This window comes from Streptomyces sp. NPDC059874 (assembly GCF_042731135.1).
Classification (GTDB): domain Bacteria; phylum Actinomycetota; class Actinomycetes; order Streptomycetales; family Streptomycetaceae; genus Streptomyces.
Map to the genome: position 1 here is coordinate 1 of NZ_JBHWJY010000029.1, position 55,748 is coordinate 55,748.

At 69.2% G+C, this 55,748-nt stretch carries 59 protein-coding genes and 1 tRNA gene (1 of these 60 running past the window's edge); 49 read left to right on the forward strand and 11 right to left on the reverse strand.

What is annotated here, in order from left to right:
* The first annotated feature begins 276 nt into the window (after positions 1-276).
* Positions 277-1,089 (forward strand): nuclease-related domain-containing protein, encoded by an 813-nt coding sequence (locus ACFV9H_RS18470; RefSeq protein ID WP_385399149.1) that lies wholly within the window; start codon positions 277-279, stop codon positions 1,087-1,089.
* A gap of 273 nt (positions 1,090-1,362) precedes the next feature.
* Here ACFV9H_RS18470 and ACFV9H_RS18475 read toward each other — a convergent pair whose 3' ends face one another.
* Positions 1,363-2,484 carry a Ku protein gene (locus tag ACFV9H_RS18475; protein ID WP_385399152.1) on the reverse strand — a complete coding sequence of 374 codons (1,122 nt, stop codon included), beginning with the start codon at positions 2,482-2,484 and terminating at the stop codon, positions 1,363-1,365.
* A 41-nt stretch (positions 2,485-2,525) separates the two neighbouring features.
* Here ACFV9H_RS18475 and ligD point away from each other — a divergent pair, with 41 nt between their 5' ends.
* Positions 2,526-3,410, forward strand: coding sequence for a non-homologous end-joining DNA ligase (ligD, locus tag ACFV9H_RS18480; RefSeq protein WP_385399154.1), 885 nt, complete (start codon positions 2,526-2,528; stop codon positions 3,408-3,410).
* A complete protein-coding gene (locus ACFV9H_RS18485) occupies positions 3,410-4,297 on the forward strand; it encodes an ATP-dependent DNA ligase (protein ID WP_385399306.1) in 888 nt (295 codons plus the stop codon). Before ligD ends, ACFV9H_RS18485 begins: the two co-directional genes overlap by 1 nt.
* A gap of 39 nt (positions 4,298-4,336) precedes the next feature.
* On the opposite strand, the gene ACFV9H_RS18490 is transcribed toward ACFV9H_RS18485, so the two are convergent.
* The 3 genes from ACFV9H_RS18490 to ACFV9H_RS18500 form a co-directional block, all read right to left on the reverse strand.
* On the reverse strand, positions 4,337-4,738 hold the full coding sequence (locus ACFV9H_RS18490; RefSeq protein ID WP_385399156.1) for a DUF6479 family protein: 402 nt from the start codon (positions 4,736-4,738) through the stop codon (positions 4,337-4,339).
* Positions 4,739-4,791: 53 nt separating this feature from the next.
* Positions 4,792-5,778, reverse strand: coding sequence for an XdhC family protein (locus ACFV9H_RS18495; RefSeq protein WP_385399158.1), 987 nt, complete (start codon positions 5,776-5,778; stop codon positions 4,792-4,794).
* A gap of 200 nt (positions 5,779-5,978) precedes the next feature.
* The gene (locus tag ACFV9H_RS18500; RefSeq protein WP_385399159.1) at positions 5,979-6,314 is read right to left on the reverse strand and encodes a hypothetical protein; all 336 of its coding nucleotides are present in this window, start codon (positions 6,312-6,314) and stop codon (positions 5,979-5,981) included.
* A 176-nt stretch (positions 6,315-6,490) separates the two neighbouring features.
* On the opposite strand from ACFV9H_RS18500, the gene ACFV9H_RS18505 reads away from it, so the two are divergent.
* From ACFV9H_RS18505 to ACFV9H_RS18520, 4 genes are all read left to right on the forward strand, one after another.
* Positions 6,491-6,844 carry a hypothetical protein gene (locus ACFV9H_RS18505; protein ID WP_385399161.1) on the forward strand — a complete coding sequence of 118 codons (354 nt, stop codon included), beginning with the start codon at positions 6,491-6,493 and terminating at the stop codon, positions 6,842-6,844.
* A gap of 11 nt (positions 6,845-6,855) precedes the next feature.
* Positions 6,856-8,862, forward strand: coding sequence for an NACHT domain-containing protein (locus tag ACFV9H_RS18510; RefSeq protein ID WP_385399163.1), 2,007 nt, complete (start codon positions 6,856-6,858; stop codon positions 8,860-8,862).
* Between the two features lie 93 nt (positions 8,863-8,955).
* A complete protein-coding gene (locus ACFV9H_RS18515; protein ID WP_385399165.1) occupies positions 8,956-9,090 on the forward strand; it encodes a hypothetical protein in 135 nt (44 codons plus the stop codon).
* 423 nt (positions 9,091-9,513) lie between these two features.
* Positions 9,514-10,500, forward strand: a complete 987-nt coding sequence (locus tag ACFV9H_RS18520; RefSeq protein ID WP_385399167.1) for a hypothetical protein — start codon at positions 9,514-9,516, stop codon at positions 10,498-10,500.
* A 474-nt stretch (positions 10,501-10,974) separates the two neighbouring features.
* Here ACFV9H_RS18520 and ACFV9H_RS18525 read toward each other — a convergent pair whose 3' ends face one another.
* Positions 10,975-11,184: an e9imm peptide gene (locus ACFV9H_RS18525; RefSeq protein WP_385399170.1), complete on the reverse strand. Its 210-nt coding sequence runs from the start codon at positions 11,182-11,184 to the stop codon at positions 10,975-10,977.
* The gene (locus ACFV9H_RS18530) at positions 11,181-11,645 is read right to left on the reverse strand and encodes an NUDIX hydrolase (RefSeq protein WP_385399172.1); all 465 of its coding nucleotides are present in this window, start codon (positions 11,643-11,645) and stop codon (positions 11,181-11,183) included. The genes ACFV9H_RS18525 and ACFV9H_RS18530 overlap by 4 nt, the downstream gene beginning before the upstream one ends.
* 18 nt (positions 11,646-11,663) lie before the next feature.
* Here ACFV9H_RS18530 and ACFV9H_RS18535 point away from each other — a divergent pair, with 18 nt between their 5' ends.
* The 12 genes from ACFV9H_RS18535 to ACFV9H_RS18590 all read left to right on the forward strand — a co-directional run bounded on the left by ACFV9H_RS18535 (position 11,664) and on the right by ACFV9H_RS18590 (position 19,785).
* Positions 11,664-12,446, forward strand: a complete 783-nt coding sequence (locus tag ACFV9H_RS18535) for a GntR family transcriptional regulator (RefSeq protein ID WP_385399175.1) — start codon at positions 11,664-11,666, stop codon at positions 12,444-12,446.
* A gap of 139 nt (positions 12,447-12,585) precedes the next feature.
* Positions 12,586-12,924 carry a hypothetical protein gene (locus ACFV9H_RS18540; protein ID WP_385399177.1) on the forward strand — a complete coding sequence of 113 codons (339 nt, stop codon included), beginning with the start codon at positions 12,586-12,588 and terminating at the stop codon, positions 12,922-12,924.
* 2 nt (positions 12,925-12,926) lie between these two features.
* A complete protein-coding gene (locus ACFV9H_RS18545) occupies positions 12,927-14,285 on the forward strand; it encodes an FtsK/SpoIIIE domain-containing protein (RefSeq protein ID WP_385399179.1) in 1,359 nt (452 codons plus the stop codon).
* A 77-nt stretch (positions 14,286-14,362) separates the two neighbouring features.
* On the forward strand, positions 14,363-15,010 hold the full coding sequence (locus ACFV9H_RS18550) for a DUF2637 domain-containing protein (RefSeq protein WP_385399181.1): 648 nt from the start codon (positions 14,363-14,365) through the stop codon (positions 15,008-15,010).
* Positions 15,011-15,019: 9 nt separating this feature from the next.
* The gene (locus ACFV9H_RS18555) at positions 15,020-15,211 is read left to right on the forward strand and encodes a mobile element transfer protein (protein WP_385399183.1); all 192 of its coding nucleotides are present in this window, start codon (positions 15,020-15,022) and stop codon (positions 15,209-15,211) included.
* Between the two features lie 18 nt (positions 15,212-15,229).
* Positions 15,230-15,388 carry a hypothetical protein gene (locus tag ACFV9H_RS18560; protein ID WP_107048169.1) on the forward strand — a complete coding sequence of 53 codons (159 nt, stop codon included), beginning with the start codon at positions 15,230-15,232 and terminating at the stop codon, positions 15,386-15,388.
* Positions 15,389-15,410: 22 nt separating this feature from the next.
* On the forward strand, positions 15,411-15,746 hold the full coding sequence (locus ACFV9H_RS18565) for a SpdD-like protein (protein ID WP_385399186.1): 336 nt from the start codon (positions 15,411-15,413) through the stop codon (positions 15,744-15,746).
* A 90-nt stretch (positions 15,747-15,836) separates the two neighbouring features.
* Positions 15,837-16,022 carry a hypothetical protein gene (locus ACFV9H_RS18570; RefSeq protein ID WP_385399188.1) on the forward strand — a complete coding sequence of 62 codons (186 nt, stop codon included), beginning with the start codon at positions 15,837-15,839 and terminating at the stop codon, positions 16,020-16,022.
* Positions 16,019-17,410, forward strand: a complete 1,392-nt coding sequence (gene repSA, locus ACFV9H_RS18575; protein ID WP_385399190.1) for a replication initiator protein RepSA — start codon at positions 16,019-16,021, stop codon at positions 17,408-17,410. Before ACFV9H_RS18570 ends, repSA begins: the two co-directional genes overlap by 4 nt.
* Before the next feature lie 11 nt (positions 17,411-17,421).
* A complete protein-coding gene (locus tag ACFV9H_RS18580; protein WP_385399309.1) occupies positions 17,422-17,595 on the forward strand; it encodes a helix-turn-helix transcriptional regulator in 174 nt (57 codons plus the stop codon).
* Complete coding sequence (locus ACFV9H_RS18585) at positions 17,592-18,965, forward strand: tyrosine-type recombinase/integrase (protein WP_385399193.1); 1,374 nt, start codon at positions 17,592-17,594, stop codon at positions 18,963-18,965. Before ACFV9H_RS18580 ends, ACFV9H_RS18585 begins: the two co-directional genes overlap by 4 nt.
* Before the next feature lie 139 nt (positions 18,966-19,104).
* Positions 19,105-19,785, forward strand: coding sequence for a hypothetical protein (locus tag ACFV9H_RS18590; RefSeq protein WP_385399195.1), 681 nt, complete (start codon positions 19,105-19,107; stop codon positions 19,783-19,785).
* 148 nt (positions 19,786-19,933) lie between these two features.
* On the opposite strand, the gene ACFV9H_RS18595 is transcribed toward ACFV9H_RS18590, so the two are convergent.
* Positions 19,934-20,005 (reverse strand) — tRNA-Arg (locus ACFV9H_RS18595).
* A 108-nt stretch (positions 20,006-20,113) separates the two neighbouring features.
* Here ACFV9H_RS18595 and ACFV9H_RS18600 point away from each other — a divergent pair.
* The 25 genes from ACFV9H_RS18600 (at position 20,114) to ACFV9H_RS18720 (ending at position 46,052) form a co-directional block, all read left to right on the forward strand.
* Positions 20,114-20,587 carry a response regulator gene (locus ACFV9H_RS18600; RefSeq protein ID WP_385399197.1) on the forward strand — a complete coding sequence of 158 codons (474 nt, stop codon included), beginning with the start codon at positions 20,114-20,116 and terminating at the stop codon, positions 20,585-20,587.
* Positions 20,588-20,667: 80 nt separating this feature from the next.
* Positions 20,668-21,621, forward strand: coding sequence for an ArgS-related anticodon-binding protein NrtL (gene nrtL, locus ACFV9H_RS18605; protein ID WP_385399199.1), 954 nt, complete (start codon positions 20,668-20,670; stop codon positions 21,619-21,621).
* 19 nt (positions 21,622-21,640) lie between these two features.
* Positions 21,641-23,032 carry a diaminopimelate decarboxylase gene (gene lysA / locus ACFV9H_RS18610; protein ID WP_385399201.1) on the forward strand — a complete coding sequence of 464 codons (1,392 nt, stop codon included), beginning with the start codon at positions 21,641-21,643 and terminating at the stop codon, positions 23,030-23,032.
* A 182-nt stretch (positions 23,033-23,214) separates the two neighbouring features.
* Positions 23,215-24,504 (forward strand): homoserine dehydrogenase, encoded by a 1,290-nt coding sequence (locus ACFV9H_RS18615; protein WP_385399312.1) that lies wholly within the window; start codon positions 23,215-23,217, stop codon positions 24,502-24,504.
* Positions 24,505-24,510: 6 nt separating this feature from the next.
* Positions 24,511-25,581 (forward strand): threonine synthase, encoded by a 1,071-nt coding sequence (gene thrC / locus ACFV9H_RS18620; RefSeq protein ID WP_385399204.1) that lies wholly within the window; start codon positions 24,511-24,513, stop codon positions 25,579-25,581.
* A gap of 296 nt (positions 25,582-25,877) precedes the next feature.
* Positions 25,878-26,804: a homoserine kinase gene (gene thrB / locus ACFV9H_RS18625; RefSeq protein WP_385399207.1), complete on the forward strand. Its 927-nt coding sequence runs from the start codon at positions 25,878-25,880 to the stop codon at positions 26,802-26,804.
* Positions 26,805-27,226: 422 nt separating this feature from the next.
* Complete coding sequence (gene rho, locus ACFV9H_RS18630; protein WP_385399209.1) at positions 27,227-29,293, forward strand: transcription termination factor Rho; 2,067 nt, start codon at positions 27,227-27,229, stop codon at positions 29,291-29,293.
* 281 nt (positions 29,294-29,574) lie between these two features.
* The gene (locus ACFV9H_RS18635) at positions 29,575-30,675 is read left to right on the forward strand and encodes an LCP family protein (protein ID WP_385399212.1); all 1,101 of its coding nucleotides are present in this window, start codon (positions 29,575-29,577) and stop codon (positions 30,673-30,675) included.
* Positions 30,676-30,846: 171 nt separating this feature from the next.
* Complete coding sequence (gene rpmE, locus ACFV9H_RS18640) at positions 30,847-31,065, forward strand: 50S ribosomal protein L31 (RefSeq protein WP_007266580.1); 219 nt, start codon at positions 30,847-30,849, stop codon at positions 31,063-31,065.
* A 127-nt stretch (positions 31,066-31,192) separates the two neighbouring features.
* Complete coding sequence (prfA, locus tag ACFV9H_RS18645; RefSeq protein WP_385399214.1) at positions 31,193-32,272, forward strand: peptide chain release factor 1; 1,080 nt, start codon at positions 31,193-31,195, stop codon at positions 32,270-32,272.
* Between the two features lie 69 nt (positions 32,273-32,341).
* Positions 32,342-33,187, forward strand: a complete 846-nt coding sequence (gene prmC / locus ACFV9H_RS18650) for a peptide chain release factor N(5)-glutamine methyltransferase (protein ID WP_385399217.1) — start codon at positions 32,342-32,344, stop codon at positions 33,185-33,187.
* Between the two features lie 49 nt (positions 33,188-33,236).
* Positions 33,237-33,884: an L-threonylcarbamoyladenylate synthase gene (locus tag ACFV9H_RS18655; protein WP_385399219.1), complete on the forward strand. Its 648-nt coding sequence runs from the start codon at positions 33,237-33,239 to the stop codon at positions 33,882-33,884.
* Positions 33,881-34,510: a protein-tyrosine-phosphatase gene (locus tag ACFV9H_RS18660; protein ID WP_385399221.1), complete on the forward strand. Its 630-nt coding sequence runs from the start codon at positions 33,881-33,883 to the stop codon at positions 34,508-34,510. Before ACFV9H_RS18655 ends, ACFV9H_RS18660 begins: the two co-directional genes overlap by 4 nt.
* A 205-nt stretch (positions 34,511-34,715) precedes the next feature.
* On the forward strand, positions 34,716-35,945 hold the full coding sequence (gene glyA / locus ACFV9H_RS18665; RefSeq protein WP_385399223.1) for a serine hydroxymethyltransferase: 1,230 nt from the start codon (positions 34,716-34,718) through the stop codon (positions 35,943-35,945).
* A 116-nt stretch (positions 35,946-36,061) separates the two neighbouring features.
* Positions 36,062-37,396, forward strand: a complete 1,335-nt coding sequence (locus tag ACFV9H_RS18670; RefSeq protein ID WP_385399225.1) for an MraY family glycosyltransferase — start codon at positions 36,062-36,064, stop codon at positions 37,394-37,396.
* Between the two features lie 277 nt (positions 37,397-37,673).
* Positions 37,674-38,111 carry a hypothetical protein gene (locus ACFV9H_RS18675; protein WP_385399227.1) on the forward strand — a complete coding sequence of 146 codons (438 nt, stop codon included), beginning with the start codon at positions 37,674-37,676 and terminating at the stop codon, positions 38,109-38,111.
* 241 nt (positions 38,112-38,352) lie between these two features.
* Positions 38,353-39,162: a F0F1 ATP synthase subunit A gene (gene atpB / locus ACFV9H_RS18680; protein WP_385399314.1), complete on the forward strand. Its 810-nt coding sequence runs from the start codon at positions 38,353-38,355 to the stop codon at positions 39,160-39,162.
* A gap of 77 nt (positions 39,163-39,239) precedes the next feature.
* Positions 39,240-39,464, forward strand: coding sequence for an ATP synthase F0 subunit C (gene atpE, locus ACFV9H_RS18685; RefSeq protein ID WP_030545783.1), 225 nt, complete (start codon positions 39,240-39,242; stop codon positions 39,462-39,464).
* 42 nt (positions 39,465-39,506) lie between these two features.
* On the forward strand, positions 39,507-40,049 hold the full coding sequence (locus tag ACFV9H_RS18690) for a F0F1 ATP synthase subunit B (RefSeq protein ID WP_362392985.1): 543 nt from the start codon (positions 39,507-39,509) through the stop codon (positions 40,047-40,049).
* Positions 40,046-40,861 (forward strand): F0F1 ATP synthase subunit delta, encoded by an 816-nt coding sequence (locus ACFV9H_RS18695; protein ID WP_385399230.1) that lies wholly within the window; start codon positions 40,046-40,048, stop codon positions 40,859-40,861. Before ACFV9H_RS18690 ends, ACFV9H_RS18695 begins: the two co-directional genes overlap by 4 nt.
* A gap of 129 nt (positions 40,862-40,990) precedes the next feature.
* A complete protein-coding gene (atpA, locus tag ACFV9H_RS18700) occupies positions 40,991-42,586 on the forward strand; it encodes a F0F1 ATP synthase subunit alpha (protein WP_385399232.1) in 1,596 nt (531 codons plus the stop codon).
* Positions 42,587-42,606: 20 nt separating this feature from the next.
* Positions 42,607-43,524, forward strand: coding sequence for a F0F1 ATP synthase subunit gamma (locus ACFV9H_RS18705; protein ID WP_385399234.1), 918 nt, complete (start codon positions 42,607-42,609; stop codon positions 43,522-43,524).
* Complete coding sequence (atpD, locus tag ACFV9H_RS18710) at positions 43,524-44,966, forward strand: F0F1 ATP synthase subunit beta (RefSeq protein ID WP_054224704.1); 1,443 nt, start codon at positions 43,524-43,526, stop codon at positions 44,964-44,966. The genes ACFV9H_RS18705 and atpD overlap by 1 nt, the downstream gene beginning before the upstream one ends.
* Positions 44,967-45,107: 141 nt before the next feature.
* Positions 45,108-45,482 (forward strand): F0F1 ATP synthase subunit epsilon, encoded by a 375-nt coding sequence (locus tag ACFV9H_RS18715; protein WP_329379191.1) that lies wholly within the window; start codon positions 45,108-45,110, stop codon positions 45,480-45,482.
* A 123-nt stretch (positions 45,483-45,605) separates the two neighbouring features.
* A complete protein-coding gene (locus tag ACFV9H_RS18720; protein WP_385399236.1) occupies positions 45,606-46,052 on the forward strand; it encodes a DUF2550 domain-containing protein in 447 nt (148 codons plus the stop codon).
* A 94-nt stretch (positions 46,053-46,146) separates the two neighbouring features.
* On the opposite strand, the gene ACFV9H_RS18725 is transcribed toward ACFV9H_RS18720, so the two are convergent.
* The 3 genes from ACFV9H_RS18725 to ACFV9H_RS18735 form a co-directional block, all read right to left on the reverse strand.
* Positions 46,147-48,051 carry a glycosyl hydrolase family 18 protein gene (locus ACFV9H_RS18725; protein WP_385399238.1) on the reverse strand — a complete coding sequence of 635 codons (1,905 nt, stop codon included), beginning with the start codon at positions 48,049-48,051 and terminating at the stop codon, positions 46,147-46,149.
* A 125-nt stretch (positions 48,052-48,176) separates the two neighbouring features.
* Positions 48,177-48,821, reverse strand: a complete 645-nt coding sequence (locus ACFV9H_RS18730) for a response regulator (RefSeq protein ID WP_385399241.1) — start codon at positions 48,819-48,821, stop codon at positions 48,177-48,179.
* On the reverse strand, positions 48,818-49,996 hold the full coding sequence (locus tag ACFV9H_RS18735; RefSeq protein ID WP_385399243.1) for a sensor histidine kinase: 1,179 nt from the start codon (positions 49,994-49,996) through the stop codon (positions 48,818-48,820). Before ACFV9H_RS18735 ends, ACFV9H_RS18730 begins: the two co-directional genes overlap by 4 nt.
* Positions 49,997-50,147: 151 nt before the next feature.
* On the opposite strand from ACFV9H_RS18735, the gene ACFV9H_RS18740 reads away from it, so the two are divergent.
* Complete coding sequence (locus tag ACFV9H_RS18740) at positions 50,148-50,717, forward strand: hypothetical protein (protein ID WP_385399245.1); 570 nt, start codon at positions 50,148-50,150, stop codon at positions 50,715-50,717.
* Here ACFV9H_RS18740 and ACFV9H_RS18745 read toward each other — a convergent pair.
* A complete protein-coding gene (locus ACFV9H_RS18745) occupies positions 50,714-51,286 on the reverse strand; it encodes a cob(I)yrinic acid a,c-diamide adenosyltransferase (protein ID WP_385399248.1) in 573 nt (190 codons plus the stop codon). The genes ACFV9H_RS18740 and ACFV9H_RS18745 overlap by 4 nt on opposite strands.
* Before the next feature lie 166 nt (positions 51,287-51,452).
* Here ACFV9H_RS18745 and ACFV9H_RS18750 point away from each other — a divergent pair, with 166 nt between their 5' ends.
* From ACFV9H_RS18750 to ACFV9H_RS18765, 4 genes are all read left to right on the forward strand, one after another.
* Positions 51,453-51,608: a hypothetical protein gene (locus ACFV9H_RS18750; protein WP_385399250.1), complete on the forward strand. Its 156-nt coding sequence runs from the start codon at positions 51,453-51,455 to the stop codon at positions 51,606-51,608.
* 219 nt (positions 51,609-51,827) lie between these two features.
* Positions 51,828-52,676 (forward strand): 3-hydroxyacyl-CoA dehydrogenase family protein, encoded by an 849-nt coding sequence (locus ACFV9H_RS18755; RefSeq protein WP_030708166.1) that lies wholly within the window; start codon positions 51,828-51,830, stop codon positions 52,674-52,676.
* 195 nt (positions 52,677-52,871) lie between these two features.
* Complete coding sequence (locus tag ACFV9H_RS18760) at positions 52,872-53,195, forward strand: STAS domain-containing protein (RefSeq protein WP_385399252.1); 324 nt, start codon at positions 52,872-52,874, stop codon at positions 53,193-53,195.
* A gap of 187 nt (positions 53,196-53,382) precedes the next feature.
* Positions 53,383-55,748: the 5' portion of an ATP-binding protein gene (locus tag ACFV9H_RS18765; RefSeq protein WP_385399254.1), read on the forward strand. 343 nt of this gene lie beyond the right edge of the window; the window shows 2,366 of its 2,709 coding nt (coding positions 1-2,366); the start codon lies at positions 53,383-53,385; its stop codon lies beyond the right edge, outside the window.

Here is a 55,748-nt window from a genome sequence, read left to right on the forward strand (position 1 = left end):
CCAGAGAGTCATCGATCTTCACGTACAGTGCTGTCGCGAGGGTTTCGAGATCTGTCGTCACAAACGGATCAACGAGACCCTCGCTTCATGCGCCCAAAGACTTCGGACTTACTCGTCTAGGGGCCGGCGGTTGCGGCAGAGCCCCGTTCTTGTAACAGCGGAGCCGCAAGGACCCGTCGGAGTCGTTACACATCGCTGTTACACCTCGCCGTGACACATCCGAGGGATTGCCGTACGCCGCCCGGGCTGCTCCCATGGACGGCGGGGGTGAGGGCGATGTCGCCGCTCAAGGGACTCAAGGTACTGCCGTCCGCCGGCCGGGCCGGCCGCGGCCGGCTGTACGTCAACCTGCCCGACGGGCAGGCGGTGGCCTGGTACGACCGCCAGGCGAAGCGCATCAGCGTCCTGGCGGACGACCACCGCGAAGCGATCCTCGCGGCGCTCCGCCCCTACCTGAGCGGGACGGTCTCCATAGGCCCGCCCCCGGTACCCACGGCGGCCGACCTACGCCGCCTCGCCCTCCCGCCGGACGCGGACCTCGCCCCGAACCGCCCGGGGGAGACCCTGCTGGGCGAGCTGGAACACGGCCCGGCGGGCACCAGGGCCCGGCACCGCCTCCGCCAGGACCTGGTGGCCCAGCAGCGGATGGGTGACGTACTCGACGCCCTGGAGCCGGACGGTTGGCACACCCTGCACTGCGTCCCGCTCCCGGGTCTGGGCCGCATCGACCACCTGTTGATCGGCCCGGCGGGGATCTTCTGCGTCCGTACGGTTCCCGGCCGCCGCCAGCGCGCCTCCATCGGTGACCTCCTGCTCACGGTGGGCCGCGCGGAACCCCGCCCGGACCCCCGCTGGACCCGCCGTGCGGCAGCCCGAGCCACCCGAGCCCTGGCAGCCCAGGTCACCCCGGCCCTGGCCGTGGTCGAAGCCTCCCGCGTAGACGTGGCCCCCACGGTCCGAGACATCCAGATCCTCCACCCCCTGACCGCCCACCCCACCCTCAAGAACGCCCCGACCACCCTCAAACCCCCTGAGGTGGAAACCCTGTTCGCCGCAGCCAGAGACACCCGAACCTGGCTCGGCGCCTAACCGGCCTGGGCCGCCCCCGAACCCGGCTCGGCGCCTAACCGGCCCCTCCCGCCCCGCGAGGCGCCCCGGCCACGGCACCAACCGCCCCCGCCGGGCGCACCTGGCCTCGGCTGGGCATTCCAGCCTCGCCGGCGTTTGAGGCGCACCCACCGGGCCGCACCCACCCACCCCGCCGAACCATTCAGCCCCGCCGGCGTTTGAGGCGCGGGGTCTGGGGCGGAGCCCCAGTTTCGGGAAGGGGCGGGGTGGGGGACAGCGCCGCAGGCCCCACGTTCAGGCGGAGGTCCGCTTCCGCGGCGTAGCCGTCTTCTTCGCGGCCGCAGCCGTCTTCTTGGCCGAGGCCGAAGTGGACTTGGTGGCCCCCGACTTGGCCGAGGCCGAAGTGGACTTGGTGCCCCCCGACTTGGCCGTAGTCGCCTTCTTCGCCGCACCCGCACCCGCACCCGCACCCGCAGCCGTCTTCTTGGCCGAAGCCGCCGTCGACTTCTTCCCCCCAACCGCCTTCGGCGCAGCCGCAGCAGCCCGCTTCCGCCGAATCGGAGTCACCTCGGCAGAGACCTCACCCCCGGCAGAGGCCTTGGCAGAGCCGGCAGAGCCGGCAGACCCCCCACCCTCCCCCCGAGACGCCTTAGCCGCCCGCACACTCTTCTCCAGCGCCGCCATCAGGTCGATCACCTGCCCACCGGCCGGCTCCACCACCGCCTCCGACGGCTCGAACGCCCCACCCGCCTTCGCCGCGATCATCTCTTCCACGGCATCCCGGTACTCGTCCCGCAGCGAGCTCATCTCCACCTCCCCCAGCGTGGCCATCAGTGCGTCCGCCAAGTCCAGTTCGGCCTCCCGCACCGACACGGACGCCTCCGGCGCCACCCCCTCCGGCGCCCGGATCTCGTCCGGCCACAACAGCCCGTGCATCGCGATCACATCACCCACCACCCGCAGCATCCCCAGCCGCTCCCGCCCCCGCAGCGCGTACTTGGCGATGGCGACCTTCCGGCTCCGCTTCAGCGCCTCCCGCAGCAACGTGTACGGCTTCGCAGCCGTCGCCCCGTTCGCCGCCAGGTAGTACGCCGCGTCCATCTGCAGCGGATCGATCTCCTCCGCCGGCACGAACGACATGATCTCGATCGTCTTCGCGGTGGCGAGCGGCAGCTGCGCCAGGTCCTCATCACTGATCGGAATGACAGAGCCGTCGGCCTCCTCGTACCCCTTGCCGATCTCGGCGGCGGGCACCTCCTCGCCGTCCAGCTCGCACACCTTGCGGTAGCGGACCCGCCCCCCATCGGCGAGATGGATCTGGCGGAAGGAGATCGAGTGGCTCTCGGTGGCGTTCACGAGCTTGATCGGGATGCTGACCAAGCCAAACGAAATCGCCCCGTTCCAAATGGATCGCATCGTGTCGCCCGCTTCCTCCCGTTTCGTGGCAGTCTCATCGTATGACGCCGATCACATTGGTGGAGGGCCGTCGCATCGCGCTCAGCAATCTCGACAAGGTCATCTATCCCGAGACCGGCTTCACCAAGGGCGAGGTGCTGCACTACTACGCCACCATCACGGGCCCCTTCCTCGCCCACGTCCACAACCGTCCGGTGTCCTTCCTGCGCTATCCGGACGGCCCGGACGGCCAGCTCTTCTTCACCAAGAACCCTCCGCCCGGCACACCCTCCTGGGTGAAGACCACCCCGGTGCCCCGCTCCGACGAGCCCTCCGCCGAACAGGTGGTGGTCGCGGACATGCCCTCCCTCATGTGGGCCGCCAACCTGGTCGTCGAGTTCCACACCACCCAGTGGCCGGCCGGCAGCCCGGCCGTCGCCGACCGCCTGATCCTCGACCTGGACCCCGGCCCGCCCGCCTCCGTCGTCGAGTGCTGCGCCGCCGCCCTCTGGCTGCGCGACCGACTCGCCGCCGACGGCCTGCACGCCTACGTAAAAACCTCGGGCTCCAAGGGCCTGCACATCTCCACGCCCCTGGAGCCGACCCCGTCCGCGCAGGTGTCCTCGTACGCCAAGGCCCTCGCACAGGAGGCCGAACGGGAACTCCCCGACCTGATCGTCCACCGCATGGCCAAGTCCCTGCGCCCCGGGAAGGTCTTCGTCGACCACAGCCAGAACGCCGCCGCCAAGACCACCGCGGCCCCCTACACCCTGCGCGCCAGGGCTCTGCCGACCGTCTCCACCCCCATCTCGTGGGAGGAGGTCGCGGCCTGCCGGACCCCCGACGACCTGCTCTTCCTCGCCGACGACATCGCGCCCCGCCTGGCCCGCGACGGCGACCTCTTCGCCCCCCTCGCAGACCCCGACCGGGCGGGGCGACTGCCGTGATCCGCGTCGCGCTGGCCGCTGCCGTACGGACCCTGCCGCGCGGGGCGGGTCTGGCGTACGAGCCGAAGTTCGACGGCCACCGCCTCCTCGTCCTGCGCACGGAGGCCGGCGTAACCCTCCAGGCCCGCTCGGGCCGCATCGTGACCAGCGCCTTCCCGGACCTGGCCGCGGCCGCCCACCAACTGCCCGCCGGGACGGTCCTGGACGGCGAGGTGGTGGTCTGGCACGCGGGTCGCACCGACTTCGCCCTGGTCCAACGGCGCGCGGCGGCCACCGCGGCCCGCGCGGCCGTGCTCGCGCAGAGCCTGCCGGCCTCGTACGCCGCCTTCGACGTCCTCGAACTGGCCGGCCTCGACCTGCGCGCCCGCCCGTACGAACGCCGCCGCGCACTCCTGGTCGATCTCCTGCTCCCCCTCGGCCCACCCCTCCAGCCGGTCCCCATGACCACGGACCCGGAACTGGCCGCCACCTGGTACGAGACCCTCCCGGCCAGCGGTATCGAGGGCCTGGTCGTCAAACGCCTGGACCAGCCCTACCCGACCGGGCGGCGCGGCTGGCAGAAGCTGCGGCACACGGACGTCCGCGACGCGGCGGTGGTCGGCTACACCGGCACCCCGCGCCGCCCGCAGGCCCTGGTGCTCGTCCTCCCGGTGGGCGACGAAACCCCCCTGGTCTCCAGCCCCCTCCCCTCCTCCCTCCGCGCCGAGCTGGCGGCGGAGGTGGCCACCCGCGAGGCGCCCCCGTCACCCCCCGCGGCCACGATCACGGCGATCGGACTCGGCGAGGTCCCCTTCCATCCCCTCGACCCACCGCTGACGGCGGAGGTCCGCGCCACCTCGGCCCGCCACCCGCCCCCTGAGGTCCTCCGGCTGCGGACAGACCTCTGACCCGCGCGGGAGGCGCGGGCCAAAGGGAGGAAACGATCGTCAGGCGTGCGCACCCCGCCCGTGGTCGGGCGGACCCCCGGGCTGGGGCCGCGGGTACGTCGCCTCGGGCCCCGGATGCTCGAACCCGGACTCACGCTCGGCCCGGACATCATCGGGGTGGCTGGAACTGGTGGAGCCGAAGTTTCCGTAACCCTGCATCTCGTGGGGCCGCAGCCCACCCTCGGGGATCTCCACGGGGTCCCGCTCCTCGCGGACCTCGTAGACCGCCCCACCGTTCGGCAGATGTGGCTGCTCCTCGGGAGCCGGGGGCGGCGGCTCCTTGGCCCGGACCCGCTGACCCAGCTTGAAGCCGCCGAGCAGGAGGGCGACGACGACCAGTCCGACGACGAAGAACCACGCGATGTCGCTGAGAACAGCGTCCACGCTCAGGATCATGTCCATACAGACCATTTTCCCGCACTTCCCACCGATATGCGCGATCGGAAGCGATCAGATCAGTCGTTTATGGGCCCTTCGGTGTCCCGCAACGCACCGCCGCCGGTGCGCGCCCCGAGCACCCCCAGAATCTCGGCGCAGATCGCCAGCGCCGTCTCCGCCGGCGTTCGCGCCCCCAAATCCAGCCCGATCGGCCCGTGCACCAGCCCCAGTTGGGCCTCGGTCACCCCGGCGGCGATCAACGCTTCCCGCCGCCGTGTCTGCGTACGCCGCGACCCGAGCGCCCCGATGTACGGAACCTGCTCGGCCAGCGCGAACCGCAGCATCGGCACGTCGAACGCCTCGTCGTGGCTCAGCACGACCACGCACGCGGCATCCCGCCGCGCCGCGATCGCCTTCGTGGCCTCCGCCCTGCTGTCCACCAGCACGGCCTCCCACCCCAGCAGCAGCGCCTGCCGCTCGATGATCCCGGCCAGCTCACCCCCACCACCGATGACCACGTACGGCGCGGACGGGTACGCCTCCACGAGCACCAGCCCGGTCTCCCCGTACAGCGCGTCCCGCCCCGCCCTCCTCGTGGCGAGCAGCTCCCCGGCCCGCCGCCCGGCATCGTCACGCACCACCCCCTCGGCCCGTACGACCTCACTCACGGCCTGATCGGCCCCCTCGTTCAGCCGGGTAACCAACGCCACCCCGACCCCTTCCCCGAGCAGCTCCCACCACTCGGCCGGGATCGCGCTCAGCGGCTGCAGCAACACCTCGGCCTGCCCGCCACACGTCAGCCGCGCCTCCACGGCCTCGGCCCCGCGGACGGACACCTCACACACCCGCGCGGTGACCCCGGCCCCCATGGCCCCGACCTCGGCAACGAGCTCGGCATCGAAAACGCCCTGATAAAGACTGCCGACGCACTCCCCCCGAGCATCGACGAGCACGGCCCCGCCCGGATCCCGCGGCCCGAACCCCTGCTCGGTCACGGGCCGCGCCAAGAACGCCACCCGTCCCTCGGCCGCCCACTGCCGAGCCGTCTCCACCAACTCACGCATCCGTGTCGCCCCATCCTCATGCGAGCTCTACCCGCAAAGCACCAGGTCAACGGCACTATGCGGCCTCCCCACCCACCCTAGGCAAGCCCCCCACCCCCACCCACCCCCCAAACCCACAGACCCCACCCCACCTCCCTCGTACAGACCACCGGAACGGCCCCGCTCCACGCCGTACGGGCGTCCCCGTGTCCGACGGGCGCTCACCAGGGGTGGTCCGGGCCGTCCTCGGCCTCCGGGTAGTAGCGCAGGGTCGGGCCGGGCCGGTAGCGGCCCAAGAAGGGCGGGCGGTGCGGGCCTTCGACGCAGCTGAGGAGGAACTCCGTGAAGGGGCCTGGGGCCTCGTGCCACTCCCCTTCCTCCGTCTCGACCACCACGCGCCAGTCGTCGGGGTCCTCCTCCTCGGGAAGGAAGTAGTACATGGTGCCGTCCCAGTCCCCACCCCACTGGATCAGACCGCCGGGGTGGGGGTGGAAGGGAAACGGGGTGCGCTCGGGGTCGTCGAGGTGCGGCCGGCCGGTAATCCCTGGGGGCTCCAACGTTCACGTCGGCTGCCCCGAACTCGGGGTGTCGCCAGCTCGCCCTTGCTTTGGATGTCCGCGAAACCGACCCTCTGCTAACTCTCTTGTGGGGTGAAAGTCAGTATGGCTGGCATCCTGAGTCCACCCCCTCGTAGGCTATGACGAGACAAAATGTGGCCCACGGGGGAGGGTGTATGGATCTCGCCATTTTGGCTGATGCTGCAGCTGCTGCGTATGTAACGGGCATAGCTGGGCACGCCGCCGCAGGCACGGATGGTGTCATACAGGCGCGTTTCGGACAGCTTCGCCAGTACCTCGCATCTCGCCTGACCGGCGAACATGAGCTTGAGGATGCAGAGGAGGCGAACCTGTCCGCCAGCCTCTTGCAGGTACTTGAAGCGGATCCCACTAGCGTCTCTGAGCTTCAGGAGATCCTGAAAGGGATTTCAGATTCTGCGGCGATCGAGGGCGCAGGAACTGTCTACGGAAACGTGACACTGCGAGGGAAGTACGTAGCAGGACGCGATATCAGGTTTGATGGACGTTGATCCGGAATCTAGTGCGCAGGCCATGGGGGCGCGCTAAAGCGGCTCGAACCGTCTTTGGTGATGTTGATATTTCTGGCTACTTTGCCGCAGGTCGAGATGTCAACGTGCGTAATTTCACTATTAGCGAGTCCTTGCTAGGCAAGACAGATGTTCGGATTCGAAAGAAGATGCTCACCAAGGTGCTGCCTGCATGGCTGCGGGAAGGCGACTACTGGGCGGGCGATAGTGAGAGTGGCATAGAATTTCCTGTTGCTGCAGAATTTAGCACCGATCACGTTAGTGGTCAGCGGCAAGGCGTTACTCCAATCAGCAGGCGCACTGCTGTTAAGCAATGGGATAGTGTAGATATAAGTCAGGCGCTGGATGGGTCTTCGGGCAAGTTACTAATTCTCGGAGAGTCTGGATCCGGAAAGACGCGCAGTCTGCAACAGGTAATGCACCTATCCATTGGCCATGCGCTGCGGGATGATCAAAACCCGATCCCGTTCCTCCTTCACTTGTCTGACTGGTCGAACTCTGACAGGGAGCTACGGATTTGGCTTATGCGTTCGATCCGGGAGAACTATGGGATTCTCCCTGGGATGTTTACGCAGTGGCTTGATCGTGCAGAAGTAATGATCATCCTTGACGGGTTGGATGAACTAAAGCTACGCGATCGACGTGATTGCATCACTGCCATAAATCGTTTCGTTTCTGAATATCCGACAGTTCAAGTGGTCGTGGCGTGTCGTCTCGATGAGTATCGAGATACTGGGAGGAGGTTGAATCTCAGGGCGTCTCTACTCATCGAAAGAGTAAGTGAACGCAAGGTCGCCGAAATTGTAAATGAAGCAGGGGGTGCTCTGGAAGGTCTCGATCGAGCCCTGAGGAAGGACAGAAAGCTTCGAGACCTTTTGCGTAATCCGCTATTTCTGCGCTTGGCTATGACGCTTTACTCGGAGAGCGCTGATGTCGATCTATCAAGATCTACAGACAGACGCAAGGCGCTCTTGGCTGCGTATGTCGACTACGCTGAGCGAAGAATGGCCGGTAACGGCGTCCAGTCTGAGGGTTGGCTGTACTTCATGGCGTTTGCTCTTAGAGGTAAGCAACGCGTCATGTTCTGCCCGGATCGCTATTCGGTAGAATTTCTGCCCATCAAGTTCAAGCGGCTCGCCGAAACGCGAGTTCTGTTGATGGCGAGTCTGCTTGTGGCAGTGCCGTCTTTTTTGCTGCGTGGGGCGATGATTCTACTTGCTCCAGATTCGCCGACGAAGGCGACGTATGTGGCCATCACGTTCTTTGTCCCGCTGAGTTACGGATTTCTTACTTGGCGGATCACAAAGGATGACCTCTGGTCTCCACTTGCAGGGAGAAGGACATCTGTAGTAAGGGGCCTGCTGAGATTCGCGCGGCGGTCGGTCATCATCTCACTTCTGGAGGGTGCCGCCGTATGGTCACTCGTCACTTCGGGCGCGGCGGTTGGCGTGCTGGGCGGCATCGTACTGCTGGCATTCGTGGGAGTTACCATGTGGCCTGCACTTCAAATGGTGAGAGAGTCAGATACGTCTGACCCTAGCGAGATACCAGATCGTGCAGGTGGCGAAATCCGCAGTCTAGTGCGTTCGACTCTCATCGTTGCAGCTCTAGTCGCGGTTTCGATGTACGTGACATTGGCGGTCATATTTGAAGCATTAAGCCCCGTCCCTGTGGTGAGTGAGGGTCTTCTCTACGCCCCGATGCTGAATGCGTTCTTCTTTATAGTCCCAGTCGCTTTCATTGCGGCGCTGCGGAATGGTGGCGTGGATTTGATTCGGAGGGATCAGTGTCGCCGAATTATGATCCAGTTCGGGTATCTGCCAAAGAATCACAAAGCTTCCCTTGAAGAGATCAGGAAATCCTCGCTAGTGGTTCCGCGGCGCGGAGCGCTGGAATTTAAGCATGTGCTGATTAGGGATCATCTTTCTCATCGGTTTGGCGAAGATGCCACCTCGCTCTCATTTGTTCCCATTAGGGAAACTGTGGCAAAGGTGGACTAGGTTGAGAGGTGGTGCTCCCGTTGCTTCTCCATGGAACTGGTGCGAGAAGTGAGCCGCCAGGCATCTGATCCGTAGCTCTAGCGGGATCGGTCAGTGACGGGTCATACCGGCGGCTTCAAGGCCTCCCCGGAGCACTGGCGGCCGGCGGCGGTCGCGGTACGACTGCTGTACAGCAGACCGTTCGGGCCCCGACTCGCGGCGGGGCCCTGGGGGCTCCAGTCGGCGTAGTCGTGGTGGTTGCGGGGGTCGTAGCCGTGATTGCAGGCGGGGCAGAGCGTGAGGTCCTCGGGGTCGGGGGTCGTCGGAGTATGGGTTGGGGATGATGCCGCCGTCGCACTGGGAGTCGGTGCAAGTCATGGGGTGCTCCTCCCAGAACCGTGCTGCCCTCGGGATCAGGGCAGCGGTGCCGACCGGCAGCCGCCACATCGACGCTCCGCCGCCCTGACCTGCTGCTGAGCAACCGACCAACACTCTGACCAGCGGCTGAACTGTCGCCAGTTGTCATATTGGTCACCGCCGAGCGCCCTCCCCCGCCGGCCCCACCACAGCCCGGGAGGGCGCTTGCTTGCGTCCTCCCGTCCAGATCCAACGAACTGCATCGGCTGGGGTACCCCACGCCCTACGCTGGGGCGAACCAACTTGGGAGCGTCTATGATCCTGCGGGAATTTCTGTACGTAGACACGGACAAGGTCAGGGCGATGCTGGCCCAGCTCGAAGGGGGCATCGCCGAAGAATCTCGGCAAACAGAGCGTATAGAAAAGCGCACAACGGTCGGCCCTCGGGTAGCGGCTCAGCACTACCAAGGCTTCGGGAATGAGACGTACACCAGCAAATCGTTGGGTGACGCCCTCTTTCCCATGCTTGAGGATGCTCTGGATTCCGAGTCTCTTCTTCGCGACATCTCGGAAGAAGTAGCCGACGCTGAGCAGTGGAGTTTCGGAAAACTCAAGGAACAGGTGCCTCCCGGTTCGCTGGTCAGGGTGACAGCCATGGGTTCGCTCTTCGATACGCGATACGTGGCGGCGGCATTCTCGGCCTTTGCCTCCGTGAGCGCGGGGCTGAATAGCCTTGGCATCTCACCCGATCCAGGCGCCCCCACTCCGGTTAGGGGTAAGCAGGGGCAGCGGCAGCGCGCCGTCAAACCGGGTGAGGCAGCAAAGGCTGCCCAGCTTGAAGACATGATCCCCGACTTCCCAGCCATGTCGGGCATCGATGGGGCCATGCTGCGGTCGTTTGTTCAAATCTCCAGGGGTGTGTTCAGCCCGGGGCTCCATATCAATCTTGTCCCGGCCGGCGGAGTGCTTATTAGTTCACGCCTTCAAGAAGGTCGGCAGTACCTTGACAGTGAGGCGGATATCCTCCTTGCTCGCTATGGTGCAGAGCCTCAGGAATGGACGCTCGTTGGCAGCATCGGAAGCTACGGGACAGAAGAAACCGAGTTGCCCGAATTGAATTTCATTAGGGGCGAAACCGGACTCGACAGAGGCGCATTCGCAGAGGCCATGAACGCGCAGATGCGCAACCTTGGACGCGTAGGCTTCATCGACTTGCCTCAGCACCCCGGGTTTTCTCTCATCCCCTTCGCTGTGTACCGTTCCATCCCGCGCCTGGGCACGGTGGCGCTGCCCGAGCGCTAAGTCCCCGAACGACTCACTCATCGGCCACAACGAAACTGGTACCGATGCGGAGCGACCACACCGGCCGGTACCACATCGCGGCAGCTGCTGCTCCCCGCCCGCCCATTCCCGGTGGTGCGGTCGCCTCACGCTCCCGTCCTCCGTGACGGCGGGGGTACGGCGCCCAGCCCAACTCAGGTCTGGCAGTCGGCTGGCCGTGCGCAAGAGGCCACCCCTCCCTCGCCGCTTGCTGTCTTTTGGAACCCCGTCTCGGCCGCAGTCGGCAGCGCTCGCGGCTACGCATGCCATGTGACGGTTGCCGTGCCTGTAGGCCTGCCTCAACTACCCATCAACCCGAGCCGTAGGCGTGCGGACGGCGGCCGGGCTGGAGCGGGGCGGAGACAGGAGCGCAGGCCCGGGCGACGGGCCGCAGGCGCCGCGCGTGCGCGGCGGGTGCCTTGATGAAGTAGGGAAACTCTTACCGCGCTGCCCGGCTCAGAGAGCGAAGGGCTTGTATGCCAGTGCTCGGTCTACGACCTTCTCGGCCCTCAGGTCGGGGTCGAAGTCCCAGAAGATGTAGGCGCTGAGGTGAGGGCAGCGGAGTCCTACTTCGAGGGAGTCCACGGCTGCGTCCGCTTCAGCCTCGTCGGGGATGCTGCCGTCCATGAGGCGCTGGATGAGCTGCACGGCTTCGTCGCGTGTCACGCCGTGAGGAGCTGGCGGCCGTCGTGGCTGCGGACGTGGGGGCCTGCGTCGTCCAGGGCGTCCAGGAGGCGGATCGCGTAGACCTCGGACATCTGGGCTGCGACCTCTTCCGGGGTGAGCCAGGCGACCGCGGTTGATTCCTCCGAGGTGCGCTCGGTCCCGCCGGACGGCTTGCAGCGGAAGACCAGGGCGACGATGCCGCGGGTGGTGTTCTTGTAGACCCCGGTGAGGTCATTGACCTCGACCTCGATGCCGGTCTCCTCCAGGACCTCGCGGCGGACGCCGGCCTCCGGGGCTTCGGAGAGTTCGAGGACTCCGCCGGGGAGCTCCCAAGTTCCGTTGTCCGCTCGGCGGATCGCCAGGAGTCGGCCGTCCTCGCGGAGCACTGCCCCGGCTACCGACACGGAGTGCAGTGGCGTTGACTTGGCCTGCGGGGAACCCGTACTCATGTACAGGAGCATAGGAGGAAGAGAAGGACTATGGGAACCGCAGTAGGAGGTGGCCGAGGGGCTGTGCCGCGCTACGTGCAGATCGCCGACGACATCGTTCAGCAGATCCGGGCCGGCGCATTGAAGGCCGGCGACATGGTGCCGAGTGAGTCCGAGCTGGTTGAGCGCTATGGCGTCGCCGGCGGGACAGTCCGCAAGGCAATGTTGGAGGTCCGCGCGAGTGGGCTGGTCGAGACGCGACACGGCAAGGGCTCCTTCGTGAAGGCTCGGCCGCCCGTCCGGCATCGGTCCTCGGACCGCTTCCGGCGTACGCACCGGCAGGAGGGTAAGGCGGCGTACCTTGCCGAGTCGGCTCAGTCCGGGGCTGAAGCTTCGGTGAGCATGCTCTTCCGTGGGCCCATTGAGGCACCGGAGGAGATCGCTGAGCGGCTCGGGGTGGCTGTGGGGACTCAGGTGCTCGCCCGTCGGCGGCTGTACTTCCGGGACGGGACGCCGGTGGAGACCGCGACCTCGTACCTGCCGTGGGACGTCGCGAAGGACATCCCCGAGTTGTTCGCTGACAACCCCGGGCCCGGCGGCATCTACGCCCGGCTGGAGGATCATGGGCACGTTTTCGCCGAGTTCGTGGAGACGCTCCAGGCCCGGCCGGCCGCCAAGGCCGAAGCCACCGAACTGTCGCTGAGTCCCGGCTCCCCGGTCGTGCACCTGCTGCGGAACGCGGTCACGGAGGAGGGGCGCGTCGTCGAGGTCTGCGACACCCTCATGGCTGCTGACCAGTTCGTCTTCGAGTACCGGATCCCCGCGCGCGACTGACGCTCGCTCAACTCCCCACAGCCCGCCGTGAGTTTCTGCTCGCGGCGGGTTGACTCATGTATAGGAGTGGTGCACTCTTCTTCATGTCGCTCCTATAGAGGAGTGAAGGAGTTCGACATCTATAGAGGAGTGATCTGCTGTGCGTCAGATTCCCGTCGACACCTCCGGCGCGACCGTGATGGTCGCCCAGCCCCCGCAGCAGAAGATGCGGGACAAGAAGACCGGCCAGATCGCCCTGGACGGCGACACCGGCAACAACCTCATGACCGTTGACGTGCTGTTCGTGATGAACGGCAACGCCGAGGTCATCCCGGTCACGGTGGCCGAACCTGGCATCTCCGGTGAGCTGGCCATCGGGACCCCGGTCGCGCTGACCGGCCTCGTCGCCCGGCCGTGGGAGAACGAGTTCAACGGCCAGAAGCGTCACGGGATCAGCTTCCGGGCCGTGGCCGTCACCTCGCTGGCCAAGGCGGGCTGAGCATGACCGCCTTATGGGTCACGCTGCTGGTGGTCCTGGGTGCTGCGCTGCTGCTGCGCTGGCTTCGGCCCACCTGGTACTGGATGACCTTCGGGGTCACCTTCGCGACGGCCCGGGTCCTGATCCGCTACCGCTCGGTGATGGATGCCTGTGGGCTCACCGTTCCGCCGTCCCGCTGGCGGTTGGCACTCGCCAGGATCGCCAATCGCCCCGCTCCTGAAGCTCGGTCGCCCCGGATCCTGTGGCTTCGTCCCACCGCGACCGGCCTGGTGCTGAGGCTGAAACTCCGGCCCGGTCAGGATGCCTTCGACTTCTCCGCGTCTTCCGACCGGCTGCGCCACTCGTTCGCCTTCCACAACGTCGTCTCGCGTGAGGTCCGCTCCGGCGTGGTGGAGCTGAGGATGACGGGATACGACGTACTCAGGCAGGTGCGCATGCCGGCAGTCGTTCCCGCGGAGGGGCTCCGGGTGCCTGTGGCGCTGCGGCAGGACGGGGAAGTTCATTACCGGGACTACCGGCAGGTCCCTCACGCCCTGAACGTCGGCGCGACTCAGTCTGGGAAGTCCGTCTATCAACGCACCCTCGTCGCCGGCTTGGCGCCACGGAACGTTGCCCTCGTGGGCATCGACTGCAAGAACGGTGTGGAGCTCGCGCCGTTGGCAGCGCGGTTCACTGCCTTGGCAGACAACCCGGGTGCCGCGGTTGACCTGTTGGCAGCTCTCGTCGACTACATGGGCCGCGTCTATGACCTCATCCGTACAGAGCAGCGGATCAGCGTAGGTCTGCCGGATGCGGAGATCACCGCAGACATCTGGGACCTTCCCGCGCACCTGCGGCCCGTGCCGGTCGTGCTCCTGGTGGATGAGGTCGCGGAGCTCGCACTCGCCGCGAGCCAGGCCGAGGAGGCGCGGCGGGATCAGATCGTCACCCACCTCGTCCGGCTTTCCCAGCTAGGCCGTGCCGCCGGCATCTACCTGGAGATCTGCCGGCAGCGCTTCGGCTCCGAGCTCGGCAAGGACATCACCATGCTCCGTGCCCAGCTCACCGGCCGCACCGCCCACCGCGTCAACGACGAGACCTCGGCGAACATGGCCTTCGGGGACATCTCTCCGGACGCCGTACTCGCCGCCGTCCAGATCGACAAGGGCCGCCCCGGCACGGCTGTGGCCGGTGACTCCTCCGGCGGCTGGTCCCGCATCAGGGCTCCGCACACCACGCTCCGACAGGCCGTGGACACCTGCAACGCCCACGCGCACCGAACCCCGAGCATCCCGGAGCTGGAGCTCTTTCGGCCTGCGGTCCCGGTGCGCGTCCTCATCGGCAAGGTCCAGCCGAAGCCCACTGCGGCAACTGCCTTCTAAACACTTGGCCCCACTCGGCCGGCGCGGCCTCTCGCGCCAAGTCCCTACCCCACCCATACCTGAAGGAGGTGAATCCCATGCCCCGCCTGGTCCGTCCGGACGCCGTCCTCGTTCAGGCCGTCATCGCCGGAGCTCTTTCTTTCGCCCACCTGCACGACCTTGCCGAAGCCGCCGGACAGCACGGCTGGAAGGCCTGGGCGTACCCGGTCAGCGTGGACCTGCTCCTCGTCGCCGCCTGGCATCGCCTACGCAGCTTGCGGGATGCGGGGGAGCCGGCGCGCTCGGCCTGGTCCTGGTTCGCCGTCGCACTCGCGGCCTCGCTCGGCGCGAACGTCGCCACCGCCGGCCTTCTCGACCTGCGCGACGTCCCGGACTGGCTACGGATCCTCGTGGCCGGATGGCCTGCGCTCGCCTTCCTCGGCGGGACGCTCCTGGTTCATCGGCCTACGCCGCCCAGTGAGCCGGAGCCGGAGCCTGACCCGGAACCCTCGCCTGTGGTCGAGCGGGAGACAGAACCCGGCGTACAGACCGCCTCGGTCCCCGCTCTGCCGGCCCCGGCGCCCGCAGCGGCGGTCACCGCTCCGCCCGCGCTCGTCGCGCACGCCCAGAAGATCGCTGCTGACCATCGCACCCGCACCGGCTCGGACATCGACACCGAGACCCTGCGCGCCCGGCTCGGCGTCCCGTCACCGATGGCCGAAGCCATCGCCTCCCAACTCGCCTGAGGAGCCCCGATGCCCGCACGGATCAACCTCCGCTCACTCATGAAGATCGGCCCCGTCCAGATCGGCACCTACCGCGACCGGCACGGACGCACGAAGGACGCCGCCGTCTGCGTCAACGACGGCTGCGGCTGGTCTTCCGACTACAGCTCCTCGACCGCCGCCCAGCTCGCCGCCCGCTCCCACCGCTGCCGCGTCAGCTGACCTGGAAGGAGCCTTCTCGTGGACGTCCCGCTCTGGCTCGCCCTCATCGTCGTCGGCGTTCTCGGATACAAGCTGATCCGCCCGCCGCTCTGGCTCGTCGCCGTGATCCTCCTCGGCGGCTTCCTCCTCGCGGACAGCTTCCTCGCCCCGGCCATCGACACCGCGATCAACAAGTAGCCCGCCCCGGAAGGAGAACCACATGATCCGGCCCAAGGTCCCGGTCAACCCGCTCCCGACTGGCCTCGTCACCCCGCTCGTCGAGCCGACCGCCACTGTCGAACCCCACGCTGGCCCGGCCCCGGTCTGCGGCTGCTCTCAGACTCCTGTGCCCGGCCAGCCGGCCTCCCGCGTGCTGCCTGCGGTCCGTCTCACCCCGGCCGGCCTCGTCGCCGCCGTCGCCGGTGGTGCGGGCCTGGTCCTCGTCGTCGGAGCGGTGCTCGTCTCGATGCTCCTGGCCGTCGCCATCACCGGCGCCTCGGTCGCCGTCTGCGCCGTCGTCCTGCGCTCGCTGATCAACGGCCAGCACCACCGCTGACCGGCCCCGGGACGGCCTCAACCGCCAAGTCTCCGCCGTCCCGGCGCCGTGCTCCTGCCCGAACCAGATGATCCGGAAGGAAGCACCATCATGTCCCAGCACCACCCCGCCCCGGCTCAGGTCTGCCCGAACTGTGACGGCTTCCCCGCCGTGAAGATCTCCCTCGGCGGCCGGGACCGCACGGGCGCCCTGCGCACCATCACCGCCCACTGCCCGGCCTGCCACGGCATCGGCCTGCGCCGCCCCGCCCTCGCTCACCAGCAGGTGACCGCGTGACCGACTCCGTGACCCTTGCGGACCTGGATCCCGGCCTCCTCGGCGACATGCTGAAAGTGGCCGGGGCTCCCGGTTACGCCCGCTGGGAGGACCAGATCCGCCGTACCGGCGGCTGCTCCGACCCGATCCACATCACTGGCTGGAGCGTCGCCAAAGACAAGACCTCGGGTGAGGTCCTGCACCGCTACTCCACCGAGAACGAGCCCGGGGCCCGACTCCGGATCGCCTGCGGCAACCGCCGGGCCTCCCGCTGCCCGGCCTGCGCCTGGACCTACTCCGGGGACACCTACCACCTGATCCGGGCCGGGCTCGCCGGAGACGACCGCCGCGACATCCCCGTCACGGTCCGCGAGCACCCCCGCGTCTTCGCCACCCTCACCGCCCCGTCCTTCGGCCCGGTCCACAACCGCCCCGCCGGCCGCGCGTGCCGCTGCGGCAAGCACCACCAGGAGGACGCGCCCGAACTCGGCACCGCCCTCGACCCCGCCACCTACGACTACGCCGCCGCCGTCCTCTTCAACAACCACGCTGGGCAGCTCTGGCAGCGCTTCGCCACTCGTCTGCGTCGTGAGATCGCCGCCTGTGCCGGGCTGACCCAACGCGAACTCAAGGAGCAGGCCCGGGTCTCCTACGGCAAGGTCGCCGAGTTCCAGAAGCGCGGCGCCGTCCACTTCCACGCTGTGATCCGCATTGACGGACCGAACGGCCCAGATACCCCACCGCCGGCCTGGGCCACGACCGGATTACTCGACCGCTCCGTCCGCGCCGCCGTCGCCCATGCGTACACGTCGGTCACGGTGCTGGCCGCCGCCGATCAGCCCGCCCGGACCTTCCGCTGGGGCACGCAGCTCGACGTACGGCCTATCAAGGCATTCGGGGACGGCTCCGACATCACCGAACAGGCCGTGGCCTCGTACGTGGCCAAGTACGCGACCAAGGCCGCGGAGAACACCGGCACCCTCGACCGCCGCATCGGCAACCGCGAAGCACTCGTGCTCCTGGACGTGCCCGACCACGCCGCCCGCCTCATCGCGGCCTGCCTCGACCTTGACCCGCTCTACCCGGACCGCCGCCTTGCCGCTTGGTCCCACATGCTCGGCTTCCGCGGGCACTTCTCGACCAAATCCCGCCAGTACTCGACCACCCTCGGCGCGCTTCGCCGGACCCGCGCCGACTACCGCGCCGCCCAGGAGCGCGAGGCGCGTGGGCTCGCCGACGTCGAGCCGGACACCGTGCTCGTCCTCGCCTCCTGGCAGTACGCCGGCCACGGTCACAGCCCGGGGGAGTCCGTCCTCGCCGCCACCATCGCCCGCTGCATCCAGCTCAACCGCCAGACCGCCCGCGAAGCCCTGCAAGATCTGCGCGCCCAGGAAGGAGACGCGACGTGAAGGACGAGCTGATGACCAGTGCGGAGATTCTTGCCGAGCTGAAGGGGATCTCGCGGCGGACCTTCTACCGGTGGCGCGAGCTCGGCAAGGCACCCAAGGCCTTCACGCTGCCGAACGGTGAGCTGAGGGTCTGGCGCTCCGACTTCCACGCCTGGCTTCGGTCGCAGGAAGGGGCCGCCGCGTGAAGTCGCTGGACGTCAAGATCTGGAGTGTCCGGAAGCGGGACACCAAGCGTCCGTCCTACGACGTTCGCTGGTCCGTGGCCGGGCAGGTCTTCTCCGAGTCCTTCCGGACGAAAGGGCTCGCGGACAACTACCGGTCCAAGCTCATGCGGGCTGCCCGTGATGGGGAGGAGTTCGACACGGCGTCCGGGCTTCCCGGCTCGATGGCCGAGCCGAAGACGACGCTGACTTGGTACGCCTTCGCGCTGAAGTACCTCGCGATGAAGTGGCCGCACGCGGCGCCGAACACCCGGGACGGGATCAATGAGTCCCTGGCCTCGGTGACGATGGCGCTCTTGCACGAGCGCCCTGGCCGCCCTGCGGACACCGAGCTGCGGAAGGCCCTGAGGAACTGGGCGTTCGTCCTGCCCGGCCCCGATGACCGGGACCTGCCGGCGGACGTCGGCAACGTCCTGCACTGGGTCGCCAAGGCCTCCCGGCCGCTGTCCGACCTCTCCGACCCGGCCTTGGGGCGGGCGGTCCTCGACTCGCTGAAGATCAAGCTGGACGGGACTGCGGCGGCTGCCGAGACCGTACGGCGGAAGCGGCGCACGCTGGTGAACGCCCTGCTCTACGCCGTGGACCTCGGAGAGTTCCGGGAAAGCCCGCTGGTGGCCGTCCGCTGGCAGAAGCCCAAGGTCTCCAACGAGGTGGACCCCCGAGTCGTGGCCAACCCGGAGCAGGCCCGCTCGCTGCTTCACGCGGTCTCGTACGTCGGTGGCTACCGCCGGGCGCGCGGCCGGCGTCTGGTGGGCCTCTTCGCCGGAATGTACTTCGGGGGCTTTCGGCCGGCCGAAGCCGTGGGGCTGGCCGAGCCGGACCTGACGCTTCCGGACTCCGGCTGGGGCACCGCGTTGCTGCACCGGACCAGGCCGAGCGTCGGGAAGCAGTGGACCGACTCCGGGCAGAGTCACGACGATCGCGGCTTGAAGAACCGGCCCACGGAAGACGTCCGCCGGGTGCCGATCCCGCCCCAGTTCGTGTCCATCCTCCGTGAGCACCTGGACACCTTCGGCACAGCTGCGGACGGCAGGCTGTTCGCCAGTGAGGGCGGGGGAGTGGTGTCCTCCTCCACGTACTACCGGGTGTGGCAGGAAGCTCGGATCCTGGCCCTGCCGCCGGCCGTCGCGGCCACACCGCTCGCCCACCGGCCGTACGATCTCCGCCACTCGGCGCTCTCCACATGGCTCAACGCGGGCGTGGACCCGACCGAGGTGGCAGAGCGGGCTGGCAACAGTGTGGAGGTCTTGCTCAGCCGGTACGCGAAGTGCCTGGACGGCCGGCAGGAGGTGGCGAACCGGCGGATCGAGGATCTGCTTCGCGAGTACGAGTAGATAGCACCGCACGGATTCCGCGGGCTGCCCAGGTCGCCAACAGGACCTGGGCCCGCGTCGTTCCACGGGCCTTCTTGTCGATCCCTGGGCATCCCGACAGCATGGCGTGTGAGTCTCGGCACCGACCTCACGGAGGATCATGATTCCGCGCACGGAGTACCCGGTATCCGCTCAGATCCCCGAAGACGCTGAATTCTGGATGCCCACGGAGGAAGACATCCCGGACGATGAAGGCATCGGGTACTTCCGCGATGTCTGGATGATCTTGGGTGTTACTGCAGAAGAAGCCCAAACCGTGGTCTCGGTCGAATCCGCACAGGTCACTGCAATCGACGAGCTGGCGCGCTCCGCATCCGAGTTTGAGGAGATTGCGCGGGCCTGCGACAAAGGATGGGTGGCTGGCGTCCAGGATCCTTCAGTCCGCAAGGAGCTGCTCAAGATGCTCCCCAGCCTCTCCGAGGAGGAGCCGGACGACTTCTACGCCGACTTGGGAGACCTGGAGGTGGGCGTCGCTGCCTTGTCGCACGCGCTCGCGTACATCGGCGGTGTTCCTGTCGCCAGCTGCCGAGGCCATATCGCAGAGCATCGATGGTCGGACAACCCCACCGTGTACGCCGCACTCGACCAGCAGCGCGCCGAGTGGTTGGCGCCCTTGGTTCACGAAGCGGGCTGCGGATTCCACATCGGCCTCAACCGCTCGGAGTTCCTTGCCATCGACGCTCCGTCGATCATCGAGTCGAATGCCTTGGCCAGGCTGATCGTCGACCGGTTTGACGGCGTGGACCGCTTCGATAGGTGGCTCGACCTGTCTGTGCTCTGACCTGGGCCGATGGGCCAAGATCCTGTCCACGAATAGTCCACAGGCCCTGACATAGGGCTGCGTACGGCGGCAGTTGGCTGCACATACGCGAAGACCCCGTCCTCAGCATCACTGCTGGTGGCGGGGTCTCTGGGCACTTCATCAGAAGTGCCCCCGGCAGGATTCGAACCTGCGCACACGGCTCCGGAGGCCGTTGCTCTATCCCCTGAGCTACGGGGGCGCTGTCGCTGGTGTTGCTGCGACGGGTTGAACACTACCAGCTTCCGTGGGGTGATCAGGAACCGGTTTACGGGGGGAGAGGGGGGTGCGTCGCCCGGAGGAGGGGGAAGTGGCGAAAAGCCGGACGCGGGGGGTTGGGTCGACCTACTCTCGAGTTGTGCCAGGCGTCTCAGGCCGGGTGCTTGTTGTCGACGACAACAAGGTCATCCGGCAGCTGATCAAGGTCAATCTCGAGCTGGAGGGCTTCGAGGTCGTGACCGCGAACGATGGTGCCGAGTGTCTGGACGTCGTGCATAGCGTGTGTCCGGATGTGATCACCCTTGATGTGGTCATGCCCCGGCTGGACGGGTTCGGGGCCGCCGCGCAGTTGCGGGCCGATCCGCGGACCAGGGATGTGCCCGTCGCGATCGTCAGTGCCTGTACGCAGCAGGAGGTCGAGGCCGGGATCGCGGCGGGCGTGGACGCGTTTCTTGCCAAGCCCTTCGAGCCCACCGAGCTGGTGCGGGTCGTGCGGCGGCTGATCGAGCGCAAGGACCGGCGTGACGGGAGGAAAGGGGCTCCCGCCGGGAGGGGGAGGGGATGAGGCCCCATCGCCTCCGCCTCCCTGTTCACATGGCGAAACCCTTCGCGGGATGAGAGGGCGTCTCGCCTAGGCTGGGACCCGTGAACCCCGCTGACCTCCCCCGTACCGTCGTGCGAGCCGTACGCCGCGCCGTCGAGGACGGGGAGCTGCCCGCCGGGGTGAGCCTGCCCGAGCGGGTCGTCGTCGAGCGGACCCGGCCCGGGGGAGTAGGGGAGTACGCCACCGCCGTCGCGTTCCAGGTGGCCAAGGGTGCCGGACACCGGCCCGGTGACGTCGCCCGTGTGCTCGCCCGCCGGCTGGGTGAGGTGCGGGGGATCGAGCGCGTCGAGATCACCGGCGCGGGATTTCTGAATTTCGTGCTGGCCCCGCTGTCCGCCGGTGAGCTCGTACGTGAGGTGCAGGCGCGCGGCGCTCAATACGGGTATGACGTCGACCCACGGCGTGCGGTCGGCCTGCGCGAACGTGCCGTCTACGAGACCGTTCACCGCATCGAGCTCAGCCAGGGCCTGTCCCACATCCCACCCGTCAACATCGCCCCCGTCGCCCACCGCGACGGCGAGGTCCTGGCCGGTTACGGAGCGGACGCCGCCCGCTGGGCCATGCTCGCCGTCCCATACCGCGAGACCCCGGTCTTCGGCCCGCGGCTGCTCGTCCAGGACGAGTCCAGCGAGTTCTTCCGGGTGCGGTACGCCTGCGTACGGAGTCGCGCGCTTCGGCGGAATGCCACCCAGCTGGGGTTCACCAGCGCGCCGGGAGAGCCGGGAGACGTCGACGCGACCCCGCTGCTCCGCGCCCTTGCCGACTATCCCCTTGTCCTCGAAGCCGCCGCGCACCACCGTGCGCCCGAGCGGCTCGCCAGGTACCTCGTCGAGCTCGCCGACGCGCTGCTCGACTTCCAGCACCGCGTACTGCCCAAGGGGGACGAGAAACCCTCGGCCGCCCACCGTGCCCGGCTGGCTCTTGCCGAAGCCGCCGGGACGGTGCTGGCCGGTGGCCTGGCCCTGCTCGGCATCGACGCACCCGAACGCCTGTGATCCGTGAAATGAGAGACCGATGAGCCGTTCCGCGCACCCCGCCGGGCCCCGCCACGCCGATGTCCTGCCCGAGGGGCACTACTCCCCGCCTGCTGAAGACCTCAATGTGCTGGACGAGAAGGTCTGGGCTCGGACCGTCACGCGTAACAGTGACGGGGTGGTGAGTGTGGGGGGGATCGAAGTCACCAAGTTGGCGGAGGAGTTCGGGACCCCTGCCTACTTCCTCGACGAGGACGACTTCCGGGCGCGGTGTCGTGCCTGGGCGAATGCCTTCGGCAAGGACGCCGACGTGTTCTATGCGGGGAAGGCGTTCCTCTCCAAGGCCGTCGTGAAGTGGTTGCGGGAGGAAGGGCTGAACGTGGACGTGTGTTCCGGCGGGGAGCTGGCCACCGCGCTGGCCGCCGGGATGCCGGGCGCGCAGATCGCCTTTCACGGGAACAACAAGTCGGAGGGCGAGATTCGCCGGGCCATCGAGGCAGGGGTCGGGCGCATCGTGCTCGATTCCTTCCAGGAGATCGCCCGCGTCGCGCACATCGCCCGGGAGATGGGCGTACGGCAGCCCGTGCAGATCCGCGTGACGGTGGGTGTGGAGGCGCATACCCATGAGTTCATCGCTACTGCTCATGAGGATCAGAAGTTCGGTATTGCCGTTGCTGATGGGAGTGCTGCCGAGGCCGTGCGGCGGGCGCTCGGGCACGACTCGCTGGAGTTGCTCGGCGTCCACTCCCACATCGGCTCGCAGATCTTCGACATGGCCGGCTTCGAGGTGTCCGCGAAGCGGGTCGTGCAGCTGCTGGCCGCCGTGCGGGACGAGCATGGAGTGGAGCTGCCCGAGATCGACCTCGGGGGTGGCTTGGGGATCGCGTACACGTCGAGCGACGACCCCCGTGAGCCCCACGAGATCGCCAAGGCGCTGACCGAGATCGTCGCCCGGGAGTGCGAGAGCGCAGGCCTGAAGGCGCCGAGGATCTCCGTCGAGCCGGGGCGGGCCATCGTCGGGCCGACTGCCTTCACTCTCTACGAGGTCGGGACGATCAAGCCGCTCGAAGGGCTCCGGACGTATGTAAGTGTTGATGGAGGGATGTCCGACAACATTCGGACCGCTCTCTACGACGCCGAGTACTCCATCGCACTCGTGTCCCGCACCTCGGACGCCGAGCCCATGCTCGTCCGCGTCGTAGGCAAGCACTGCGAGAGCGGCGACATCGTCGTGAAGGACGCCTTCCTGCCCGCCGACCTGGCGCCCGGAGACCTCCTCGCCGTGCCCGCCACCGGCGCTTACTGCAGGTCGATGGCCAGCAATTACAACCACGCGCTCCGGCCGCCCGTCGTCGCCGTGCGCGACGGTCAGGCCCGGGTGATCGTCCGGCGCGAGACGGAGGAAGATCTCCTGCGACTCGACCTCGGCTGATTCCGTTATTTCTGGGAGAGGCCCTCGGAACCCAGAAATAATGGCCCCCGGGTGTCTCATGGGGCGTCTCACTCATTGGACCGAGGGTGGAAACTGCTGTCCATTGCGTGAGACTTGTTGTCACCCCGCGCGCAAGCCGCGCGCGGGGTACTGATGGAAGATCGAAAGGCGTAGGTCGAATGATGCGTACGCGTCCGCTGAAGGTGGCGCTGCTGGGCTGTGGAGTGGTCGGCTCGGAAGTTGCCCGCATCATGACGACGCACGCCGAAGACCTGACGGCCAGGATCGGCGCGCCCGTCGAACTCGCCGGCGTCGCGGTGCGTCGGCCGTCCAAGGTGCGCGAGGGCATCGACCCGGCGCTGATCACCACCGATGCGACCGCCCTGCTCAAACGCGGGGACATCGACGTGGCGATCGAGGTCATCGGTGGGATCGAGCCCGCCCGGACGCTGATCACCACCGCGTTCGAGAACGGCATCTCCGTCGTCTCCGCCAACAAGGCGCTGCTGGCCCAGGACGGCGCCGCGCTGCACGCCGCGGCCGAGACCCACGGGCTGGACCTGTACTACGAGGCCGCCGTCGCCGGCGCGATCCCGCTGGTCCGTCCCATGCGCGAGTCCCTCGCGGGCGACAAGATCAACCGCGTCATGGGCATCGTCAACGGAACGACGAACTTCATCCTCGACAAGATGGACTCCACCGGCGCCGGCTACCAGGAGGCGCTCGACGAGGCCACGGCCCTCGGGTACGCCGAGGCCGACCCCACCGCCGACGTCGAGGGCTACGACGCCGCCGCCAAGGCCGCGATCCTGGCCGGCATCGCCTTCCACACCCGCGTCCGCCTCGACGACGTCTACCGTGAGGGCATGACCGAGGTCAGCGCCGCCGACTTCGCCTCCGCGAAGCGGATGGGCTGCACCATCAAGCTCCTCGCGATCCTCGAGCGGGCCGCGGACGGCGAGTCGGTCACCGCGCGCGTCCACCCCGCGATGATCCCGCTCACCCACCCGCTCGCCTCCGTCCGCGAGGCGTACAACGCGGTCTTCGTCGAGGCGGAGGCCGCCGGGCGACTCATGTTCTACGGGCCCGGCGCGGGCGGTTCGCCGACCGCGTCCGCGGTCCTCGGCGACCTGGTCGCCGTCTGCCGCAACAAGCTCGCCGAGGCAACGGGGCCCGGCGAGTCGGCGTACACCCAGCTGCCGGTCAGCCCCATGGGCGATGTCGTGACGCGGTACCACATCAGCCTCGATGTGGCCGACAAGCCGGGCGTTCTCGCCCAGGTCGCGACCACCTTCGCCGAGCACGGTGTCTCCATCGACACCGTGCGGCAGCAGGGCAAGGACGGCGAGGCCTCCCTCGTCGTCGTCACTCACCGCGCGCCCGACGCCGCCCTGTCGGGGACCGTCGAGGCGCTGCGGAAGCTGGACACCGTCCGCGGTGTCGCCAGCATCATGCGTGTTGAAGGGGAGTAAGGACCCATGAGCAGCAATCGCACCCACCAGTGGCGCGGCATCATCGAGGAGTACCGGGACCGCCTGCCGGTGACGGACGCCACTCCCGTGGTCACGCTCCGCGAGGGTGGCACTCCTCTCGTTCCCGCGCAGGTGCTCTCCGAGCGCACCGGCTGCGAGGTGCACCTCAAGGTCGAAGGCGCGAACCCCACCGGGTCCTTCAAGGACCGCGGCATGACCATGGCCATCAGCAAGGCCAAGGAGGACGGCGCCAAGGCCGTCATCTGCGCCTCCACCGGCAATACGTCGGCCTCCGCCGCCGCGTACGCGGTGCGCGCCGGGATGGTCTCCGCGGTGCTCGTGCCCCGCGGCAAGATCGCGCTCGGCAAGATGGGCCAGGCCCTCGTGCACGGCGCCAAGATCCTGCAGGTGGACGGCAACTTCGACGACTGCCTCGACCTGGCCCGCTCGCTGTCCGACAACTACCCGGTGGCGCTGGTCAATTCGGTCAACCCGGTGCGCATCGAGGGTCAGAAGACGGCCGCGTTCGAGATCGTCGACGCCCTCGGTGACGCGCCCGACATCCACGTGCTGCCCGTCGGCAACGCCGGCAACATCACCGCGTACTGGAAGGGCTTCAAGGAGTACAAGGCCGATGGCCTGGCCTCCCGTACGCCCCGTGTGTGGGGTTTCCAGGCCTCCGGCTCCGCGCCCATCGTGCGCGGCGAGATCGTCAAGGAGCCGCACACCATCGCCACCGCGATCCGCATCGGCAACCCGGCCTCGTGGGACTACGCGCTCGCCGCGCGCGAAGAGTCGGGCGGCTTCATCGACGAGGTGACGGACCGCCAGATCCTGGCCGCCTACCGGCTGTTGGCCGCCCAGGAGGGCGTCTTCGTCGAGCCCGCCTCGGCCGCCTCGGTGGCCGGTCTGCTGAAGGCCGCCGAGCTGGGCCTGGTCGACCCCGGCCAGAAGATCGTGTGCACCGTCACCGGCAACGGTCTGAAGGACCCCGACTGGGCGGTCGCCGGCGCTCCGCAGCCGGTCACCGTTCCGGTGGACGCCGAAGCCGCGGCCATCCGTCTCGGCCTGGTCTGACGTTCAAGTCGGTTCCGGAGGGCCTCCGAGGCCCTCCGGAACCGGGCAACTCACCCCGTACGGCAATAAAAGTGCGGCCGGAGGCCGCGGCCCCCGCGACACGCATCGTGCGCCTCCTGTGCGCCCTATGTCGCGAGAGAACCTTCCTTCGATAGGCTGTACTTACATCCGCCACCGCGCATATGACCGTGGTGCTGCCCCGAGGGCCTTCGGGTGTCGTACGTTCTCAAGTACATTTCGCAGCGAGCCAGCGAAGAGCGAAGTTCTCGCACAGTCACAAGGAGTGTCATCGGACGATGGCCGGTCCAGCGTTCCGCGCCGCCGCCGTACGGGTGCGCGTCCCCGCCAGCAGTGCCAATCTCGGCCCGGGCTTCGATGCCCTCGGCCTGGCCCTGGGGCTCTACGACGACGTAGTCGTCCGGGTGGCCGACTCCGGCCTGAACATCGACATCGCGGGTGAGGGCGCCGACACCCTCCCGCGGGACGAGAGCCACCTGCTCGTACGCTCCATGCGCACCGCCTTCGACCTGCTGGGCGGACAGCCGCGCGGCCTCGAGGTCGTCTGCGCCAACCGCATCCCGCACGGCCGCGGCCTCGGCTCCTCCTCCGCCGCCATCTGCGCCGGCATCGTCGCCGCCCGAGCCGTGACCATAGGCGGCGAGACCAAGCTCGACGACGCGGCGCTGCTGGAGCTGGCCACCGAGATCGAGGGCCACCCCGACAACGTCGCCGCCTGCCTGCTCGGCGGCTTCACCCTTGCGTGGATGGACGGGGGCAGTGCCAAGGCGATCCGGATGGAGCCCGCCGATTCCATCGTTCCGGTGGTCTTCGTACCTTCCAAGCCGGTCCTCACGGAGACCGCGCGCGGCCTGCTGCCGCGCACCGTCCCGCACGTGGACGCGGCCGTCAACGCAGGTCGCGCGGGTCTGCTCGTGGAGGCCCTGACCAGGCGTCCCGAGTTCCTGCTGCCGGCCACCGAAGACCGGCTCCACCAGGAGTACCGGTCCCCGGCGATGCCCGAGAGCGTGGCACTCGTCAACCGACTGCGGGCGGACGGCATCCCCGCGGTCATCTCCGGCGCGGGCCCCACGGTCCTCGCGCTGGTCGACAACGACGCGGCCGACAAGGTCGCGCAGCTCGCGGGCGAGGGGTGGGCCGCGAACCGGCTCGCACTCGACACCGCGGGTGCGAGCGTGCTTCCGCTGGGTACCCAGGGCGGCTAGGGCAGAGCAGAGCCGGCCAGGGGCGGGCGGCCAGGGCAGGCCGCCCGCGCGGAAGAGCGCGATTGCCGGTGATCGAGAGGGGGAATATCTGTTGGATCCGGTAGTGTTAGTCTCAAGTGCGCATCGGAAGCCGCCATGGCTCGGTGCTCAGTGTCCCCATCCGGGACCACCTTTCTTCCGGGAGCCTCCCCGACTGCTTTGATCACTTCCAGCAGTTTCGAGCACGCTCCGGAATCGGCGTGACATTCCCACGCTTCCAGCTCGGGGGCTTCTCGCCGGACCCACGCACGCACGTTTCTCTCCGCCGTATCTCTATCGGCGGACCACCGCCCCGGCACGGTCCACACCTAGGACCGTTGTCGGACAGCACAACCGGTCGCCGAGCCAGACAGGCCGACGTCCGCTCCAGGGAAGGACCCTTCGTGAGCGACACCACCGATCTGATGGGCGCTGCCGACACCTCTGTCGACACCAGTGCCCCCGCCGCGGGCGCCGCACCCAAGCGTCGCCGCACCGGCACCGGCCTTGACGGCATGGTCCTCGCCGAGCTCCAGCAGGTCGCGTCCGGCCTCGGTATCAGGGGAACCGCGCGGATGCGCAAGAGCCAGCTGATCGAGGTCATCAAGGAGACGCAGGCGGGTGGCGGCGCCCCCAAGGCCGCGGCCTCCGCCGCCGGCGAGACCGCCGAGGCCAAGCCGAAGCGCCGCGCCACCAGCAAGGCCCGCACGGGCGAGGCCGCCGCCGAGGCGCCCGCCGAGAAGCCCGCCGCCGCTCCGGCGCAGATCGAGATCCCGGGTCAGCCGGCCAGCGAGGACGCGCCGGTCGGCGAGCGCCGCCGCCGTCGGGCCACCGCCCCGTCCGGCAGCCCCGAGGGCTCGGCTCCCGCCGCCGTGCAGGTCGAGGCGAAGACCGAGACCGTCACCGCCGCCGCGCCGGCGGAGGTCAAGGCCGAGGCCGCGACCGCCGTCTCCGCACCCGCCCAGGAGGGCGAGGGTCGCGGCCGCCGCGACCGTCGTGACCGCGGGGACCGCGCCGAGCGCGGGGAGCGTCAGCAGGGCCGCCGCGACCGCGGTGCCAAGGCCGACGACCAGGGCCAGGGCGGCCAGGGTCAGGGCCAGGGCGCGCAGGGCGGTCAGGGCGCCGGTCGTCAGGACCGCCAGCAGCAGGGCGGCCGTCAGGACCGTCAGCAGCAGGGCCGTCAGGACCGCCAGGGTCCCCAGGACAACGGTCCGCAGGACGACTTCGACGACGAGGGCGGCCGCCGTGGCCGTCGCGGCCGCTACCGCGACCGTCGTGGCCGTCGTGGCCGCGACGAGTTCGCTCCGAACGAGCCGCAGGTCGCCGACGACGACGTGCTGATCCCCGTCGCGGGCATCCTCGACATCCTCGACAACTACGCGTTCATCCGGACCTCGGGCTACCTGCCCGGCCCCAACGACGTGTACGTCTCCCTCGCCCAGGTCCGCAAGGCCGGTCTGCGCAAGGGTGACCACACCACGGGTGCCGTGCGCCAGCCCAAGGACGGCGAGCGCCGCGAGAAGTTCAACGCCCTCGTGCGACTGGACTCGGTGAACGGCATGGCTCCCGAATCCGGGCGCGGCCGACCGGAGTTCCAGAAGCTGACCCCGCTCTACCCGCAGGACCGGCTCCGCCTGGAGACCGACCCGGGCGTGCTGACGACCCGCATCATCGACCTCGTGTCGCCGATCGGCAAGGGCCAGCGAGGCCTGATCGTGGCCCCGCCGAAGACCGGCAAGACCATGATCATGCAGGCGATCGCCAACGCGATCACCACCAACAACCCCGAGTGCCACCTGATGGTCGTCCTGGTCGACGAGCGTCCGGAAGAGGTCACCGACATGCAGCGGTCGGTCAAGGGCGAGGTCATCTCCTCGACCTTCGACCGCCCGGCCGAGGACCACACCACCGTCGCCGAGCTGGCCATCGAGCGCGCGAAGCGCCTCGTCGAGCTGGGTCACGACGTGGTCGTCCTGCTGGACTCCATCACCCGTCTGGGCCGCGCGTACAACCTCGCGGCGCCCGCCTCCGGCCGCATCCTGTCCGGTGGTGTCGACTCGACCGCGCTGTACCCGCCGAAGCGCTTCTTCGGTGCCGCGCGCAACATCGAGGACGGCGGCTCGCTGACCATCCTGGCCACCGCGCTGGTCGACACCGGCTCGCGCATGGACGAGGTGATCTTCGAGGAGTTCAAGGGCACCGGCAACATGGAGCTCAAGCTCGACCGGAAGCTCGCCGACAAGCGCATCTTCCCGGCTGTCGACGTCGACCCGTCGGGCACCCGCAAGGAGGAGATCCTCCTCAACGCGGAGGAGCTCGCCATCGTCTGGAAGCTGCGCCGGGTGCTGCACGCGCTCGACTCGCAGCAGGCGATCGAGCTCCTGCTCGACAAGATGAAGCAGACGAAGTCGAACGCCGAGTTCCTGATGCAGATCGCGAAGACGACCCCGTCGGGCAAGAACGACGACTGAGTCCTCGCCACGCGGTAACGGCCGCCCCCGTCGACACGAGCGACGGGGGCGGCCGTGTTCGTACGGTGCGACCTTCGCCACACGGCGGCCCCGGCTGAACCCGGGGCCGCCGGGCTGCGTCCTGGCGGGAAACCGCAGGTGAAAGTGGGGTTACAGAGCGTTCGTCGTGGAACGTGCCCTTCGCCGCCTCGGCCCGGGGGCCCCGGCGGGCCGTGGAACCCTGGAGGACGTTCGGCCGTCTGTGTCAAGGACAGGGGACCGCATCCAGGACTGAGGAGAGCATGAGCCAGGACAGCAACGGCGGCGGCCACCGCGCCACGGGCGGGCGACGACGCAAACCCGCGAAGCGCCGCAGTGCCCTCGTCATCGCCGCCTGGAGCGCCGCGGGCGTGGTCCTGCTGGGCGGGGCGGGTCTCGGCTGGTTCTACTTCAAGCTGAACGGCAACCTGAAGACCGTCGACATCGACCAGGCGCTCGGCACCGACCGCCCGCAGAACGTCGACAACGGCTCGATGGACATCCTCGTCCTCGGCTCCGACTCCCGCGGCGGCGCGAACTCCGAGTACGGCCAGGACGACGGCGGCTCCGCACGCTCCGACACCGCGATGATCGTCCACCTGTACGAGGGTCACAAGAAGGCGAGCATCGTCTCCATACCCCGTGACACGATGACCGCCCGCCCCTCGTGCCCCACGGGCAACGGCAAGACCGACCCCGGCGGCCAGCGCCGGCAGTTCAACGAGGCCTACACGGTCGGCGGGGCCGCCTGCGCGGTCAAGACCGTCGAGAAGATGTCGGGGATCCGCATGGACCACTACATCGAGGTCGACTTCACGGGCTTCAAGAAGATCATCGACACCCTCGGCGGGGTCGAGGTGACCACCACCAAGCCCATCAAGGACTCCTACAGCCACCTGGACCTCCCGGCCGGTCCCAACCGGCTGAACGGCGAGCAGGCGCTCGGCCTGGTGCGCACCCGCCACGGTGTCGGGGACGGCGGTGACCTCGGCCGAATACAGCTCCAGCAGGCCTTCATCAAGGCGCTGATCAAGCAGGTCAAGACCGTCGGGCTGTTCGACAACCCGAAGAAGCTGCTCGACCTCGCCGACACCGGCACCAAGGCGCTCACCACCGACAAGGCGCTCGGCGACGTGAAGTCCCTCATGGGCTTCGCCCAGAGCCTCCAGGACATCGACGCCCAGAACATGCACATGATCACGCTGCCGGTCACCACGGACGCGAGCGACCCCAACCGCGTGGCCCCCCTGAAGAAGGAGTCCCAGCTGGTCTGGGACGCCCTCCTGGCCGACCAGCCGATCCCCGCCGAGGCCACCGCGAACTCCACCGGAGACAAGGGCACGGCCGGTTCCGTCGTCCAGTGAGGACGTCTGCGGGGCCTGCCGGAATAGATGCCGGCCCCGCTCCGTTGAGGGAGGCGTCCTCAGAATTTTGACAGGCAGCCCGGTCCTGGCAGACTGGTCTGTCGGCCCCGGTTCACGCAGCGCGCAATTCGGCACCTGCGACCCGGCGCCCTCCCGAATCTAGGAGACACCTTGAAGCGCGATGTTCACCCCGAGTACGTCGAGACCCAGGTCAGCTGCACCTGTGGCGCGTCGTTCACCACTCGTAGCACCCTGACCGAGGGCACCATCCGTGCCGAGGTCTGCTCCGAGTGCCACCCGTTCTACACGGGCAAGCAGAAGATCCTCGACACCGGTGGCCGCGTGGCCCGCTTCGAGGCTCGCTTCGGCAAGGGTGCGGCCAAGAAGTAGCGCGACCCAGGCGCCGGTATCCGGTCGCTCCCTGTCCATGCGGGGGCGGCTGGACCGGCGCCTTTGTCGTCGTCCCGGTCCGTAACACCTGCCAGCCCTTTCATACTTTTACCCCAGGAGTCCCCCGATGTTCGAGGCGGTCGAGGAACTGGTCGGCGAGCACGCCGATCTTGAGAAGAAGCTCGCCGACCCTTCGGTCCACTCCGATCAGGCCAACGCGCGCAAGCTGAACAAGCGCTACGCGGAGCTGACGCCGATCGTGGCGACGTTCCGCGCCTGGAAGCAGTCGGCCGAGGACATCGAGACGGCCAAGGAGTTCGCGGCCGACGACCCCGATTTCGCCGCCGAGGTCAAGGAACTGAGCGCCCAGCGCGAAGAGCTCACCGAGAAGCTCCGCCTGCTGCTCGTCCCGCGCGACCCCAGCGACGACAAGGACGTGCTCCTGGAGGTCAAGGCTGGCGCGGGCGGCGACGAGTCCGCCCTCTTCGCTGGCGACCTGCTGCGCATGTACCTGCGCTACGCCGAGCGCGTGGGCTGGAAGACCGAGATCATCGACGCCACCGAGTCCGAGCTCGGCGGCTACAAGGACGTCCAGGTCTCCGTCCGCACCAAGGGCGGCAACGGCGCCACCGAGCCCGGCCAGGGCGTGTGGGCCCGCCTGAAGTACGAGGGCGGCGTGCACCGCGTCCAGCGCGTTCCGGCCACCGAGTCCCAGGGCCGCATCCACACCTCCGCCGCCGGCGTGCTCGTCACCCCGGAGGCCGAGGAGGTCGAGGTCGAGATCAACATGAACGACCTCCGCATCGACGTGTACCGCTCGTCGGGCCCCGGCGGCCAGTCCGTCAACACCACCGACTCGGCGGTGCGCATCACGCACCTGCCGACCGGTGTGGTCGCCTCCTGCCAGAACGAGAAGAGCCAGCTCCAGAACAAGGAGCAGGCCATGCGCATCCTGCGCTCGCGCCTGCTGGCCGCCGCCCAGGAAGCCGCCGAGCAGGAGGCCTCCGACGTGCGCCGCAGCCAGGTGCGCTCCGTGGACCGTTCCGAGAAGATCCGTACGTACAACTTCCCGGAAAACCGGATCTCGGACCACCGCACCGGATTCAAGGCGTACAACTTGGACCAGGTGCTCGACGGCGACCTCGACTCGGTCATCCAGGCCTGCGTCGACGCCGACTCCGCCGCCAAGCTCGCAGCCGCGCAGTAAGGCAGTCCCGCAGCACAGCGGTACCCACCCGTACCACCCCCCCGTACGACAGCAGCCCGGAGGACCAGCGTGAACTTGCTGCTTGCCGAGGTGGCCCAGGCCACCCAGCGGCTGGCCGCCGCCGGCGTGCCCTCACCGCGTTTCGACGCGGAGGAGCTCGCGGCCTTCGTGCACGGCGTCAAGCGGGGGGAACTGCACCTGGTCAAGGACGCGGACTTCGACGCCCGCTACTGGGAGGCCGTCGCCCGCCGCGAGGCGCGCGAGCCGCTCCAGCACATCACCGGCCGTGCCTTCTTCCGCTACCTGGAGCTCCAGGTCGGGCCCGGGGTCTTCGTGCCCCGCCCCGAGACCGAATCGGTCGTGGACTGGGCCATACACGCCGTACGGGCGATGGACGTCGTCGAGCCGCTGATCGTCGACCTGTGCACCGGATCCGGCGCGATCGCGCTGGCCATGGCGCAGGAGGTGCCCCGCTCGCGGGTGCACGCGGTCGAGCTGTCCGAGGACGCGCTGCGGTGGACCCGCAAGAACGCCGAGGGCTCCAGGGTGACCGTCCACCAGGGCGACGCGCTCAGCGCGCTGCCCGAGCTGGACGGGCAGGTGGACCTCGTCATCTCCAACCCGCCGTACATCCCGCTGACCGAGTGGGAGTACGTCGCCCCCGAGGCCCGCGACCACGACCCGGAAATGGCGCTCTTCTCCGGCGAGGACGGCCTCGACACCATCCGCGGCCTCGAGCGCACCGCCCACCGGCTGCTGCGGCCCGGCGGCATCGTCGTCGTCGAGCACGCCGACACCCAGGGCGGCCAGGTCCCGTGGATCTTCGCCGAGGAGCGGGGCTGGGCCGACGCTGCCGACCACCCCGACCTGAACAACCGCCCGCGCTTCGCGACCGCCCGCAAGGCCCTGCCGTGACGCTTGCGACCCATCCCGCCACCCCCCTGCTGCACGAGGAGTCCCGCTGATGGCCCGGCGATACGACTGCAACGACGCGACGGACCGCAAGACGGGTCTGCGCGAAGCCGCATCCGCAGTGCGCCGCGGCGAGCTCGTCGTGCTGCCCACCGACACCCTGTACGGGATCGGCGCGGACGCCTTCAGCCCGGAGGCCGTGCACGACCTCCTCGCCGCCAAGGGCCGCGGCCGCGGCATGCCCACCCCGGTGCTCATCGGCTCCCCGAACACCCTGCACGGTCTGGTCACGGACTTCTCCGAGCAGGCGTGGGAGCTCGTCGACGCCTTCTGGCCCGGCGCGCTGACGATCGTCGCCAAACACCAGCCCTCGCTCGCGTGGGACCTGGGGGACACCCACGGCACCGTCGCCGTGCGCATGCCCCTGCACCCCGTCGCGATCGAGCTGCTGACCGAGGTCGGCCCGATGGCCGTCTCCTCGGCGAACATCTCCGGGCAGCCGGCGCCCGAGGACTGCGACGCGGCGCGCGAGATGCTCGGGGACTCCGTCTCCGTGTACCTGGACGGCGGGCCGACGCCCGGCATCCAGCCGTCGTCGATCGTCGACGTCACCGGGAAGGTTCCGGTCCTGCTGCGCGAAGGCGCGCTCACGGCGGAGCAGCTGCGGGAGGTCGTACCCGACCTCGAGGTCGCCCCGTGAGCCCTGAGGGGCGTGGCATAGCAAGGGACTCGTTCCGCATACTCCACGTCAGCACCGGCAACGTGTGCCGCTCTCCTATCACCGAGCGGCTGACGCGGCACGCCCTGTCGCACCGGTTGGGCGGGCTCGTCAGCGGGGACCTCATCGTGGAGAGCGCCGGCACCTGGGGCCACGAGGGCGCCCCGATGGAGGCCAACGCGGCCGCCGTCCTGGCGGACTTCGGGGCCGACGCGTCCGGTTTCACCGGGCGGGAACTGCTGGACGAGCACGTCATCCGGGCGGACCTGGTGCTGACCGCCACGCGCGACCACCGGGCGCAGGTCATCTCGATGGGACACTCGGCCGGGCTGCGGACCTTCACGCTGAAGGAGTTCACCCGGCTGGTGCGGGCCATAGATCCGGCCACGCTGCCGCCGCTGGACGACGGCATGGCGGAGCGGGCCCGTGCCCTGGTGCGGGCCGCGGCCGCGCTGCGGGGCTGGCTGCTGGCGCCTTCGCCGGACGCGGACGAGGTGTACGACCCGTACGGTGCGCCGATCACCTTCTTCCGTTCGATCGGCGACGAGATCAGCCAGGCGCTGGACCCGGTCGTCACCGCCCTGACGGGTGTCGCCGCACCGCGCTGACCTTGCGGGTGGGCGGGTGCCGCTGCGCGGAGCCTCTCCCCGCCCCGCCCTTCCTCCGTTCCCCGGGCTCTGCCCGGACCCGGTCCTCAAGCGCCGGACGGGCTGAGAGACCTGGGGCGGAGGCCGGCGGACGGCCTGCCGCAAGGCGTATCGAGCGGCCTCGGCCTACAGTGGCTGGTACCCGGTACCACCCTGGAGTCGCGCCATGAGCGTCATCACCCAGCCCACTGACGTCCTGCGTCAGCAGGATCCGCAGATGGCAGACGTGCTCGCGGGGGAGCAGCAGCGGCAGGCTGCCGGCCTGCAGCTGATCGCCGCCGAGAACTTCACCTCGAAGGCGGTGCTCGCCGCGCTCGGGTCGACGCTGTCCAACAAGTACGCCGAGGGCTACCCCGGCTCCCGCTATCACGGCGGCTGCGAGTACGTGGACGTGGCCGAGCAGATCGCCGTCGAGCGGGCCAAGGCGCTGTTCGGGGCCGAACACGCCAACGTGCAGCCGCATTCGGGATCCTCCGCCGTGCTGGCCGCCTACGCCGCGCTGCTGCGCCCCGGGGACACCGTGCTGGCGATGGGGCTTCCGTACGGGGGCCACCTCACGCACGGCTCGCCCGCCAACTTCTCCGGGCGCTGGTTCGACTTCGTCGGGTACGGGGTCGATGCCGAGACGGGGCTCATCGACTACCGGCAGGTGCAGGAGCTGGCCCACGCGCGCCGGCCCAAGGCGATCGTCTGCGGGTCGATCTCCTATCCCCGGCACCCCGAGTACTCCGCCTTCCGGGAGATCGCCGACGAGGTCGGGGCCTACCTGATCGCCGACGCGGCCCATCCGATCGGACTGGTGGCCGGCGGGGCCGCGCCCAGCCCCGTCCCGTACGCCGACATCGTCTGCGCGACCACGCACAAGGTGCTGCGCGGCCCGCGCGGCGGGATGATCCTGTGCGGCTCCGAGTTCGCCGAGCGCGTCGACCGGGCGGTGTTCCCCTTCACGCAGGGCGGCGCCCAGATGCACACCATCGCCGCGAAGGCCGTCGCGTTCGGGGAGGCGGCGACCCCCGCCTTCGCCACCTACGCCCACCGGGTCGTCGCGAACGCACGGACGCTCGCGGACGCGCTGGAGGCGCGCGGGTTCGCCATCACCACCGGCGGCACCGACACGCACCTGATCACCGCCGATCCGGCGCCGCTGGGCCTGGACGGCCCGACGGCCCGGGGCCGGCTGGCCGCGGCCGGGATCGTGCTCGACACCTGCGCCCTCCCGTACGGGGACCAGCGGGGCATCCGGCTGGGGACGGCGGCCGTCACCACCCAGGGGATGGGGGAGCCGCAGATGGTCGAGATCGCCGCGCTGTTCGCCCGCGCACTGCGCGGGGACGGCGCGAAGACCCGTACGGAGGTCACCGATCTCACGCGGGAATTTCCCCCTTACGGGGAGTAATGGGCACAAGCGGGTCGTACCGCAACCGGGATACCGTCCCCTCGCGTCCTCGGTGGAGGGGACATCGCAGCTAATGTGTGGGGCTGAGATGGCCGGCGATACATCTGGGGCAGCCCGTGCGTGAATATCTGCTGACGCTTTGCGTCACGGTCGCGGTGACCTACCTGCTGACCGGGCCCGTGCGGAAGTTCGCGATCGCGGCCGGGGCCATGCCGGAGATCCGTGCCCGCGACGTGCACCGCGAGCCGACGCCGCGGCTCGGCGGCATCGCGATGTTCGGCGGACTGTGCGCGGGGCTGCTGGTCGCCGACCACCTGCGGAACCTCAACGGCGTCTTCGAGCTGTCGAACGAACCGCGCGCGCTGCTCTCCGGAGCCGCCCTGATCTGGCTGATCGGCGTACTCGACGACAAGTTCGAGATCGACGCCCTGATCAAGCTCGGCGCGCAGATGATCGCCGCCGGTGTGATGGTCATGCAGGGCCTGACGATGCTGTGGATCCCGGTGCCCTTCATCGGGACGGTCGCGCTCACCCAGTGGCAGGGCAACCTGCTCACCGTGGCCCTCGTCGTGATCACCATCAACGCGGTGAACTTCGTGGACGGCCTCGACGGCCTGGCCGCCGGCATGGTCTGCATCGCCGCGTGCGCGTTCTTCCTCTACGGGTACCGCATCTGGTTCGGCTACGGGATCGAGGCGGCCGCCCCCGCGACCCTCTTCGCCGCGATCCTGATGGGCATGTGCCTCGGCTTCCTGCCGCACAACATGCACCCCGCGCGCATCTTCATGGGCGACTCGGGCTCGATGCTCATCGGCCTGGTCCTCGCGGCCGCCGCCATCTCCATGACCGGCCAGGTGGACCCGGACGCGATGGCCCTCTTCGCCGGCGGTGAGCGCAACGCGACGCACGCGATGCTCCCGGTCTTCATGCCGCTGGTGCTGCCGCTGACGATCATCGCGATCCCGGTGGCGGACCTGGTCCTGGCCATCGTCCGGCGTACGTGGAAGGGCCAGTCGCCCTTCGCGGCCGACCGCGGGCACCTGCACCACCGGCTGCTGGAACTCGGCCATTCGCACAGTCGCGCGGTGCTGATCATGTACTTCTGGTCAGGACTGATCGCCTTCGGCGCGGTGGCCTATTCGGTGCATTCCACCTCGATGTGGATCGTGCTCGCCATTTCCGCCCTCAGCGCCGTCGGCCTGATCCTGCTGCTGCTGCCGCGCTTCACCCCGCGCGCCCCGCGCTGGGCCGAGGGCCTCGTTCCGCCGCGCTACCGGCACGCGGCGCGGGCCGCCGCGGCCGCGGCGGAGGCGGCCGCGCAAGATGCCTCGGGCGCCGAGCCGGAGCCCGTCAGGCCGATCGTGGCGGGTGTCTCCGGCGTCAACGGGGCGACCGCCGTGGGCCCCCGTTCGCGCTTCCCCGACCGGCGTAAGGCTGAATCGACCCGCTGACGATCCGGGGCGCATGTCCGACATGGAAGCCCTTTAGCAGACAAGCCGCATGCCTATCGCGCACACACGCGCAGGGTCCCTCTCATGTGTGACAGTCAGCACACCCAGCAGGTAAAGCTCTCATCAAATAGTTTGTGATACCGTTCACTAAACCCGGCGACAGAGCCGAAGGACCGTAGTGCGACGGTCCATTGGCCCGAGGACCTTACTCGGACCGGGCTTACGCTCGTCCCGTACGAGTCCCGTGCCCCCACCACCACAAGCGGAGCAAACCGCCATGCGGTCAGATGACGTCCGACTCCTCCTGCAAGCTGCCGTACCCACCGCTGTCGCCGGCGCTCTCGCCGCGCTGATCAGTGGTCTCGTGGTCGGCGGCACGGGTGCGGTCGGCGCGCTTGTCGCGACGGTGGTCGTGATTCTGTTCATGGGCATCGGATTCATCGTTCTGCAGCGCACCGCGAGGTCGCTTCCGCACTTGTTCCAGGCCATGGGGCTCATGCTCTACGCGGCCCAGATCCTGCTGCTCTTCGTCTTCCTCGCGGCGTTCAAGAACACCACCCTGTTCCACCCCAAGGCCTTCGCCATCACGCTCGTCGCCACCACCCTGGTGTGGATCGGCGCACAGACGCGTGCTCACATGAAGGCCAAGATCCTTTACGTCGAACCGGACTCGATGAAGGGCGACAAGCCCGAAAATCAGGGGCCGAAGTCGTGAGGGGTAGGGCCGGGATAAGTGGGCGTTCGAGATCCTGCTATCGTCCGGTGCCATATGCGGCACTGCGGGCACGGGCATCTGAGCTGACGCCTGTTCCATCGCGAGGCTCGATGCCTGATTGCCGCCCCACCATCCGTAACACCAGTCCAGTGCCGAACCGCGGCTGCTCGCCGCGCCGACACAACGAGGTTGCCGTACCTATGCGCCACGCTGAAGGAGCCCTGCGGTGAGTGCTGCTGACATGACGCTCGCCTTCGATATCAACTGTCATTTCGAAGACACTCCTAGCTGCGGCTTCCCGGGCCCGACCCTCTACTCGTTCCTGTTCGAGCCGATCTTCGGTGACGCGGACACGAACCTGTACTTCAACAAGACGATGCTGCTCGCCCTGCTGGGCTCGATCATCATCGTCGGCTTCTTCTGGGCAGCGTTCCGGAAGCCGAAGGTCGTCCCGGGCAAGCTTCAGATGGTCGCCGAGGCCGGCTACGACTTCGTACGCCGCGGCATCGTCTACGAGACGCTCGGTAAGAAGGAAGGCGAGAAGTACGTCCCCTTCATGGTCGCGACGTTCTTCTTCGTCTGGATCATGAACCTGTGGTCGATCGTGCCGCTCGCCCAGTTCCCGGTGACCGCGGTCATCGCGTACCCGGCCGGCCTCGCCGCGATCATCTACATCATGTGGATGTCGGTGACCTTCAAGCGCCACGGCTTCGTCGGCGGCTTCAAGAACCTCACGGGTTACGACAAGTCCCTCGGCCCGATCCTGCCGATGGTCATGGTGATCGAGTTCTTCTCGAACGTCATCGTCCGCCCGTTCACCCACGCGGTCCGACTGTTCGCGAACATGTTCGCCGGTCACACCCTGCTGCTGCTGTTCACCATCGCCAGCTGGTACCTGCTGAACGGGATCGGCATCGCCTACGCCGGTGTCTCGTTCGTCATGGTCATCGTGATGACCGCGTTCGAGCTCTTCATCCAGGCTGTTCAGGCGTACGTCTTCGTGCTCCTGGCCTGCAGCTTCCTGCAGGGCGCGCTCGCCGAGCACCACTGAGCGAGTTCGCTCCGCAAACCCCCGAATCGTCCGGTGGCCAACCCCCACCGGTCCATGAAAGAGAAGGAAGAACTGGCATGTCCCAGACCCTTGCTGCCGTCGAAGGTTCCCTCAGCTCCGTCGGTTACGGTCTCGCGGCGATCGGCCCGGGCGTCGGCGTCGGCATCATCTTCGGTAACGGCACGCAGGCTCTCGCCCGTCAGCCCGAGGCTGCCGGTCTGATCCGCGCCAACCAGATCCTCGGCTTCGCCTTCTGTGAGGCGCTCGCCCTCATCGGTCTGGTCATGCCGTTCGTCTACTAAGACGAACTCCACGACTAGTCCGAATCGACGAAAGGCACTGATGTGAACCTCCTGGTTCTCGCGGCCGAGGAGCCGGGTAACCCCCTCGTCCCGCCGATCCCCGAGCTCGTCATCGGTCTGATCGCCTTCGTCATCGTCTTCGGTTTCCTCGCGAAGAAGCTCCTCCCGAACATCAACAAGGTTCTGGACGAGCGCCACGCGGCGATCGAAGGCGGTATCGAAAAGGCAGAAGCCGCTCAGACCGAGGCCCAGAGCGTCCTGGAGCAGTACAAGGCCCAGCTCGCCGAAGCCCGGCACGAGGCCGCGCGCCTGCGCCAGGAAGCGCTGGAGCAGGGCACTGCGCTCAAGGAAGAACTGCGCGCAGAGGGCCAGCGGCAGCGTGAGGAGATCATCGCTGCCGGCCACGCCCAGATCGCGGCAGACCGCAAGGCCGCCTCTCAGGCGCTGCGTCAGGACGTTGGCAAGCTCGCCACCGACCTGGCCGGAAAGCTCGTCGGCGAGTCCCTCGAGGACCACGCCCGACAGAGCCGTACGATCGACCGCTTCCTCAGCGAGCTTGAGGAGAAGGCCGAGGCGGCCCGATGAACGGAGCGAGCCGCGAGGCGCTGGCCTCCGCGCGTGAGCGTCTCGACGCGCTGACGGACAACACGTCCGTCGACGCGACGAAGCTCGCCGGTGAGCTGGCAGCCGTCACCGCGCTGCTCGACCGTGAGGTCTCGCTGCGTCGGGTCATCACGGACCCGGCGCAGTCCGGTGAGGCCAAGGCCGAGCTGGTGAGCCGACTGCTGTCCGGCCAGGTGGGCGGGGAGACCCTCGACCTGGTGTCCGGCATGGCGCGGTCCCGCTGGTCGCAGTCCCGTGACCTGGTGGACTCGCTGGAGGAACTGGCGGCCACCGCCGACCTCACGGCGGCCCAGCAGTCGGGCGCTCTCGACAACGTCGAGGACGAGGTGTTCCGCTTCGGCCGGATCGTCTCCTCGAACACCGAGCTGCGCGCCGCGCTGACCGACCGGGCGGCCACCGCCTCCGCCAAGGGCGAGCTGCTGCGCAGCCTGCTCGGCGGCAAGGCGAACGCCGTCACCGAGCGCCTGGTGACGCGTCTCGTCACGCACCCGCGTGGACGTAGCCTGGAAGCGGGACTGGAGTCCCTTTCCACGCTCGCCGCCGAGCGCCGCAACCGCATGGTCGCCACTGTGACCAGCGCGGTTCCGCTCAGCGACGTGCAGAAGCAGCGTCTCGGCGCGGTGCTGGCGAAGCTGTACGGCCGCCAGATGCACCTGAACCTCGACGTGGACCCCGCGGTCCTCGGCGGAATCCAGGTGCGCGTCGGTGACGAGGTCATCGACGGCACCATCGCGGAGCGCCTCACCGAGGCGTCCCGTCGCATGGCCGGCTGACCAGCCACCAATAGAACAACGCATTCCTAGCGGCCCGGTTGGGCCGTGCAGAACTTGCAGAAGATTCCTGGGGGTCGCCCCCAGACCCCTAAGAAGCTTCAGGCCCAACAAGGAGAGCAGGGAACCCAGATGGCGGAGCTCACGATCCGGCCGGAGGAGATCCGGGACGCACTGGAGAACTTTGTCCAGTCGTACCAGCCGGACGCGGCCTCGCGCGAGGAGGTCGGAACGGTCAGCGTTGCCGGCGACGGCATCGCGAAGGTGGAGGGCCTGCCCTCCGCCATGGCGAACGAGCTGCTGAAGTTCGAGGACGGCACCCTCGGTCTCGCCCTCAACCTCGAGGAGCGCGAGATCGGTGCGATCGTCCTCGGCGAGTTCAGCGGTATCGAGGAGGGCCAGCCGGTGCAGCGCACCGGTGAGGTTCTCTCCGTAGGTGTCGGCGAGGGCTACCTCGGCCGCGTTGTCGACCCGCTCGGCAACCCGATCGACGGCCTCGGCGAGATCGCGACCGAAGGACGCCGCGCCCTCGAGCTGCAGGCCCCGGGCGTCATGGTCCGTAAGTCGGTGCACGAGCCCATGCAGACCGGCTACAAGGCCGTCGACGCGATGGTGCCGATCGGCCGTGGCCAGCGTCAGCTGATCATTGGTGACCGTCAGACCGGCAAGACCGCTCTGGCCGTCGACACGATCATCAACCAGCGCGACAACTGGCGCTCGGGCGACGTGAACAAGCAGGTCCGCTGCATCTACGTCGCCATCGGCCAGAAGGGCTCGACCATCGCGTCCGTTCGCGGCGCCCTGGAAGAGGCCGGCGCGCTCGAGTACACGACGATCGTCGCCGCCCCGGCGTCCGACCCGGCCGGCTTCAAGTACCTGGCGCCGTACACCGGTTCCGCCATCGGCCAGCACTGGATGTACGCCGGCAAGCACGTCCTGATCATCTTCGACGACCTGTCGAAGCAGGCCGACGCCTACCGCGCCGTGTCGCTGCTGCTGCGCCGCCCGCCGGGCCGTGAGGCCTACCCGGGTGACGTCTTCTACCTGCACTCGCGTCTGCTGGAGCGCTGCGCCAAGCTCTCCGACGAGATGGGTGCCGGTTCGATGACCGGTCTGCCGATCGTCGAGACCAAGGCGAACGACGTGTCGGCGTTCATCCCGACCAACGTCATCTCCATCACCGACGGCCAGTGCTTCCTTGAGTCCGACCTGTTCAACGCGGGCCAGCGCCCGGCGCTGAACGTCGGTATCTCGGTCTCCCGCGTCGGTGGCTCCGCCCAGCACAAGGCCATGAAGCAGGTCTCCGGCCGTCTTCGTGTCGACCTGGCCCAGTACCGCGAGCTGGAGGCGTTCGCCGCCTTCGGTTCCGACCTGGACGCCGCGTCGAAGGCTTCGCTGGAGCGCGGCAAGCGCATGGTCGAGCTGCTGAAGCAGGGCCAGTACCAGCCGATGCCCGTCGAGGAGCAGGTCGTCTCCGTCTGGGCCGGTACCACCGGCAAGATGGACGACGTCCCGGTCAACGACATCCGTCGCTTCGAGTCGGAGCTGCTGGAGCACCTGCGCCGCGAGCGCAAGGACCTCCTGACCTCCATCGCCGACGGCGGCAAGATGTCGGACGACACCCTGGGCTCGATCGCTGACGCCATCGCGGCCTTCAAGCGCCAGTTCGAGACCTCGGACGGCAAGCTCCTGGGCGAGGACGTGCCGGCCGTCAACGTCTCCAAGTGACGACGGAAGGGACCTGACTCATGGGAGCGCAGCTCCGGGTCTACAAGCGTCGCATCCGTGCCATCACGGCGACCAAGAAGATCACCAAGGCGATGGAGATGATCGCCGCCTCGCGCATCGTCAAGGCGCAGCGCAAGGTGGCGGCGTCGATGCCGTACGCGACCGAGCTCACCCGTGCGGTGACCGCGGTGGCGACCGGTTCGAACACCAAGCACGCCCTGACCACCGAGGTCGAGGCGCCGACCCGCGCCGCGATCGTGCTCATCACGAGCGACCGCGGTCTGGCCGGCGGCTACTCCTCGAACGCCATCAAGCAGGCGGACCGGCTCACCGAGCGGCTGCGGGCTGAGGGCAAGGAGGTCGACTCGTACATCGTCGGCCGCAAGGGTGTCGCCTACTACGGGTTCCGTGAGCGCAAGGTCACGGAGTCGTGGACGGGCTTCACCGACAGCCCGACCTACGCCGACGCCAAGCGCGTCGCGGCGCCGCTGATCGAGGCCATCCAGCTGGACACGGCCGAGGGCGGCGTCGACGAGCTGCACATCGTCTTCACGGAATTCGTGTCGATGATGACGCAGAACGCGGTGGACGGCCGGATGCTGCCGCTCAGCCTCGACCAGGCCGCGGAGGAGACCGGTGCGAAGGGCGAGATCCTTCCGCTGTTCGACTTCGAGCCGTCGGCGGAGGACGTCCTCGACGCCCTGCTGCCGCGATACGTCGAAAGCCGTATCTACAACGCACTGCTGCAGTCGGCCGCTTCCGAGCACGCCGCCCGCCGCCGCGCGATGAAGTCGGCCACCGACAACGCCGGGGATCTCATCAAGAGCCTCTCCCGGCTTGCCAACGCGGCCCGCCAGGCCGAAATCACCCAGGAAATCAGCGAGATCGTCGGTGGCGCCAGCGCCATGGCCGACGCGACCGCGGGGAGTGACAAGTAATGACGACCTCTGTTGAGACGGCCGCCGCCACGGGCCGCGTCGCCCGGGTCATCGGCCCGGTCGTCGACGTGGAGTTCCCCGTCGACGCGATGCCCGACATCTACAACGCGCTGAAGGTCCAGGTCGCAGACCCGGCCGAGGACGGCGCGCTCAAGACGCTGACCCTTGAGGTCGCCCAGCACCTGGGTGACGGCCTGGTCCGCACGATCTCGATGCAGCCCACCGACGGTCTGGTCCGCCAGGCCCCGGTGACCGACACGGGCGAGGGCATCACCGTCCCCGTCGGCGACTTCACCAAGGGCAAGGTCTTCAACACCCTGGGTGAGGTGCTCAACTACCCCGAGGCGAACGCCGAGGTCACCGAGCGCTGGCCCATCCACCGCAAGGCCCCGAGCTTCGACGAGCTCGAGTCCAAGACGGAGATGTTCGAGACCGGCGTCAAGGTCATCGACCTTCTCACCCCGTACGTCAAGGGTGGAAAGATCGGTCTGTTCGGTGGTGCCGGTGTCGGCAAGACCGTTCTGATCCAGGAAATGATCTACCGCGTGGCCAACAACCACGATGGTGTGTCGGTCTTCGCGGGCGTCGGTGAGCGTACCCGTGAGGGCAACGACCTCATCGAGGAGATGGGCGACTCCGGCGTCATCGACAAGACGGCGCTTGTGTTCGGCCAGATGGACGAGCCGCCGGGCACGCGTCTTCGTGTCGCGCTTGCCGGTCTGACCATGGCGGAGTACTTCCGCGATGTTCAGAAGCAGGACGTGCTGTTCTTCATCGACAACATCTTCCGGTACACCCAGGCGGGTTCCGAGGTGTCGACCCTGCTCGGCCGTATGCCCTCCGCGGTGGGTTACCAGCCGAACCTGGCCGACGAGATGGGTCTCCTCCAGGAGCGCATCACCTCGACCCGTGGTCACTCGATCACCTCGATGCAGGCGATCTACGTCCCCGCGGACGACCTGACCGACCCGGCGCCGGCGACCACCTTCGCCCACCTCGACGCGACGACGGTTCTTTCCCGTCCGATCTCCGAGAAGGGCATCTACCCGGCCGTGGACCCGCTGGACTCGACGTCCCGCATCCTCGACCCGCGGTACATCGCGGCGGACCACTACGCGGCCGCCATGCGTGTCAAGGGGATCCTGCAGAAGTACAAGGACCTCCAGGACATCATCGCGATCCTCGGTATCGACGAGCTGGGCGAGGAGGACAAGCTCGTTGTCCACCGTGCCCGTCGCGTCGAGCGCTTCCTGTCGCAGAACACCCACGTGGCGAAGCAGTTCACCGGCGTGGACGGTTCGGACGTTCCGCTCGACGAGTCGATCACCGCGTTCAACGCGATCTGCGACGGTGACTACGACCACTTCCCCGAGCAGGCGTTCTTCATGTGCGGTGGCATCGAGGACCTGAAGGCCAACGCCAAGGAGCTGGGCGTCTCCTGATCCGGCGCGCTCCGCGAGGAGCGCATCCGGTTCGCAGGTTTCGACGGAGAGGGGCGGGTGTGTCCCGTCCCTCTCCCCACGCCCATTAGAATTTGACCCAACACCCGGCTGACCCGCCGGGTGGTGACCCGAGGAGCCACCTTGGCTGCTGAGCTGCACGTCGAGCTGGTCGCGGCGGACCGCAATGTCTGGTCCGGCGAGGCCACCCTTGTTGTCGCCCGCACCACGTCCGGCGACATCGGCGTCATGCCCGGTCACCAGCCGCTTCTCGGTGTGCTGGAATCGGGCCCGGTGACCATCCGTACCAGCGAGGGCGGCACCGTCGTCGCCGCGGTGCACGGCGGATTCATCTCGTTCGCGGACAACAAGTTGTCCCTGCTGGCCGAGATCGCCGAGCTCGCGGACGAAATTGACGTCCAGCGCGCGGAGCGGGCACTGGAGCGCGCGAAGTCGGACGCCGATGCGGCATCCGAGCGGCGCGCCGAAGTCCGGCTGCGCGCCGTCGCGGGGCACTGAGCCCCGTACCAAAGTGTGAAACCTCAGCCGCGGTCCGTTCCGGAATTTTCCGGCGCGGGTCGCGGCTGAGGCGATGCAGGTCTGTTTTTCGTCTGTATTCGATGAGCGAGGAGGTCGGTGAAGATGCTCCTCGCTCTGCTTGTGAGCGGCCTGGTCGTAGCCCTGGTGGTGATCGGGCTGTTTGTCTTCGGGCTGCGACGCCGGCTCATCCAGCGCTCCGGCGGGACCTTCGACTGCAGCCTGCGCTGGGGTGTGGCCGAGGAGCCCGACATCTCCGGCAAGGGCTGGGTCTACGGGGTCGCGCGCTACGGCGGTGACCGCATCGAGTGGTTCCGTGTGTTCAGCTACTCGCACCGCCCGCGCCGCGTGCTGGAGCGCGCCTCCATCGAGGTGATCGCCCGCCGTGCGCCCGAGGGCGAGGAAGAGCTGGCCCTGCTGTCCGACGCCGTGGTGCTCGGCTGTCTCCACCGGGGGACCCGCCTGGAGCTGGCGATGAGCGAGGACGCGCTGACCGGGTTCCTGGCATGGCTGGAGGCGGCGCCGCCCGGCCAGAGGGTGAACGTGGCCTGATCGATTTCGAGCGTGGAGAAGCCGGGAAGACGGGGGACGGACCCGTCTTCCCGGCTTCCGTTCTTACCGGAGCCTGGGCTACCGGGACCGGGCTTTACCGCAGACCGGTGTGGATCGCGTTCGCGAGCTCACCGTTCGTGGTGTCGCCGCTGAACTCCCAGAAGAAGGCTCCCTTGAGCCCCTGCTGCTTGGCCCAGGTCATCTTCCCGGCGATGGTGGCGGGGGTGTCGTAGCTCCACCAGTTGCTGCCGCACTTGGCGTAGGCCGTGCCGGCGACGGTGCCGGTGGCCGGGCAGCTGTTCTTGAGCACCTTGTAGTCCTCGATGCCCTGCTCGTAGGTTCCCTGGGCCGGTCCGGTGGCGGTGCCGCCCGGGGCGGCCTGGGTGACGCCGGTCCAGCCTCGGCCGTAGAAGCCGATGCCGAGGTTGAGCTTGGAGCCGGCGATGCCCTTGCCCTTGAGCTTGGTGATGGCCGCCTCGGAGTTGAAGCCGGCGATCGGGATGCCGCTGTACGAGGTGAGCGGGGAGTGCGGGGCCGTCGGGCCCTTGGCGTCCCACGCGCCGAAGAAGTCGTACGTCATCACGTTGTAGAAGTCGACGTACTGGGCGGCACCGGCGTAGTCGGCGAGGTCGAGCTTGCCGCCGTTGGAGCCGTCGGCGGAGATGGCGGCGGTGACCAGGTTGGAGCCGCCGAACTTGGTGCGCAGCGCGGACAGCAGGTTCTTCAGGGAGGCGGCGCCGCTGGTGTCGCAGGACAGACCGCAGGCGTTCGGGTACTCCCAGTCGATGTCGATGCCGTCGAAGACGTCGGCCCAGCGCGGGTCCTCGACCAGGTTGTGGCAGGACTGGGCGAAGGCGGCCGGGTTGGACGCGGCCTGGCCGAAGCCGCCGGACCAGGTCCAGCCGCCGAAGGACCACAGCACCTTGATGTTCGGGTACTGCTTCTTCAGCTTGCGCAGCTGGTTGAAGTTGCCGCGCAGCGGCTGGTCCCAGGTGTCGGCGACGCCGTCGACGCTCTGGTCGGCGGTGTAGGCCTTGTCGTAGTCGGCGTAGGCGTCACCGATGGTGCACTGGCCGTTCTGGACGTTGCCGAAGGCGTAATTGATGTGAGTGATCTTCGCGGCGGAGCCGGAGGTCACCAGGTTCTTCACGTGGTAGTTGCGGCCGTAGACGCCCCACTCGGTGAAGTAACCGAGCTTGACCGGGCCGCCGGGCTGCGGGGGCTCGGTGGTGCCGCCGGCGGTGGTGACCGAGAGGCCGCCGGAGGAGGGGCCGGTCTGGTCGATGGTGTCGCGGGCGGTGACGGTGTAGTTGTACGTGGTGGCCTTGGTCAGGCCGGAGTCCGTGTACGTGGTGCCGGTGACCGTCGCGATCTTGGCGCCGCCGCGGTAGACGTCGTAGTTCTTGATGCCCTTGTCGTCGGTGGCCGCGCCCCAGCCCAGGGTCAGCGAGGTCTCGGTGACTCCGGTGGCGGTGAGGGCGCCCGGCGCGGTGGGGGGAGTGTCGCCGGGCTGGGTGGTGCCGTCGCAGGAGCCGCCGTTGATCTTGCAGCCGCTGGGGGAGCCGCTGCCGGTGCCGTTGAAGCCGAAGCTGGCCGTGCCGCCGGGGGCGAGGGTGCCGTTCCAGCCGACGTTCTTGCCGGTCCAGTGGGTGCCGGAGTTGGTGACGGTGCCGTCCCAGGCGGAGGTGACCGCGGTGCCGGCGGGGAAGTCCCACTCGACGGTCCACGAGGTGATGGTGGTGGTGCCGGTGTTCTTCACCGTCCACTTGCCCTCGAAGCCGGTGCCCCAGTCGGAGACCTTGGTGTACGTCGCGGTCGCGGAGGTGGCCGCCTGGGCCGGGCCGGCGAGGGCGACGAGACCGGTGACGGGCACGGCGAGGGCGGCGATGACGGCCGCGACCCTCATGAAGAAACGGGTGCGCCTGGTGCGGGGTGGGGATGCTGTGCTCAAGGGTGCTCCTCCGTAGGTCCGTCTCCGTCGTGGGGCCGACGTCGACATGGGGGTGGGACCTGCGCCGCCCGTGAGCACGCTTTGTCATGGCACGCTCACCACAGTGTTGCGGCGAGCGTAGAAAGGTCTGGACCAACCGTCAAGAGGTCCAGACCGGTGTCCCTGGAGCCGTGCTAGATCCCCAATTCCTGTGCCAGTACGGCCGCTTGGAGGCGGCTGCGGAGCTCCAGCTTGCCCAGCAGGCGACTGACGTGCGTCTTCGCCGTCGCCTCCGCCATGTCCAGCCGCACGGCGATCTCCGCGTTCGACAGCCCCTCGCCCAGGCAGGACAGCACCTCGCGCTCGCGCCGGGTCAGCGCCTGGACGGCCGGCGGGGCGGCGGGCCTGGCCGGGAGCGCCGGAGCCGCGAACTCGGCGATCAGCCGCCTGGTCACCGCCGGGGCGATCAGGCCCTCCCCGCGCGCGACGGTCCGTACCGCCTCGATCAGCTCCGCCGCGTCCGCGTTCTTCAGGAGGAAGCCCGCGGCGCCCGCCCGCAGCGCCCCGAAGACGTACTCGTCGAGGTCGAAGGTGGTCAGCACGAGGACATCGGCCAGTGCCTCCGCGACCACCTGGCGGGTCGCGGACACCCCGTCGAGCCTCGGCATCTGTACGTCCATGAGGACCAGATCCGGCCGTAGCTCCCGGGCGAGGCGCACCGCCTCCTCCCCGTCGGCGGCCTCGCCCACCACCTCGATGTCGCCCGCGCTGCGCAGGATCAGCACCAGCCCGGCCCGCACCGCGCTCTGGTCCTCCGCCACCACCACCCGGATGGTCATGCCTCCACCGCCTCGACCTCCGCGGGCAACGCCGCCCGCACCCGCCACACCGCGCCGCTCCGGCCGGCCGTGAACTCCCCGCCCAGCAGCTCCGCCCGCTCCCGCATGCCGACCAGCCCCGCCCCGGAACCGGGGGCGCGGGGGCCGGGCCGGTCCCCGTACGGGGAGTCCACGTCCACCGTCAGCGCCGCGTCGGTGCGCGCCACGCGGACCGTGACCGTACCGGGGGAGGCGTGCTTGAGGGCATTGGTCAGCGACTCCTGGACGATCCTGTACGCCGCCAGCTCCACCGGGGCGGGCAGGGGCCTGCCGGGGGGCCGCTCGTCCGCGAGTACGAAGCCCAACCCGCTCGCCGAGCCGTTCGTCCGGGCCTGGTCGAGCAGGGCCCCCAGCCCGTCCAGGGAGGGCACGGCGACCGCCTCCTGCCCCGCCCCCGCGTCGCGCAGCAGCCCGATCAGCCGGCGCATCTCGGCCAGCCCCTGCACGCTGTTCTCCCGGATCACCCCGAGCGCGTCCCGGCTGGTCTCGGCCGTGTCGATGGACAGCGCGGCGGTCGAGTGGATGGCGATGGCCGACAGGTGGTTGGCCACCATGTCGTGCAGCTCCCGGGCCATCCGGGCCCGCTCCGCGGCCACCGCCTGACTGCGGTCCATCTCGGCCAGCAGCGCCGTCTGCTCGGCGCGCAGCCGGGCGGCCACGGCGGCCTCGCGGTGATTGCGCAGGGTGGCTCCGGTCACGGCCGGGGCGAAGCAGACGATGCCGGTCAGCACCCCGATCAGCAGCGCCTGCGGGGTGCGCAGCCAGGCCACGCAGCCGAGCGTGACGACGAGGGTGATCACCCCGGTGGTGACGGGCAGCCGACGGGCCATCGCGGGGTGGCCGTAGACCACGGCCGCGTACATCAGGTCGGTGAACATCAGGACGGTGGCCAGATTTCCCACCGTGAACTGGTCCGCGATCACCGCGAGCGTCCCCACGACCAGAGCCGTCTGCGGGGCGGACCGGCGCAGCATCTCCATCGCGCCCGTCACCGTCATCGGTACCAGGGCGGCCCACGCGGGCAGCAGCTCCCGGACCGTCGTGGTGTAGAGCCCGAGGGACCACAGCAACAGGCCGGCGAGCACGCCGGTCACGGCGAGGAGCACGTCGTGGCGGTGGGGGCGGGGAAGCTTCACGGCACCATCCAACACGGCGCGCTCCGCCGGGACCTCGGCGGAGCAGGTGATATCGCACTACATCGAAGGATGCAGGCGAAGGTCGTCACCGGCGACGACGAAACGCGGCGCGGCCGCCGCCAGGGTGGGAGGGAGAGCAAAGGAGACTCCCGTGATCGTCACGCTGATCATCGCCTGCGAGGTCGGCTTCTGGGTCCTGCTGGCCACCGGCCTGGCCCTGCGCTACCTCGCGAAAATGCCCCGGCTGGGCGCGGCGGTCCTGCTGTGCGAGCCGCTGCTGGAACTGGTCCTGCTGGTCGTGACCACGCTGGACCTGAAGAACGGCGCCGAGCCGGACTGGAAGCACGGCCTCGCCGCCCTGTACCTCGGCTACACCGTCGCCTACGGCCACTACACGGTGAAATGGCTCGACGCCCACGCCGCGCACCGGCTGGCCGGGGGACCGAAGCCGACCGGCGCCGGGTACGGGACGGCCCGGACCGTCCACGAGTGGAAGCTGTGGATCCGTACCGTCGTCGGCGCCGCCGTCGCGCTCGGCCTGCTCCAGGCCGCGATCGCCTACGTGGGCGACGCGGGCGACACCGGCTCGCTCAGGGCATGGCAGTTCGGCGCCCTGCGGGCGGTCGGCATCCACGCCCTGATCGCCGTCACGTACACGATCTGGCCGAAGAAGGCCCCTGCCCGTGCCTCTGCCCCGGCCCCGGCCCCGGACAGCCCTTAACGCTCGCCGCCCGGCACCCACAGGACGTCGCCGACCTCCTTGTTGGCCACCCGGGCCAGGATGAACAGCAGGTCGGAGAGGCGGTTCAGGTAGGTGGCGGTCAGCGGGTTCATCACCTCGCCGTGCACCTCCAGGGCCGCCCAGGTGGAGCGCTCGGCGCGCCGGACCACCGTGCACGCCTGGTGCAGCAGGGCCGCGCCGGGGGTGCCGCCGGGGAGGATGAAGCTGCGCAGCTTCTCCACCTGCTCCAGGAAGTGGTCGCAGTCCGCCTCCAGCTTGTCGACGTAGAACTGCTCCACGCGCAGCGGCGGGTACTCCGGGTTCTCGACCACCGGGGTGCACAGGTCCGCGCCGACGTCGAACAGGTCGTTCTGCACGCGGACCAGGACCTTCACGACCTCCGGCGACAGAGCGCCGAGCGCGATCGCCGTCCCGATGGCCGCGTTGGCCTCGTTGGCGTCGGCGTACGCGGAGATCCGCAGATCGGTCTTGGCCGTGCGGCTCATGTCGCCGAGGGCGGTCGTGCCCTTGTCGCCGGTACGGGTGTAGATGCGCGTGAGGTTCACCATGCGGCCAGGGTAGTGCGGGCGAGCCGAGCGCCGCCGAGCACGACGGCCGGGTCTGGGACTACGCGAAGGACCCGTTGCGTGCCGAGCTCCCGCCGGGCCGGATGAACCACCACGATGTGGGCTGGATCGGACTCCGACCGAACATCGCCCGCCGGGAGGCCCGGGGTTGGCCGGGCGCGGACGCCGGCACCCGGGCGGACGCCCGTACCCGACCGGCCGCGCGGCCATGGCCTTCGAACTCGGCCACTTCCAGGTCGCGGAGCGGGAACTGCGGCGGCTGCGTGAGCCGGAGGACCGGTACGACGACTCCGACGCCCGGTGAACTGGGGAGCTGTGCACGGCTGCTGGGCCGGACCGGTGTGATGTCCGTCATTTGAGACGTGACGCGTGTTACTTCACGGTCACTCCGCGCCGCCCGGGCGCTAGTCTCCGCCGGAGTGGCTAAGAGGCCGGGTCCTGTCGAGGCCGGGGTCGGTCAATGCCGGCCCGCTCACGCGGGGTCCTGTCAACGCTGGGTCGAATCAAAAACTTGGGGTGTGCAGTGGCTGGGAAGCTCGCCGTCATCGGTGCCGGGCTCATGGGTTCCGGAATCGCTCAGGTCTCCGCTCAGGCGGGTTGGGACGTCGTGCTGCGCGACGTCACCGACGCGGCGCTGACCCGGGGCACGGACGGGATCAAGGCCTCGTACGACAAGTTCGTCTCCAAGGGCAAGCTCACGGCCGAGGACGCCGAGGCGGCGCTCGCGCGGATCACGACGACCACCGACCTCGACGCCGTCGCCGACGTCGACATCGTCGTCGAGGCCGCCTTCGAGAAGATCGAGATCAAGCACGAGATCTTCCGTGCCCTCGACAAGATCGTCCGTGAGGACGCGATCCTCGCCTCCAACACCTCCGCCATCCCGATCACCAAGATCGCGGCCGTGACGGAGCGTCCGGAGCGGGTCGTCGGCGCGCACTTCTTCTCGCCCGTCCCGATGATGCAGCTCTGCGAGCTCGTCCGCGGCTACAAGACGAGCGACGAAACCCTCGCCACCACCCGGGCGTTCGCCGAGTCCGTCGGCAAGACCTGCATCGTCGTCAACCGCGACGTCGCCGGCTTCGTGACGACCCGTCTGATCTCCGCCCTGGTCGTCGAGGCCGCGAAGCTCTACGAATCGGGCGTGGCCTCCGCCGAGGACATCGACATCGCGTGCAAGCTGGGCTTCGGGCACGCGATGGGCCCGCTGGCCACCGCGGACCTCACCGGCGTCGACATCCTGCTCCACGCCACCAGCAACATCTACACCGAGTCGCAGGACGAGAAGTTCGCGCCGCCGGAGCTGATGCGCCGGATGGTGGACGCCGGCGACATCGGCCGCAAGAGCGGACAGGGCTTCTACAAGCACTGAGCCGGCGGCGGGTCGGGCCCGGCCCGACCCGGCCACCGAGCACCACCGTTCGAATCCCATCACCCCACGGAGTGAATTAGGTATCGGTTCGCTCACGGTCGGCAACTTCACTGCCCCCGAGGCAGTCAGTTGCAGTGAGAGTTGCCGACCACGGACCAGTCGGAACACACGTACGCGGCACTGCCAGGAGCACACATGCACATCAGGGGCGACCACGCCGAACTCGCTGTCGGGGGCCGCCTCGACGTGCGCAGCGCGGCGGACGCCCGTACGGCCCTCCACAATGCCCTCGACGACGGACACGGCGACCTCGTGCTCGACCTCACCGGGCTCGACTCGTGGGACGCGACCGGACTCGGCGTGATCATGGGCGCGCACCGGCGGGCCGGCCGGACCGGTCGGCGCCTCGTCCTGCGCGGGGTACCGCCGCAGATGCAGCGGCTGCTGGTGGCGACCCGGCTGCACCGGATCCTCGCGATCGAGGGCGGCCTGGAAGCCGAGTCCCTTCCCCGGGTGTAGCCGGCCGGCGCCCGCACATTTCCTGCGGAAACGTAACGGTCCGGTGGTGATGGCCACCCTGCGGTTCCCCGCACGACCGGCCACCGTCTAGGGTTCGGGCGGAAACCGGACCAGTAGCGAGAGCGGCGTGTGCGAAGGCCGGGCGTAACGACGGCGACGGCGCGCAGCGCGATCGGGGGACTTGGTCATGGACCTTACTCAGGGGCAGACCGATCCGGGGGAGCGGTCCGAGGGGTCCGGGCGGTCCGCCCGGACATCGGCGTCCGCTCCGGTCGCCCGGATGGTCACGCTGACCGCGGGCGAGTTCACCCTCGCCGTCAATCCCGTCGACGGCAGCGAGATCGAGCCCCTGCGCCCCGGCACCGAGGCCGGCCGTCCCGCCAAGCGCGACGCGGCCGCCCGCGCCGCCCGGGACGCCGCCGGGCGTCCGCCCGTACTGCCCGGACCGCCCATACCCGCCCGGCCCCTCTTCGAGCGCGAGGAGGAGCGCGACCGGCTCGTCCGGCTGCTCGGCCGCGGCCGCTCCGTACGGCTGACCGGACCCTCCGGATCCGGCCGCACCGCACTCCTCGACGCGGTCGCCGCCCGCTGCGCCGACCTCGCGCCCGACGGCGTCGTACGGCTCTCCGGCCACGGGCACCAGCAGGCCGGCGAACTGCTCCAGGCGCTGTACGCGGCCGTGTACGAGGCCCCGCGCGAGCGGCCCGACAGGATCACGCTCCTCGCCCGCGTCCGGGACATCGGCGCCATCGTCCTCCTCGACGACCTGGACATGGGCGGGAACGCCCTCGACGAACTGCTCCGCGCCACCCCCGAGTGCGCCTACCTGCTGGCCGCGACCCCCGAGACGCGCGCCCCCTCCGAGGACTCGCACCTCGAAGAGGTCTTCCTCGCCGGCCTCGGCAAGGCCGACTGCCTGGCCCTGCTGGAGGCGGGCGTCGGACGACCGCTGACCGACCAGGAGGCCGCCTGGGCGGACGACCTGCGGTTCGCCTCCGAGGGGCTGCCGCTGCGCTTCGTCCAGGCCGGCGCGATGCTGCGGCAGCGGGACGAGCTCAACCACACCGACGAGGACGACGACGAGGAGGAGCCGGGCGTCTTCGAGGAGCGCTCGCGCGACGCCGCGCACGTGCCCCTGCCCACGCTCGCCGAGGGCGCGGCCCCGGCCGAGCTGCTGGCCTCGCGGGTCAGCGAGTCGGCGCGCGCGGCCCTGCGGATCGCGTGCGCACTGGGCGGCGAGATGCCGCACCACACGCACCTGCCGGCGCTGGTGGGGGACACCCACGCGGACTCGGCGGTGGCGGAACTGCTGGCCTGCGGCCTGCTGACCCCGGTCGGCGCCCGCTACCGGCTCGCCGTGGGCGTCGCACGCCAGCTGGAGGAGGTCGGGTACGGGGACACCGCCGCCGAGGAGGCCCGTACGGCCGCCCGGCACTACGCCTGGTGGACCGGGCACGCCTCGGTGACCCCGGAGCGGGTCGCGGCGGAGGCGGAGGCGGTACTCGCCGCGCTGGCCGGCGCGGACGTGGTGGCGGCGGTGCTGCTCGCGCGCACGGCGGCCCCGGCGTTCGCGGCCTCGCTGCACTGGGAGGCGTGGGAGCGGGTGCTGCGCGCGGGCGCGGAGGCCGCGCGCAAGGCGGGGGAGGTCGCCGAGCAGGCGTACTTCCACCACGAACTCGGCGTGCTCGCGCTGTGCGAGGAGCGGCTGGACCGGGCGCGGGCCGAGCTGGAGACCTCGATCGGGCTGCGCGGCGCGCTGGCCGACAAGCGGGGCACCGTGGCGGGGCGGCGGGCGCTGGCGCTGGTCGTCGACCGCGAGGTGGCGGGGGCGACGTCGTCGCCGCCGCTGCGGCTCGAGGCCCCGACGGGTACGGCGGCCACGGGCCCGGCGGCCAAGGGCAGCGGCCCCGCGGGCCGGACGGCGCCCGGCGGCCCGGCTGCCCTGGCGGGCCCGGGCGGTACGACGGGCCCCGGCGCGGCGGTCGCCCTGCGGGGGAAGGGTGCGGGTGGCGCTGCTGGTGTGGCCGGTGCCGGTGGTGCCGGCGCGGCTGATGTGGCCGGGGTGCCCGGCTCCGGCGGCCCCGGGGGCGCGGCCGGTCCCGGCGGTGCGGTTGCGCTGCGCGGGCCCGGCGCGGCCGGCGCGGGTGGCCTCGGTGGCGCGGCCGGTGCGGGCGGCGCGGCCCGCCCGGCGGGTCCCGGTGGCCTTGGCGATGCGGCCCGTCCCGGTGCTGCGGGGGCGGGGGGCTCGAAGGGGCTCGGTGGCCCCGGTGCTGCGGGGGCGGCGGCTACCGCGCCGTTGCCCGTGCCCGTTTCGCCGGAGGCGGTGACGCGGGTGACGCCCGTGGTACCGGTGCTGCGGCGCGGGGAGACGCCCACGACGTTGTCGGCGGTGTTCGAGGACGCGTTCCCGCCGGCGCCGAAGCCGGCAGACCCCGAACCGGCGCCCGCCGCGCCGTCGGTCGTGGGCCACGGCCGGCGCCGTACGGTGCTGTTGGCAGCGGCCGGTGCGCTGACGGCGGTGGCACTGGGCACGGTGGTGAGCCTGGCGATGAC

Coding starts and splice junctions, on each gene's coding strand:
- ACFV9H_RS18470 (WP_385399149.1), top strand. CDS start 277: ATGTCGCCGCTCAAGGGACTCAAGGTACTGCCGTCCGCCGGCCGGGCC.
- ACFV9H_RS18475 (WP_385399152.1), bottom strand. CDS start 2,484: ATGCGATCCATTTGGAACGGGGCGATTTCGTTTGGCTTGGTCAGCATC.
- ligD (WP_385399154.1), top strand. CDS start 2,526: ATGACGCCGATCACATTGGTGGAGGGCCGTCGCATCGCGCTCAGCAAT.
- ACFV9H_RS18490 (WP_385399156.1), bottom strand. CDS start 4,738: ATGGACATGATCCTGAGCGTGGACGCTGTTCTCAGCGACATCGCGTGG.
- ACFV9H_RS18495 (WP_385399158.1), bottom strand. CDS start 5,778: ATGCGTGAGTTGGTGGAGACGGCTCGGCAGTGGGCGGCCGAGGGACGG.
- ACFV9H_RS18505 (WP_385399161.1), top strand. CDS start 6,491: ATGGATCTCGCCATTTTGGCTGATGCTGCAGCTGCTGCGTATGTAACG.
- ACFV9H_RS18520 (WP_385399167.1), top strand. CDS start 9,514: ATGATCCTGCGGGAATTTCTGTACGTAGACACGGACAAGGTCAGGGCG.
- ACFV9H_RS18530 (WP_385399172.1), bottom strand. CDS start 11,645: ATGCTCCTGTACATGAGTACGGGTTCCCCGCAGGCCAAGTCAACGCCA.
- ACFV9H_RS18535 (WP_385399175.1), top strand. CDS start 11,664: ATGGGAACCGCAGTAGGAGGTGGCCGAGGGGCTGTGCCGCGCTACGTG.
- ACFV9H_RS18545 (WP_385399179.1), top strand. CDS start 12,927: ATGACCGCCTTATGGGTCACGCTGCTGGTGGTCCTGGGTGCTGCGCTG.
- ACFV9H_RS18550 (WP_385399181.1), top strand. CDS start 14,363: ATGCCCCGCCTGGTCCGTCCGGACGCCGTCCTCGTTCAGGCCGTCATC.
- ACFV9H_RS18555 (WP_385399183.1), top strand. CDS start 15,020: ATGCCCGCACGGATCAACCTCCGCTCACTCATGAAGATCGGCCCCGTC.
- ACFV9H_RS18565 (WP_385399186.1), top strand. CDS start 15,411: ATGATCCGGCCCAAGGTCCCGGTCAACCCGCTCCCGACTGGCCTCGTC.
- ACFV9H_RS18570 (WP_385399188.1), top strand. CDS start 15,837: ATGTCCCAGCACCACCCCGCCCCGGCTCAGGTCTGCCCGAACTGTGAC.
- ACFV9H_RS18580 (WP_385399309.1), top strand. CDS start 17,422: ATGACCAGTGCGGAGATTCTTGCCGAGCTGAAGGGGATCTCGCGGCGG.
- ACFV9H_RS18590 (WP_385399195.1), top strand. CDS start 19,105: ATGATTCCGCGCACGGAGTACCCGGTATCCGCTCAGATCCCCGAAGAC.
- lysA (WP_385399201.1), top strand. CDS start 21,641: ATGAGCCGTTCCGCGCACCCCGCCGGGCCCCGCCACGCCGATGTCCTG.
- ACFV9H_RS18615 (WP_385399312.1), top strand. CDS start 23,215: ATGCGTACGCGTCCGCTGAAGGTGGCGCTGCTGGGCTGTGGAGTGGTC.
- thrC (WP_385399204.1), top strand. CDS start 24,511: ATGAGCAGCAATCGCACCCACCAGTGGCGCGGCATCATCGAGGAGTAC.
- thrB (WP_385399207.1), top strand. CDS start 25,878: ATGGCCGGTCCAGCGTTCCGCGCCGCCGCCGTACGGGTGCGCGTCCCC.
- ACFV9H_RS18635 (WP_385399212.1), top strand. CDS start 29,575: ATGAGCCAGGACAGCAACGGCGGCGGCCACCGCGCCACGGGCGGGCGA.
- prfA (WP_385399214.1), top strand. CDS start 31,193: ATGTTCGAGGCGGTCGAGGAACTGGTCGGCGAGCACGCCGATCTTGAG.
- ACFV9H_RS18655 (WP_385399219.1), top strand. CDS start 33,237: ATGGCCCGGCGATACGACTGCAACGACGCGACGGACCGCAAGACGGGT.
- glyA (WP_385399223.1), top strand. CDS start 34,716: ATGAGCGTCATCACCCAGCCCACTGACGTCCTGCGTCAGCAGGATCCG.
- ACFV9H_RS18675 (WP_385399227.1), top strand. CDS start 37,674: ATGCGGTCAGATGACGTCCGACTCCTCCTGCAAGCTGCCGTACCCACC.
- atpB (WP_385399314.1), top strand. CDS start 38,353: ATGACGCTCGCCTTCGATATCAACTGTCATTTCGAAGACACTCCTAGC.
- atpE (WP_030545783.1), top strand. CDS start 39,240: ATGTCCCAGACCCTTGCTGCCGTCGAAGGTTCCCTCAGCTCCGTCGGT.
- ACFV9H_RS18695 (WP_385399230.1), top strand. CDS start 40,046: ATGAACGGAGCGAGCCGCGAGGCGCTGGCCTCCGCGCGTGAGCGTCTC.
- atpA (WP_385399232.1), top strand. CDS start 40,991: ATGGCGGAGCTCACGATCCGGCCGGAGGAGATCCGGGACGCACTGGAG.
- ACFV9H_RS18705 (WP_385399234.1), top strand. CDS start 42,607: ATGGGAGCGCAGCTCCGGGTCTACAAGCGTCGCATCCGTGCCATCACG.
- atpD (WP_054224704.1), top strand. CDS start 43,524: ATGACGACCTCTGTTGAGACGGCCGCCGCCACGGGCCGCGTCGCCCGG.
- ACFV9H_RS18720 (WP_385399236.1), top strand. CDS start 45,606: ATGCTCCTCGCTCTGCTTGTGAGCGGCCTGGTCGTAGCCCTGGTGGTG.
- ACFV9H_RS18725 (WP_385399238.1), bottom strand. CDS start 48,051: ATGTCGACGTCGGCCCCACGACGGAGACGGACCTACGGAGGAGCACCC.
- ACFV9H_RS18730 (WP_385399241.1), bottom strand. CDS start 48,821: ATGACCATCCGGGTGGTGGTGGCGGAGGACCAGAGCGCGGTGCGGGCC.
- ACFV9H_RS18745 (WP_385399248.1), bottom strand. CDS start 51,286: ATGGTGAACCTCACGCGCATCTACACCCGTACCGGCGACAAGGGCACG.
- ACFV9H_RS18760 (WP_385399252.1), top strand. CDS start 52,872: ATGCACATCAGGGGCGACCACGCCGAACTCGCTGTCGGGGGCCGCCTC.